Below are 56,667 nucleotides of genomic sequence, written 5' to 3'. Positions count from 1 at the left end.
GCGTACGCCACCGGTCGGCTCGACCCGTCCGGCTTCGTCAAGGGCTGGGCGGCTCAGGTCGCCTCGGACCGCCTCGTCGCCGCCGGTGCCGTCAACCACTGCGTGAACGCCGGCGGGGACGTACGGGTGCGGGGTCTGTCACCGTCCGGGGAGCCGTGGCGCATCGGCATCCGCCATCCGTGGGACGCGATGGCGGCCTGCCTGGTGCTCACCGGGACGGACCTGGCCGTCGCCACGTCCGGCGTCTACGAGCGGGGCCGGCACGTGTTGGACCCGCGCCGGGGCGCACCGGCCAGTGGGCTGCGCTCGGTCACCGTGGTCGGCACCGACCTCGGGGTGGCCGACGCGTACGCCACCGCCGCCCTGGCCATGGGCACCCCCGGTCTGGGCTGGCTGGCCCGCCTGGACGACCACACCCACGCGGCGATAACCGACAACGCCCGCCAGTACCACTCCACAACCCTCCCCCTGACCGACTAACCCCCGCCCCCCGCCCCGCCCTCCGCGCCCGCAACCTCCGCCCCCGCGATCTTGCACTTTGGGTTGTCCTTTTGTCCCTTGGTGCGGAGATTGTCGCGACAGGAAGTGCAAGATCGGCGACGGTGGGCGGGGCGGGGCCGGGGTGGGGCGGCTAGCGGAGGGGGCGGTGGGTGCCGGCGGGGCGGGAGCCGGTGGGGCGTGGGCGGCCGGGGCGGGAGCCGGACGGCCGGGTGCCGGCCCAGCGGTGCCGTGGGTGGCTGCGCCGGGGCGGCTCCGTGCCGCCGGGGTGCGGCGCTCTGTCGTTGCTGGACATCGTTCCCCCGTTCGTGGCGCGCGTTCGCGCCGTCTCCCTCTCAACGAGGACCGGCGTGCCGGCGACGCTGTCGGGCACCGGATGGAATCGCGGTTTCACATGCCACGTCGGGGCAGTGGCAGGTGACCGGGGAGCAGGTCGGGGGCGAGCGTCACCCCGGCGGCGCGCAGCGCCCCGATCAAGGTGTTCTGCACGAGGTACGAATCCGGAAGTTGCCAACGGGCCTGCTCCGGGGCGACCGCCCAACGGACCGTGCCCTCCGGCAGCCGGGTGGGCGGCGCGGGGATCCACGAACCCGGTCCGTGCCGGACCACGTGGAAGCAGTGCTCCAACTCCGGCCGGAGCGGGTCGCCGGGGCGGACCAGGAACATCCACCGCCCGGTGGGCGTGACCAGCACCGGCCCGCGTACGCCGGTGCCGGCCGGGTGGATCTGGACCGCGTCGAGCACGTGCCGGCCGAGGTGGGCGGGCACCTCCAGCACGTCGAAGGCCCGGCCGGTGGGAAGCAGCACCCCGTGCGGTCGGCTCCGCCACCAGGTCGCCACCCGGGCCGGGTCGGCGCTGGCGGCCAGTTCCCAGTTCTCCAGGGCGGGGTGGCAGCCCACGGTGGGACAGCCGGCCCGGCCGCAGACGAAACGACTGCGGGCCAGGCAGGCGCCCGGGGTCACCTCCCAGCCGTGTGCGGCGTACCGGATGGCGACCCGGCGCAGCCGGACCCGTTCCAGCGGCGACAGTTCGGCAACGCGCGGTCCGACGTTCCCCCACATGTGTGCCAACTCCTCTCGTCGGGCCCGGCGTTCGCCAGGTCGCATGTCGAGCACCGTCACTGCCGTAACCCACGATCGTTGAGGTTGACGAACGGCTCGTGCAACTTGCACGAAAAGTACGAGGACTAGCTGTACGGCTGACGTACATCCTGTGCGACCAGCGAAAACGTGAAAGTGAACAGCAACCGCCGCACCCGCGGACATCGCCCCGACTCGATTGGTCGTCGGTGGCAGGGGAGGATGGGGAGATGGACGAGCTACCCATAGGGCGGCGAGTGGCCTATTGGCGGGGGCGACGCAAGATGTCGCAGCAGGTCTTCGCGGACCGGCTGGGCAAGTCCAAGAGCTGGGTGGACAAGGTCGAGCGTGGCGTCCGTAGGTTGGACAAGTTCTCCGTCCTCTACGAGATCGCCGACATCCTCCAGGTCGACGTGCAACTGCTCATGGGCAAGGATCCGGAGCGCCGCACCGACGCGCTGAACTGCATCGACCAGGTCGAGGTGCAGGAGATCCGGGCGGCGCTGGAACGCTACGACTCGATGAGTGCGTACTTCGACGCGGTGCCGTACCCGCCGCCGCTGGACGACATGCGCAAGGCCGTCAACCACGCCTGGCTCACCTACCAGTACGGCCGTTACGGCATGCTCACCCGGGCGCTGCCCAAGCTGCTGCGCGACGCCCAGGCGGCCGACGCCGCCTACGGCGGTGAGCAGGCCGCCGAGGCGGCGCACCTGCTCGGGCAGGTCTACCAGATCGCCTCCTCGGTGCTGCGCAAGCTCGGCGAGTGCGAGCTGGCCTGGTTGGCCGCCGACCGGTCGATGGCGGTGGCCCAGCGGGCCGACGACCCGCTGCTGGCCGGGATCGCCACCACCCGGGTCTGCAACGCCCTGGTCGCGATGGGCCGGGCCCGGCCCGCGCTGGAGCTGAACGTCCAGATCGCCAACCGGCTGGCGCCGGGTGGGAGCAACCAGGTCTCCCCGGCCCGGCTCTCCGTCTACGGGATGCTGCTGCTCCAGGGCGCGATGGCCGCGTCCCGCATCGGCGACTCGGCAAGCGTCGACGACCTGATCAACTGCGCGCAGGAGGCCGCCACCCTGCTCGGCGGCGACCACAACCACTACTGGACGTCGTTCGGCCCGACCAACGTCGAGCTGCACCGGGCCGCCGCCGCGGTGGAGCTGGGCGACGGGGGCCGGGCCGTGGAGGTGCACCAGCTGCGCATCGCGGAGCCCGCCTTCAACGCGCTGCTGCCCGAACGTCGCGCCCACCACCTGCTCGACATCGCCCGCGGGTACGCCCAGATGGGCGACGTGGCCAACGCCGGCGAGATGCTGCTGCTCGGCGATCGACTCGCTCCGTCGGAGATCCGCTGCCGGCCGATCGCGCACGAGGTGATGTCCGACATCCTGCGTCGCACACGTGGTGCGCCGCCTTCTCCGGTAGCGGAGTTGGCTGAGCACATGGGAGTAGGGGTATGAGCGCGGAGCCGGTGTGATGGCCGGTGCGACGCGCAACAGCGGGCACCGCGCGGTGCTCTACGTCATCGCCTGCGGTTCGCCGCTGGCCCGGCACGTCGGTCGTCTGGTCGACCTCGCCCAACAGGATGGGTGGGACGTCTGCGTGGTCACCACGCCGGACGGCGCGAAGTTCGTGGACCAGTCGGCCCTGATCCGGCAGACCGGCCACCCGGTGCGGACGCACTACAAGAATCCCGGTGACCCGGACGTGCTGCCGCCCGCCGACGCCATGATCGTCTGCCCGGCCACCGTCAACACGGTCAACAAGTGGGCCGCCGGGATCACCGACACCCTGGCGCTCGGGCTGCTGGTCGAGGCCCAGGGCAAGGGGGTCCCCATCGTGGCCGTGCCGTACACCAACGTGGCGATGGCCTGCCACCCGGCGTTCCGGGCCGGGGTGGCCCGGTTGGCCGAGTGGGGCGTCACGGTGCTCTTCGGTGACGACGTGATCGCCCTGCACCCGCCCGGAACGGGGGAGCAGCACCTGCACACCTTCCCCTGGGCGATGCCGCTGGCGGCGCTGCGCCCGGTCTCCTGGAGCGCCGCCTAGCGCGTACGGCACACCTTCCGCCCAGCCGGCCGGGCCGGGTGACACCGTCCAGCGGCCTCCACGCCGGTAAGCTGGCCCGCCGTGAGCACAAGCGGATCCGCCCCGACCGTGGCCGACGTGGTGGCCGAGCTGGAACGGTGTTTTCCGCCGGTCTGGGCGGAGGAGTGGGACCGGGTTGGCCTGGTGCTGGGCGAGCCGGCCGCCCCGGTCCGCCGGATCCTCTGCGTGGTCGACGTGGTGCCCGAGACGGTCGCCGAAGCGCTGGCTGCCGACGCGGACATGATCGTCTCGCATCACCCGCTGCTGCTGCGCGGGGTGTCGTCGGTCGCGGCGACCACCTTCAAGGGGCGGATCATCCACCAGATGATCCGGGCCGGGCTGGCGCTCTACGCGGCGCACACCAACGCCGACGTCGCCGCCCCGGGCGTCTCCGACGCCCTCGCCGCGCGCTTCGGGCTCACCGGGCTGCGCCCGCTCCAGCGGCCCGCGCCCGGCTCGCCCGCCCACGGCGACGACCGCGGTTTCGGCCGGATCGGTGAGCTGCCCGAGCCGATGACCCTCGCCGAGCTGACCCGGCACGCCGCCGCCGTGCTACCCGTCACGTCCTGGGGAGTTCGCGCGGCGGGGGATCCCGGGCGTATGGTTCGTACCCTCGCCGTCAGCGGCGGGTCGGGGGACAGCTTCCTCGGCGCCGCGACCGCCGCCGGGGTGGACGCGTTCCTCACCGCCGACCTGCGGCACCACCCGGCCGGCGAGCACCTCGCCGCCGATGGTCCCGCCCTGATCGACGCCGCCCACTGGGCGACCGAACGACCGTGGCTGGACGACCTGGCCGCCTTCCTCCGGGAGGCGCTGGGCGTCGAGACGCTGGTGTCCGACCTGGACACCGACCCGTGGACCGTGCACGCCGCCGCACCCGTTGTGGACGACAAGGAGCCCGACCGTGAAGGCTGACCCTCAGGTGCAGCGCCGCCTGCTCGACCTCCAGGCGATCGACACCAACCTCGCCCAGCTCGCCCACCGCCGGCGGTCGCTGCCTGAGCGGGCCGAGCTGGAGTCGCTGGCCCGGGAGTTGTCGTCGATGGAGGACGAGCGGGTACGCGCCCAGGTGGCCGTCGACGACCTGGACCGGGACATCGCCCGGTTGGAGAAGGACGTCGAGCAGGTCCGGGCCCGCAAGGAGAAGGACGAGAACCGGCTGGCCGCCGGCACCGGCCCCGCCCGCGAGCTGGAGGCACTCCAGCACGAGCTGGTCTCGCTGAAGCGCCGCCAGGGCGACCTGGAGGACGCCGAGCTGGAGCTGATGGAGCAGCGGGAGACCGCGCAGGGCGTGCTGGACGGCGTGGAGCAGCGGCTGGCCGAGACCCGCGACAAGCGGGCCGCGACCGAGCAGCGCCGCGACGAGGCGCTGGCCGAGATCGCCAAGGAGGAGGAGTTCAAGCGGGGGGCTCGTCAGCCGCTCGCCGCCGACCTCCCGAGCGACCTGGTCACCCTCTACGACAAGATCCGCGAGGACACCGGGCTGGGTGCCGCGCTGCTCACCGCGGGCCGCTGCGGCGGGTGCCGCCTGGAGCTGTCCGGCGCCGACCTGGCCCGCATCCGCGAGGCCGCCCCCGACGACGTGGTCCGCTGCGAGGACTGCCGACGGATCATGGTCCGCACCAACGAGTCGGGCCTGTAGGTCGTGGCGCCGCGCGTGGTCTCCGTCGAGGCCGACGGCGGGTCCCGGGGCAACCCCGGCCCCGCCGGCTACGGCGCGGTGGTGCGCGACCCGGAGACCGGTGAGGTGCTCGCGGAGCGTTCCGAGTCGCTCGGCACGGCCACCAACAACGTCGCCGAGTACCAGGGGTTGATCGCCGGGTTGACCGCCGCCGCCGAGCTGGGCGCCGCCGAGGTGGACGTCCGGATGGACTCCAAGCTGGTGGTCGAGCAGATGTGCGGCCGGTGGCAGATCAAGCACCCCGGCCTGCGCCCCCTCGCCGCCCAGGCCGCCGCGTTGGTGGGCCGCTTCGCCGCGGTCCGGTTCAGCTGGATCCCGCGCGAGCAGAACCGGCACGCCGACGCGCTCGCCAACGCCGCCATGGACGCCGCCGCGGGCCGCCCCCCGGCGAGCGCGGCGCCCGCCCGTGCCGCGACGACGGCGGCTTCGGAGCAGCCCTCGACGACGTCCGCCGCCCCGATCGTCGGCAGCGACCCGGCGACCGCGCCGGTCTCCTGGGAGCCGCGGCCGAGCTTCACCGCCACCCGGCTGATCCTGGTCCGGCACGGCGAGACCCCGTACACCGAGCAGCGGCGCTACTCCGGGCGCGGCGACGTGCCGCTGTCCGAGCGCGGCCGGGCCCAGGCCGTGGCCACCGCCGCCCGGGTGGCCGAGCTGGCCCCGTCCGTCGCGGCCGTGCTCAGTTCACCGCTCTCCCGGTGTACGGCCACCGCGGCGGCGATCGCCGGGGCGCTCGGCGACGTGCCGGTCCGCACCGAGGACGACCTGATCGAGTGCGACTTCGGCCAGTGGGAGGGGCGCACCTTCGCCGAGGTACGTGAGGGATGGCCGGGCGAGATGGACGCCTGGCTCGCCTCACCCCGGATCGCGCCGCCGGGCGGGGAGTCGTTCACCCACGTCGCCGAACGCGCGCACCGCGTCGTCACCGGGCTGCTCACCGCGTACCCCGGTGAGACCGTGGTGGTCGTCTCGCACGTCTCGCCGATCAAGCTGGTGCTGCGCGACGCCCTCGCGGCCGGCGACGGTTTCCTGCACCGGCTCTTCCTGGACGCGGCCGGCATCTCGGTGCTCGACCTGTGGCCCGACGGCGGTGTGGCCGTGCGGACGGTCAACGACACCGCCCATCTCTCCAAGATCGACTAATTCCCATCTGTCGGGAGGGTTTTGGCCTACGGGCCCGAACCTGTGGGGAATCTGTTGACAGTGGATGGACGCCGATTCACGATCGGTTCGTGCGAAGCGTTCACCTGACGAAGCGGGGTCACATCGACCTCCTGCGCGTCGCCAGCGCCGCCTGTCGACGCCCCATCTGACGCCGGGTTCCTCCCTCCCTCTCGCACGCTGCAGGCGTTTCCCATTCCCCGCTGGTCTCCGGCCCCGCGGCGCGTCCGCCTGCGCGTACCCCTCCGACAGGAGATCCGTTCATGCTGTCCGCACGACGCTTATCCGTGCTCACCGCGACCGCGGTGAGCACCGCGCTGCTCGCCACGGTGACCCTGACCGGGCCGGCGTTCGCCACCTCGCTGCCCACGGTGCCGCCGACCCCCGTCGACCTCTCCGATGTCCGCGGCTACCCCCGCCAGAGCACCCTCCCGGTCTGGCCGGACAACCCGGCCGACGCGTCCATCCCGATCGGCGTGATCCCGTACGACGAGATCGCGCCGAAGCTGAACGCGCTCCAGCGGGCCAGCGACCGGGTCTCCGCCCGGGTCGCCGGGAAGTCCGCCGGCGGCTACGACCTGTACGCGGTCACCGTGACCGCGCCGGAGAGTCGCGCCGAGGCGCGGCAGCAGGAAACCTGGAAGCGGCTCATCGAGGACGAGCCCTCCCGGGCGCAGCGGGACCGCCAGCTGCTGGCCGGCTACAAGACCCCGCTGTTCGTCAACGCCAACATCCACGGCAACGAGTGGGAGGGTACCGACGCGGCGCTGCGGGTCATCGAGCAGTTCGCCACCGACCGCAGCCCGGAGGTCGCCGAGCTGCTGCGACGTAACCGGCTGGTCTTCAACATCACCTCGAACCCGGACGGTCGGGTCGCCGGCACCCGGGCCAACTCGGCCGGCTACGACCTCAACCGCGACCTGACCATCGTCGCGCAGCCCGAGACCAACCTCATCCGTAACCTGATCATCGACACCAAGCCGATCATCACGTTGGACCTGCACGGGTACGTCAACCCGACCCTGCTGCACCCCAGCACCCCACCGCACAACGTCAACAACGAGTACGACCTGTACATCAAGCACGGCCTGCCCAACGCGTTGGCGATCGAGGAGGACCTGCGCGGCCTCGGGTACGCCGAGACGCAGCGGGCCCGGATCCCGTTCCGCGACGACGAACCCGGCGTGTGGGACGACTTCCCGCCGATCTACGTGCCGTCCTTCGCCATGTTGCAGAGCAGCATCCCCTACACCATCGAGGCGCCGCTCAACCCGCGCGGCAGCACGCTCACCCCGGCCGAGCGGGTACGCCGCTCCGGTATCAACACCGACGTGCACGAGGTGGCGATCCGCACCTCGCTGCGCTACATCCAGGAGCACCGGGCCGAGGTGTTGCACGACCAGGCCGAGGTCTACCGCCGTGGCCTGGCCGGTGAGCCGTTGCGGGACATCCCCGACGGCTACGTGCCGGGCTGGGGGCCGGAGGACAACTACCACACCACCTTCCCCCGGGCGTACGTCATTCCGAGCGGCACCGGCCAGCGCTCCGAGCCGGCCGCGGCCCGTCTGGTCGATCTGCTGATCAGCAGCGGTGGCCGGGTGTGGCGGGCGAAGCAGGCGTTCACCGCCGGCGGAAAGCGCTACCAGGCCGGCTCGTACGTCGTCGACCTGCACCAACCCAAGCGCGGCCTGGTCAACTCGCTGCTCGAACCGGGCGCGGACATCACCGACCGGGTGAACGACCTGTACGCCGGCCCGGCCGCCTGGAGCCAGGGGCTCACCTGGGGCGCCACGGTCGACACGGTGTGGGACAACCTGCCCCGGGTACGCCTGGAGCGCACCTACGACGGGCGCGCCGAGGGCGCGCTGCCCGCCGGGTGGTCCGACCTGCGCCTGGATCTCCGTGACGCCGCCGATCTGCTCGCGGTGAACTCGCTGCTCGCCAAGGGTGTCGAGGTTCACCGGCTCGCGGACGGGTCGGTGGTCGTCCCCGGCACCCCGACCAACCGCAGGCTGGCCGCTGCGGAGGTCCGCGCCCACGCGGTCAGCTTCGAGCGCGCGCCGGCCCGTTGGCGGGGCACCCGGCTGGACCGGGTCGTGGTCGGTTATCTCGGTTCGGTCGAGGAGCGCGACACCCTCACCGACCTCGGGTTCGAGGCGCGGGCGCTGACCGCCGCGACGCTCACCGGCACGTTGACCGAGGACGTGGACGTCCTGCTGGTCGCTGACAACGTCAACCTGGCGAACCTGACCGCCGAGAACCGGGCGGCGCTGGACCGCTTCCTCGCCCGTGGCGGCGGTGTGGTCGGCCTGGGCACCGCCGGGGCGTCCTTCAGCAACGCCGCCGCGCTGCTGACCGTGACCGCCACCGCCGCGCCAAGCCTGGCCAGCGGGGTGGCCAACATCGTCAACAACGGGGGACCGGTCACCACCTCGGCCATATCGCACGCGTTCATCAGCCAGCCCGTCTGGTTCACCGGTCTGGGCGCGGGCGTCGAGGTCGAGCAGTCGTATGCCGCCGACCCGCTGCTCTCCGGCTGGTGGGCCACCGACGGTGCCAACGGGCAGGCCGCGGCGGCCAACCAGGCCAGCATCGTGCGGGGCGTCTCCACCGCCGGCAACGGTGTCGTGCTGTTCGGCACCGACCCGACGTTCCGCCTGCACCCGAAGGGCCTGCAACCGCAGCTCGGCCGGGCTCTGCTCTGGGTGGCGCAGCGCTGACCCCGGCTGGGTGAGCCAGCGATCGGCAGTTGTCGGGGCCCGGGTGCGAACCGCACCCGGGCCCCACGCCGTCGACGGCCAGCCGCACCCGCTCATCCCTCGGGCGAGCCGGGTAGGCCGTTCGGCGCACCCGACCGGCCGTTCGGCGCAGCACCCTCCGGACGGGCACAGTGACCGCCGTCACAGAGTCGTAGCCTCCGGCCGTTACAGCGAATGCCTCGACTCCCCGGAGGTGTGTCAGATGACTGCACCCGAACCGGAGGCGCCCGCCACGGCGCCGTCCAGGGCGAAGGACCACAGCCCCTGGAACTGGTTGCTCTTCATCCCCATCGTGGTGCCGCTGATCCCGGTCTTCTTCAATGGCGACTCGCCCCGGGTCTTCGGCTTCCCGCGCTTCTACTGGCTGCAACTGGCCTTCATCCTGCTCGGCGTCGGCACCACCACGTTGGTCTACCAGATGACGAAGAAGCGGGGTGACTCCTGATGTGGCGTGACCATCTCACCGAGATCATCGTCTTCACGTTCCTTTTCCTGCTGGTCAGCGCGATGGGCTTCGTGGCCGCCCGGTGGCGGGCACCGAAGGACATGGCGCACCTGGACGAGTGGGGGTTGGGCGGACGCAGCTTCGGCGGCTGGATCACCTGGTTCCTGGTCGGCGGTGACCTCTACACCGCGTACACCTTCGTGGCGGTGCCGGCGTTGATGTTCGGTGCCGGCGCGGCCGGGTTCTTCGCCGTGCCGTACACCATCGTCATCTACCCGCTGGTCTTCCTGGTGCTGGTGCGGCTCTGGTCGGTGTCGCACCGGCACGGGTTCGTCACACCGGCCGACTTCGTCCGCAACCGGTTCGACTCGCCGGTGCTGGCGCTGCTGATCGCGATCACCGGCATCGTCGCCACCATGCCGTACATCGCGTTGCAGCTGGTCGGCATCGAGGCGGTGCTCAAGACGATGGGCGTCACCGGCGACAACGCGCTGGCCCGGCACCTGCCGATCATCATCGCGTTCGCCATCCTGGCCGCCTACACGTACCAGTCGGGGCTGCGCGCGCCCGCGCTGATCGCGTTCGTCAAGGACAGCCTGATCTACATCGTGATCCTGGTGGCGATCGTCTACCTGCCGTACAAGCTGGGCGGTTGGGGGGACATCTTCGCCGCCGCCGACGCGAAGTTCGACGCCTCACCCAACCCGAACGACGGCATCCTGCTCAACGGCAACAACCAGCTTCAGTACGTGACGTTGGCGCTCGGCTCGGCGTTGGCGCTCTTCCTCTACCCGCACAGCATCACCGGTGTGCTGGCCAGCAAGAACCGTGACGTGATCAAGCGGAACATGTCGGCGCTGCCCGCGTACAGCCTGCTGCTCGGGCTGATCGCGCTGCTCGGTTACATGGCCATCGCGGCCGGCGTGAAGCCGTTGCCCGGGGCTTCGGCCGGCAGTGTGGACAACAACACCGTCGTGCCGTTGCTGTTCGACCAGCAGTTCCCGGACTGGTTCGCCGGTGTCGCGTACGCGGCGATCGGCATCGGCGCGCTGGTGCCCGCGGCGATCATGTCGATCGCGGCGGCGAACCTGTTCACCCGCAACATCTACAAGGAGTACCTGAAGCGGGACGCCTCCCCGGCCCAGGAGGCGAACGTCTCGAAGATCACCTCGCTGGTGGTGAAGGTCGGCGCGGTGGCCTGCATCGTGTTCCTCGACCCGCAGTTCTCCATCGACCTCCAGCTGATCGGCGGCGTGATCATCCTGCAGACGCTGCCGGCGGTGGCGCTGGGCCTCTACACCCGCTGGTTCCACCGCACCGGCCTGATCGTCGGCTGGGCGGTCGGCATGGGCCTGGGCATGTGGATGCTCTACCAGGTGGCCAGCCCGACCCGGAAGCACTTCGGCGGCTCGGCGTTCCCGCTGTCGGAGTTCGGGTTCGACACCACCCGGACCATCTACGTCGGCATCGTGGCGGTGGTGGTCAACCTGGCCGTGGCGGCGCTGGTGACGTTGGCGCTGCGGGCCGTGAAGGTCGAGGAGGGAGTCGACGGCACCCAGCCGGACGACTACTTCGCCGACGAGGGCGACCCCCGCGTCACCCCCGGCACCGACCGCGACGCCAACGCAACCCCCGAACCAGTCGCCTAACCCCGCCCCGTCCCCGCGCCCCGCGCCCTTACGCGTCGATCATGGAGTTGTGGTGCCCGATTGACGGCTGTTCACGGCAGTCGTCCCCCACCACAACTCCATGATCGACGGGAGCGGGGGTTTCAGCGCGGTTGGGGCGCTGGGCCGATTCCTTGCAGGGCGAGGGTCAGCAGGTGTTCCGCCTTGGCCGCGCCCATCGGTTGCGCCGCCAGCGAGATGCCGTTGGCGAGGATCATCAGGTCGGCCATGGTGACGTCGGGCCGTACCGAACCCTCGTCGGCGGCTCGGCGCAGCAGTGGTTCACCGGCGGTGACGAGCATCGCGCCGCAGGCATCGGTCTCCTCGGTGGGCTCGTTCAGGAGCGAATCCGCGAGGCCGCGGGTCGTCGTGGCGTACGCGGTGACCTCGTGCAGCCAGGTCGTCAGCGCGTCGAGGGCGTCCGGGGCGGTTAGCAGGTCTCCGGCGCGCGCGGCCAGGTTGCGGACACAGCCGCGGAAGACCGCCTGGAGCAGCGACCATCGGGTGGGGAAGTGCCGGTGCAGGGTCGCCGATCCCACCCCGGCGGATCGGGCGATCTCCTCCAGCGAGGCGTACGCGCCGTCGCGGGCGATCGCCTCGGCGGCTGCCGTGACGATGAGGTCGTAGTTGCGCTGCGCGTCCGCTCTCATGGTCCGCCTTGCAGAAACGGGGTGGTCCCCCATATCGTAGCCGACGAGAAGTGGGGTACCACCCCGCTTGTTTCTCGGGAGGCATCATGGCTGTTCTCGTCATCGGCGCGACGGGCAAGCAGGGCGGGGCCACGGCCCGAGCGCTGCTGGACCGGGGCGTCCCCGTTCGTGCCCTGGTCCGTGATCCGGGCACCGACAGCGCCCAGGCGCTGCGGGATCGGGGGGCCGAACTGGTCAAGGGCGACCTGGACGACGTGGAGTCGCTGCTCGCCGCGGCGGACGGGATGGACGGCCTCTTCTCCATCCCGTATCCCGATCTGACCGACCTGCGGGGCGACGCCGAGCTGACCCGTGGCCGCAACGTCGTCGAGGCGGCGGGCCGGGCCGGCGTGCCGCACGTCGTGCACAGCAGCGTCTCGGGTGCCGGCGACTTCCACCGCAACCAGCCCGGCTGGGCCGAGGGCCGGTGGGACCGGCACTACTGGGAGAGCAAGGCGGCCATCGACGAGATGGTGCGCTCTGGTGGCTTCGCGCACTGGACCGTTCTCAAGCCCTCGACCTTCATGGAGAACCTCGTCGGCTGGTCCTACCTCTTCGGCGACTGGTCCAGCGGCACGATCATCACCGGCTTCGCCGCGGACACCCGAATTCCGTGGATCGCCGTCGACGACATCGGCGAGGCCGCGGCGACCGCGTTCACCAATCCGGGGAGGCTCGACGGCCTGGACGTCGAACTCGCCGGTGACCTGCTCACCATGACCGAGGTCGCGGCCATCCTGAGTGAGGTCACCGGCCGGGCGATCGCCGCGCCGGTGCTCACCCCGCAGCAGGCCGTCGAGCGTGGCCTGCTGCCCGCCATGGTCAACGCGGTCGAGCAGATCAACGAGAACGGGAGCCCCGCCCGTCCGGAGACGACCCGGGCCCTCGGCCTGCCCACCACTGACTTCCGCACGTGGGCGCGGCGGACGTTCTCCTGAACCGGTCGGCCGGAGGGGGCCGCCGGGCGGTCAGCGGCGGCGGTTGCGGTTCACCAGGGCCTGGTTGAGGCGGGCCAGCAGGGCCGCCAGCGTGTCCCGGTCCTCGGTGCTCCAGTCGGCCAGCATGTCGCCGTAGAGCCGGGTGCGGGCGGTCTGCACGGCGGCCATCCGTTGCAGACCGGCGGTGGTGGGGGAGATGACCGTGCCGCGTCCGTCGGACGGGTCCGGGGTGCGGGTGATCAGGCCGTCCCGCTGAAGGGCGGACACCTGCCGGGTGACGGTGGAGCCGTCCAGGTTGAGTCGGGCGGCGAGCGCCGAGACGTTCTGCGGGCCGGCGTCGGCCAGGTGGCGCAGGATGACGTACGCCGCGCGGTCGAGCACCCGGTGCTCGGCGGTGCCGGTGGCCCGCCGGGTGGCCTCGCCGAAGCGCATCAACAGGGCCACCTCGGTCTCGATCCGGCCGAGGGTGCTCTCGTCGTGGTCGTCGCTCATAGCTGTATCATACAGAATAAGTACCTGTACGATACAGCTAATTGAGGAGTCGGAGTGGATCGGCGTTCCGAACCGAACCGCAGTGCCATCTACGCCACCACGCTGGTGGCCTTTCTCGCCATCGCCGGCATCGCCGTCGTCGACCCGATCCTGCCGGCCATCGGCGAGGCGATCGGCGTCACCGCCTGGCAGGTCGAGCTGCTGTTCACCGCGTACATCGCGGTGATGGCCATCGGCATGATCCCGGCCACGCTGGCCAGCGGCCGGTTCGGCTTCAAGCCGGTGCTCATCACCGGTGTCTCCGTGGTGGGCCTCGCCGCGATCCTCGCCTCGTTCAGCGACAACATCGTGCAGCTCTCGGTGCTGCGCGGGGTCTGGGGGCTGGGCAACGCGATGTTCTTCGCCACCGCCATGGTGGTGCTGGTCAACCTGGCCGTCGACCGGGAATGGGTGGTCGGCCTCTTCGAGACCGCCCTCGGTCTCGGCTTCGCCGTCGGACCACTGATCGGTGGTCTGCTCGGCCAGGTCAGCTGGCGGCTGCCGTTCTTCGTCTGCGGCGTCTTCATGGTCCTCGCCCTCGGCGTGGCCGCAATACAACTCCGCGAACCCACAAACCGGCAGCCCCCGGTACGCGTCGGCCAGGTCTTCGCCACCTACCGCCGGCCGGCGTTCATCGCCCTCTGTGTGGTCACCGCCGCGTACAACTTCGTGTTCTTCGTGGTGCTCGGCTACACGCCGCTCTTCCTCGGCCTGGGCATCGTCCCGCTGGGGCTCGCGTTCACCGGCTGGGGTCTCGGCCTGGCCACCGGCATCCTGGTCATCGGTCACCGGCTGGCCCACCGCATCGGCGCGGTGCAGACCGTCGGCGTGGCCATCGCCGGGCTGCTGGTCTGCATGGTCCTCTTCGCCACCTCCACCAGCACCGCCGAGGCGCTCGTGGTGCTGGTGCTCGCCGGCCTCTGCATGGGCCTGGCCAACGCCAACCTCACCGACCTGGCGCTCGGCCTCGGCTCCAGCGACCGGCGCGTCGCCACCGGCGCGTTCAACCTGGTCCGCTGGGGCGCCGCCGCACCGGCGCCGATCATCTCCGGCAAGCTCGCCGAGCAGTCGCTGTCGCTGCCGTTCTGGGTCGGCTTCGGGGTGCTCGCCGTCGGCGTGCTCGTCTACCTGGCCTTCGCGCACCTGATGGCCGCCGGCTACGGCGAGCGGGTGCTCTGGTCCCGCTGGAACCGCAGCGCCGCGAGCGCCGAGAACACGGCCGAGGAGCCGGTAGGCGAGGCGTACTGATTGCCGGCGGTCAATTCAAGATCCACACGGTTTGCCGGGATGTCGCGGCTTCAACCCGCGCCGATGCAGCGGTATCCCGGTAAACCGCGAGGATTTGGTGGGCGGGCGGGTGGGCGGCGTCAGTTCAGGGCGCGCCAGAGCAGGTAGAGGCCGATCGTCGTACCGAACACCACGATCACCGCCTTGAGCACCACCGGCGGCAGCCGACGGACGAGCCGGGCGCCCGCGTACCCCCCGATCAGGGTGGCCGGAGCGACCACCGCGACGGCCGCCCAGTTCAACGGGCCGAACAGGGCGAACACCACGAGCGTCGTGCAGCCCACCAGCGCGGAGAGCAGATTCTTGATGGCGCTCACCCGGGCCAGGGTCGCGTCCAACACCAGGGCCAGCCCGGCCACCAGCATCACCCCGAGCGCCGCACCGAAGTACCCGCCGTACACCGCACCGAGCGCGACCATCGTCTGCACCGCGACCGTCCGCTGGCGTGGCGACAGGTCCCGAGGGTGACCGACCAGCCGGCGCAGCGGATCCTGGAAGGCCAGGATCGCGGTCGCGCCGAGCACCAGAAACGGTACGACCAGCTCGAACGCGCGAGCCGGGGTGGCCAACAGCAGCAACGCCCCGACGATCGTGCCGACAATGGTGGTGGGCACCAGCGTGGCCAGCGCGCGAGGTCGCGGCAGGTCCTGCCGGCTGCCCGCCACGCTGGCCAGATAACCGGGGAAGACGGCGACGCTGTTACTGACGTTCGCCGGCACCGGGGGCAACCCGATCGCGATCATCGCCGGAAAGGTGATCAACGAACCGCCACCGGCCACCGCGTTGACCGTGCCAGCGGCGAGACCGGCGGCGAGCAGCAGCGCGGCGTGGGAGAGATCCATAGCCCCACGAGGCTAGCCGCCGCCCCACGAGAGGGATTCGCCGGACCGTCGTTGAGCTGCGCGATCATGCCCAGGCGGGGCGGCAATACCGGCAGCACGCTCGTCGTTAGGATGAGAGCGCGACGGACGAGTCGACCGGGCGGTCGCGTCGGCGGGCCACGGCCCGCCGCCGAGGAACGTCCGGACTCCACAGGGCAGGGTGGTTGTTAACGGCAACCCGGGGCGACCCGCGGGACAGTGCCACAGAAAACAGACCGCCGACCCCTTCGGGGACGGTAAGGGTGAAACGGTGGGGTAAGAGCCCACCAGCACCCCGGGTGACCGGGGTGGCTCGGTAAACCCCACCCGGAGCAAGGCCAAGCAAGGGCCGTCACCGCAAGATGACGACCCGGCGCAGACGCTTGAGGGCTGCCCGCCCGATGTCTGCGGGTAGGCCGCTAGAGCCTGTCGGCAACGGCAGGCCGAGATGGATGGCCGCCGCCGGCGCAAACCCTTCGGGGTACGCGCCGCGCACAGAATCCGGCGTACAGGTCGACTCGTCCGTCGCCCATCAGCTCAGAGACCTATTCAGGGCTCTGAGCTGGTTCTATGTTCGGGTGTCGATGGTCGTTTATGGTCAACATTGGGCGGCGTTTGACGCCCTGACGACGCCCTGACGCCCTGGAGACGCCCTGAGTGCTCGGTCAGTTGGCTCGTCTCGTCTGGGCTGGCTGTGCCGCTGTGGGCCGTCTCCGGGTCGGCGCTCGTTGCTTCCGGAGCGGGACCGGCGGGCTGTTATGAGGGGCGGGCGCGTCCTGGCGGTGGAGCTGGTCGTGACCCTGTAATCCGGTGGCAAGCCAGTCCCGGGGTTGGACTGGCGCGGCAGGCGGAAGCCCGGACCACACGACCAGGTCGACTTGCAGGCTTCCGTCACGCCTTGCTGAGACTGGTTCTTTTCCCGTGAGGGCGGTGTCCCGGCGGCTGTCGGTGGCTCACCGCCCCGGCGCCGTAGGCGGCCGGGGCGGCTTGCCGCCGGCCGGGCTTGCCGCCCCGCACCGCGCGGAGCGCGGTGCCTTGATCCAAAACAGAGAAATTCGGCAGCAGAGACCAGTCCGCGACCGATCCCTGAGGGCGGGAGCCGACGGCCGGGCACGGACGACACCATGCGTGACTGAAGGGCGGTGACGGGGCCCGTGACGAGCAGGTACCAATCAGGCTGGTCTACCTGGACGGAGCCGGAGACGCATTAGCTAGGATCCGTCTATGTGGCACGGTGACGCGGTCGACCGGTTCTTCCAAGCGCAAGAGCGCCTGGTCACTCAGACAAGCGACTTCTCAATGATGACGATCGCGTCGATGGTCGAGGAAGGCTACATAGATCCTCTTGTTGAGACACGGCGACGTCGCCGTTGGGATCAAGCCCGCCAGTCGGCCCTAATTGAATCTTTTCTCCTAAATATCCCTGTGCCACCGCTCTACTTTGCTCAAACCGAAGACTTCAGGTACAGCATTATCGACGGCTCGCAGCGCATCTACGCCATCCACTCTTTCATGCGCGGCGAGCTTGTCTTGAAGTCCCTGCAAGCTTTCCCGGAGTTGAACGGCAGCAGGATTTATGACCTTCCTGATGCCATAGTCAAATCCCTGCATATGCGGCCACATATCCGAGCGGTAACTTTGCTAAATCAGTCAGACTCTACCCTCAAATACGAGGTCTTTGTTCGCCTCAACAAAGGGGGGCAGGCGCTTAACAATCAAGAAGTCCGCAATATTGCCTTCGAAGGCCCCTTAAATGACCTTCTTATACGGCTGTCCAGCGCTCCGTTCTTGCGTGCTCAATTCAAAATAACCGACGATTCTGATCGATACCGACGCATGCAAGACGTCGAGTATGTCTTGCGCTTCATTGCCTTCGCAACGGATGGGATCCCGCGCCAGCTCCCCGTGTCGGACTTCCTCGATCATTTCATGATGCGCCATGCTAACGATAGGGAAGACGCGCTAGAGCGATACGCGGCCGATTTCCGTCGCGCACTGCACGGATGCCAGAGAATTTGGGGCGAGAGGGCATTCCAGGCCAAGAGTGGGTTTGCTAGGACTGTTTCCGGATCAGTGCAGTTGTACGACGCCCAAATGCTGGCGGTCGCTAGCAGCGCTGAGATCGACGTAGATAAGGCTATAAGCCGAAGAGATGAAATCATAGAAGCAACGGATGAGATAACAGCCCATGACCCTCAATTCGGCCTAAATCAAGCCACCTCGCCAAGGCGACTGGTCTATCGGGTAGAGCGTATTGCCCAGCTGATACAAGGCTGAGCGAGATGGACGCACGCGAACGATTAATCAAGAGCTTGAATGCTTTGATCACCCACCTCGACTCCGGCGGTATTCAAGACACGGCGCTCCCGGGAACCCCGGCGGCGGAAGCAATCAGACTTCTCAAGAACGGTCTTTCTGTATCCGCTTTCGCCTGCTTCGAACACTTCATCAGAGGTCGCATTAGCGAACTGCTTCGACTCGTGTCAACGGCTGACGATCGCCCGCCCTTCGACCAATTGCCGAAGGGACTCCAGATTGCGGCCACTAAAGGCGTAGTGGAAGCGGTACGCTTCCGGCTCAGTCAGCGGGGCGAAGGTTTGGACACCCCGGACATCGTCGCTCTCGCTCAATCGCACGCTGACGCCATCGCTTCCTCTCGATCTAACTCTTACTCGTTCTCCGATTGGACGTTCGGGTGGTCTACCTCTAATGTTGGAGCTGGCACTCTGCGTGATTTTCTGGCAGCGGTTGATGCCGTTCAGCTTTACGACCAAATCGGCGACACGTTACGCGAGGTAGGGTTTGACTTCGCTGCGGCGGGCCTAGCAAATGGAAGCGTGCTGAAGCTCGGCAGAATTGCGGCATGGCGTCACGAGGCAGCTCACGATTCCACAATCTCAGTGGACGCCGCACTACTTCGAACCAGAGTTATAGCTTACATATCCGTCGCCTTTGCTTTCGATCTTTTGGCAAGCCTTGCGGTGGCGGTATTGATCAATGGATTCGCCTCCGGCGCTTCGGCGTCAGCGAGTCGAAGCGGAATATCCGTTAATTTCCTCGGGCCGAGTGGCGACAAGTATCAGCTTCAGGATCGGTCCGGCGGAGATCTGGGCAACTTCTACGGCATAGCTCATTGCCAAGACCACTTAGGCAAAAGAAGCCTCCCGTCTGTCGGCGCTGTAGTAATGCGCAGTTCTCAGGGGCACATAGTCGACTGGTTCTTTCATTGATACATACCGTGGACCAACGGATGCCCGAGCGGCCCGCGGGCCCCTGGTGGCTGTCGCCGGCATCTGAAACAACTTCACTCTGGCCGCGTGCCCGCACCCCGGGTCAGGACTTGGCCGCCACCTTCGCCCCGCCGGTCGTCGGTCCGACACTCGGTTCACCATCAGGATGACTAGACGGGCTGCCGAGCCAGGGCGATGCCGACGAGTTGAAGCGGAACCTAGAGCCGCTGTCCCGCCACCAGCGGGAACAGCAACCGACGCCTGCTCACACGCCGTCTCGGGCTGCCAACGTTGGTGGCTGGTTGATGACGTTTGACGGTATCTTGTGCCCCGTGTGTGCCCCTACGCCGCCGGAGATGGGCCACCGTCCGTACCCCTGGCAAACTGCCAACATGCGGTCTGAACCGGAGTCGTGGGCCATCAAGCCCTCCCGGCCGGAGCGCGCGAACGGCTTCCAAGGCTCGCTTGTACTACCCTGATGGACCGGGTAGCGCCGCGAGATCGACTAGAAGTCCCAGGTGGTCAAATTGGACAAGTTGACGCCACGGCAGGCAAGACGCGACCGCAAGAAGGGACGGGCTGCTGCCAAGCAGGGCATCAGCCTGGCTGTGGTGACGGCACCCGACGGGCTCTCGTTGAAGCGTGACCTCTCTCTTGTTCGCGCATCAATTCTTTATGCGGACGAAGTGGAGCTAATCAGCCTCAGCGCATCAATGCTTGGCGTCCTGATGCGCCTAGGCTCATCCGACAGAAAATATCTTTGGGAATTCTTGGCCTCGTTGACCGATGACAACTTCCAAGCCATCACACGCGGCTCATTCCCTGCGGGTTGGAAGAAGCTACTCCCGTACCTTACGGGACAAAAGTTTGATCCGCGTGTCGCGGAATTAGATCGACGTGTAGTCGAGCTGAGCGAGAGCGTGAAGATGGAGGTCGACAAGCTCGTCGGAGAATCCGAAGTCGAAGAACTCGTACCAGCGTTGAAGTCCGGCATTGTAAAGCTTGTCCCAGCCGCCCCCGACAGTGCTATCGCCAACCTTCTTACGCGTCAGAACACGAGAGGACGTGACGAAGGTGAGATGGTGGAGTTCTTGGCGAGGTGGGCCGAGTTCGTCAGATGGCTTTTAGAAGACTCGAAGAAGCGCCTTCTCTTCGATGATGTTGCGGGAGAGATCGCAAACCGGCTAGTAGATCAAGGAGAGCTGCGAGCCGGGCCTCTCACTCTTAAGCATGCGGGAGAGGCAGCAGTCGGAAGCGGGCTAATAGCTAGGCTGCCCGCATTTCCGCAAGCCCCTTTAGGCGAGCTGCTCGATCTGAGATCGGACCTCAACGCGCCGCTAGCCAGATACCGGGCCGCCGTCTCAAGTATGGCGACCAGACTCACCGTAAGAGGCTTCGATCCCGACATAGCGGCCGAGATAGATGATCTGTGGATTACTGACGTCAGCCCGGCATTGGCTGATATTGAAGATGGCCTCGCGGAACACGGATTGGTGCGCGAAATCGCCAAGTCTGTCGGCCAAGACGTTAAGACCTTGGTTCCGCAAGGTGCTGCCCTCTACGTCGGATTCGAGAGCCTGACCACCCTGAACAACTGGGTCTCTGCAACTGCCGCCCTTGCCGCCCCTGCGACGCAAGCAATCATCTCAGGCACCCGTAACGCCCTTGCCGGTAAGCAAGATGTCCGCCGCAAGGACATGTACTACCTCTACGAAATTGATAATAGGTTCAGCAACAGGTCCTGACCGTAGGGTTCCGGCTATGAATCACGGACGACACCCCTGGCGGGTCAAGTGCAGCATCCCGCCACCCTGGCAGGCGGGGGCCGGCTCGGAGTCAAGCTCCCCTTGACGACGGACGTTCGGAGAGTGGCCGGCGTGGGGCGCTTCGCGACGAGGCTCTGGTGGGGATGTGGCGCGAGTATCGCGGGCAGGCCCCCGCCTCCCGGCAACGCCGGCCCGAGGGGTCGCAGAGGCTCCGGGGTCAAGGGCGGTCCGCAGGGCCGTCGCGCAGCGACGCGAAGCGCCCTTAAGGTCGGAGGAGCCGCCCCGCATCCTCCGCGCCGCATCCCCACCACGGCCGACGGTGAGTCGCCCTTCGGCGCGGCGGTGCCACGGGCGCCGCGCCCCGGCCGGCTGCCGGCTCACCACCTGGCCAACGCTCCCTGCCGTTCTGCGGCGGCCCCTTGGGCTTTCCGTTTCCGCGCCAGCCGCCGGGCGTGTTGCGTGGCCGGAGTCGGAGCGCCAGCGGAGCGACGGACGCGCGCCCAGGCGGCGGCGCGTGCGGCCCGTTGCGGGCCCGCTTGAAGAGGTGTAGAAGGTGCGCGCGCCCCTACTGTCCTGAGCGGCGTAGTCGGTAGCTTCTGACGACTGATTCGACGACTCCGTTACGTCGATTGACGCGCTGGTGCCCGATCAGGGTTGCACCCACCTCAAGGCCGAAGAGTGCTGCGAGCTCCGAGTCAGCTGCTATCTCATGTTCTGCGGTGTCTGACTCGGCGGTTTTCCCTAGGCCGCCCCTTTGGCGGGTCGACGCTGCCGAGGTGCCGCGTCCGTGCTCGGTGGTGACTAGGCCGTCTTCGCGTAGAACGGCTATGGCCTGACGAACAGTGCCCCGGCTCGCCCGGAACTCAGTGGTAAGGGCGCTCTCCGTGGGCAGGAGCGCTCCTGGCGGGATGCTGCCGCTCTCGATGCGTTCCCGGAGCTGGTCCGCGATCACGCGGTAACGGGGCTGTCCGTAGTGCGGGGTGGGCACGCGGTCACCGTACCTGGCACTTGTCGTATCAAGTGTCAACCAGGGAGCACGTTTCGATGTCTAGACAACTCATCCACTTGTAGGTACGTTTCCGCATGTGCGGTCAGGATGACGGCTCGTGTCAGGGGTGGTGTCGCGCTGCTCCTGGTCGCACGTAATGCGCAGCTTCCTGTCGGACTGGTTGCGGTAGCTGCGCGTACAACCTGGCTCGGCGATACCCGACCCGTCTGCCTCGGACGGTGCGCCGTGCCCTCATCCGGGGCCGGTGGCCGACTGCGCACCTGTGTTGCTGACCGCCGGTCCCGGCCTACCCGTGGAGGTGCGATGTCTGGCTCTCGTCGTCGGCGGCGTTGGTTCTCGGTCTGGAGGTCCCGCAAACGTCTGTCGTCCAGCCCCGGCGGAAAGGCGGTCACCTCGGGCCGCTGCACGCGCTGCCGGACCCCTATGCAGGCGTGGGCCAACGCACAGACCCAAAAGCTGCCACTGCTCAGGGGTGCTCCGCTGATGACACCGGCCCAGATCTACCGGGGCGACGGTGGGCGGTGGGTGCGGTGAGCAACGGGGGCAAGCTGACCGGCGGCAGCCACCCGGCCTGGTGCGCGCCGGAGCGATGCGGGCACCTGGTGCCGCCGGTGATGGCCCACATGCCGCGTCGTCACCGTGGCGCGATGCACCGCCTCGGCGACAGCCGGCAGAGCGGCCAGGTCGTCACGTACCTCGTCGGCTCCGACGCTCGCGTGCCCCTCGTTGCGGTGCACATGACGAGCCGGGGCGGGATCGCCTGGGTGGAACTCTCCCCGTCACAGGCTGTCGAACTGGCAGAGCGACTGTTGCTCCTTGTCGGCACAGGCGATCGACCGCACGGGGGCCACCGGTGACTGAACCCGAGGCTACGAACGAGCGCGGACCGACTCCGTCCGCGAATCCCACCGACTGCCCGAGTTGGTGCCGAGGCTGCGGCCCGAACGATCCGATGCACCGGGGCCTGCTGCGGACCATCGGCCGGGAGCGAACCGGCTGGATCAGCGTGCAACTGCTGACCGACCGATTCTTTCGCCGGGATCTGGCCGTGAAGCTCGACGCCAGCCGCAGCGGTGCCACCGAATCGGTCTTGCTCTCCCGGACTCAGCTCGACCGGCTCATCTACGAGTTGACCTACGCCCGCCTGGTGATGATGACCAAGGGACAGCCCCTGGAAGGGTGCCATGAACACCTCTGAGTGTCAGCCCATCGGTCGGATGCCGTTGACGAGTACCCGGCCCGTGAAACGTCCGGCGGCCGTCGTGCCCCCGGTGCCTGAGCGGCCCGCAGGCGGGACCGCCTGGCAGACGTTGGAACGTCTAGGGGGTACGGTGACCGGTGTGCAAGGCCGGGACTGGCGCCCTCGTTACCTGCAACTCGCGGAAGAGTTGCGGGCAAAGATCGTGGCCGGAGAACTGGCCCCCGGCACGCTGATGCCGAGCGAGACCGAGCTGGCCGACTCGTCCGGCCTGTCCCGCACCAGCGTTCGCAACGCCATCCGGCAGCTCCGCGAGTGGGGCCTGGTCCGCGCGGAGCAGGGGCGCGGCACCTATGTACGGGCACCCCGTCAGCGGGTACGGCGTCGCAACGCCGAGCGCTACCAGTGGGAGAAGGACCGGGCGCTGCTCGACGAGTCGGAGCGGCTGAAGACCGGGGCCACCGAGCACGACACCGGCCTGACCGTCGATGATCTGAAGTTCCACGCCGAGTACGCCCGCGTGGAAGCGGATTCGGACATGGCGGCGGCCTTGCAGGTTGAGCCGGGTACGCCGTTGCTGCGGCGGGTCTTCTGGACCACCTCGCGGCACGAGAACGCGCCGCTGACCATGTCGTACTCCTACCTGCCGTATGACCTGGTGGCGGCGAACCCGGACCTGCTCGACGCGGGCAAGGAGCCCTGGCCGGGCGGCACACAGCATCAACTCCACACCCTCGGTATCGAGGTGGACCGGATCGATGACGAGATCCGCGCACGCCCGCCGTCGCCGGACGAGGCCGAGCTACTGGACATCGACCCGGGCGTCTCGGTGCTCACCGTGCGCAAGACCTCGGTTGACACGAAGGGCCGCGTCGTCGAGGTGGCCGACGTGGTGATGCCGGGGGACCGGACAGAGTTGGTCTACTCCCACAAACTGCAACGGTGGAAAACTTGACGCAGCTCGTCTCGGTCATCACGCCAGTTCACGCGCCCAGCATCGAACATCTGACCGGCGCGTATGACTCGCTGGTCAAGCAGGAGATGCCGGACGGGTGGGACTGGCAGTGGCTCGTCCAGGAGGACGGGCAGACCGGCGCGTTGAACGGTGTCCTGCCGGACGACCCTCGCATCAGCATCGGCGGCGGTCGTCCCGGCGGGCCAGGTGTTGCCCGTACCCTCGCTCTTTCCCGTGTCGCCGGGCAACACGTCAAAGTCTTGGATGCAGACGACCAGCTCACCCCTGGTGCCCTCGCCCGGGACATCGCCGCCTTCGAGGCGCACCCGCAGATCGGCTGGACGACATCCCGCGTCCTGGACCTGATGCCCGACGGATCTACTCTCGGCTGGGACAAGGACCCGGAAGGCGGAACCATCGCCCGCGGTGCTGTTCTCGCCTTTTGGCAGGCCAACGGATACCGATCCCAGGTGCACCCCGCCACCCTGTGCATCCGCCGGGATCTGCTCCTGGCGCTCGGCGGCTGGATGGCGCTTCCTGCCTCCGAGGACACCGGCCTACTCCTGGCGGCGAGCGCGGTCAGCGATGGCTACTTCACGCGCGAATACGGCCTGCTCTACCGCAAGTGGCCCGGCCAGGTCACCAGCCAAGCCGCCCACCGCGAACCCGTCGAGTACGAAGGCCGCATGAAGATCATCGAGGCCAGAGCCGTAGCCCTGGCCTCGATGCTCCCGAACGGCTTGCCGCTCACTCCTGCGGCGTAGCCTCGTGCCCCGGCATCCCATGGGTACGCCGCCGCTGCTTCATCTCCGCCTCGTAGATGTGCCGTCGACCGCCGGCTAGCTTCTCCCGCGCGTCCCGCTCGATCTCCTGGAACGCGGCGTAGTACCCATCGTCGAACTCCTCGACGACCTGGAATGTCCACCGTCCCGGCAGGACGTTGCGGCCCACCAGCTCGCGCTCGACCCGTTCGGCAACCTCGTCGTGTCCCGCCTCGCGGAGCAGCCGCACCGCTCGATCGAGAGTCAGATCCGCGCCGCCGACGAGCTGGTGCGCCGAGTACAGGTGTCCGCGTACGCGGTGGATCGTCTCCATGGCTTTGCTCAGCTCACCTAACGCCTCGACCGTAGCGTCATCAAGGGAGTTCGGTCTTGAATGCAATTCATCGACAGATGTGCGTGTTGCCTCCATGGCTCTCCTCTACCCCTGTCAAGGGTCCTGCTAACCCGGCGTCGGTCGATGCTAGCGCTCTTCACGTTGGCCCGGTGATTGTTCGAGCTGCAACTCGCGCTTGCGTTGCTCATCCCGCAAACGTTCGACATTCTCGGCAAATAGCCGGAGGCGTGCCGCTTCCGCTTCGGTGTTGGCATCTGATTCCGTGCCTCCGGCTTCAGTGCTGGCTGTTCCGTATTCTCCCAGGCGGAACTGAGTTGCGTTGTAGTGCTTCTCGATCTCGTCTGCGGTGGATTGCAGGTTGTATCCGCGCTCCCGGAACTTGAAGTAGGCGGCGAGTCCTGCCGTAATACTGATGAAGGCCGTAAGGCCAGTAGAAACCCAGCTCAGCGGGTGCTCGCCGGCCATGAGGGCGGTTGTGGTCGAAGCGCCGATAGAGCCGATGATAATGATTGCCTGGACCGTGTTGTGTGCTCGCAGGTTCCGCGTCGCCCGCCCGCGAAATTGTGTGACGATGTCTTGGGAGGCTTCGCGATAGATTCGAAGTGACTCAAGTGAGTCGGAAGGTATTCTCGCGGCTGCACTCTGCCGGTCGTGGTTAAGGTTCCTTACCTCCACGTCGAATTCAATGATCCGTCGACGGTTCTTGACTGCGAGATTTCCTGCCGCAATGCATAGCACGAGAAGTGCTATGAGTCCGACGTATCTGGTCACGACAGGTTGATCGCGCCAAAGTCCGATAACCACAGAATAGGCGAGGAGTGCTACTAGCGTGAACGCGGAGAGTAAGACCAGCAAGTAGGCGAACTGCGCGGATCTGGCTGAACGCAGTCGGTCGACAGCTAACTCGTAGTCCTTACCGAGTTGTCGGTACTCCTCTTGAGTGCCGGCAGGGCTTTCGTAGTACTCCCTGCTTGCCTGGTCGTGCGAGTCGCCTTGGGGGGTGGTCACGGGCTCTCCGTACTCTCTGCGTTGCCAACCGTGATGAGCCAGGCAGTATCGCTCGGTCCAATGTGGCCTACCAAGACTTTGTCGCCTTCACGTCGATGCGTCGCTGGGCATCGGGGCGCTCCGAGTTGGCCCGACCTTCCCCACTTCAACCAACCTGTTGACTTGTCTGCCAAGTGCCGTCTACCTTCAATCGCAACTTGGCAGACAAGTTAACAAGTTGGAGGTTGAGCGATGGCTCTGCGAGGCGGAACGCGGTTCGCCGTGCGGTTCGAGGACGTGTTCCCGGCTGGGTGCGCGCTGGTGCCCGAGTCCCTGGGTGAGGTCGAGGACTACGACGAGAAGACCGGTCGACGGTCGCCGGCCAAGGACAAGGTGACCGGCCAGCGGGTGTGGCAGGTCCGGGTGATGGATCTCGACCCTGAGCTTGGCAAGCGGTCCCGGGAGACGACGGTGAAGATCTCGGCCGACTACCAGCCGGTGCCGCCCACGGGTGGCCTGTTCGAGGCGGTCGAGTTCGACGGGATGACCGTCACGCCGTACGTGGCGAACAACGGTCGGATGGCGTACTCGCTGCGGGCGACCGGGCTGCGTGCGCCGGCGGGCGTCAACCAGAAGGCGTCCGCGTAACCGGTTCTGGTCAGGGCGGGGCTGTCAGGTCTTGGCGGACGGCAGCCCCGCCCCGGTGTCTCTTCCCCCTGCTCTGTCGAGAGAGGTGCAGACGTGTCCAAGGGTAGGCGTCGGGCTGGCCGTGGCTGGCCCTGGTGCGGTGTGTGTCAGACCCGATTCAACCTGGCCGGTGGTGCCAAGTGATCGGGCGGCCTCGGGGTGAGGTGTTGATGACCTCGGCCGGGGATCTGCTGGTGATCCGGCCGAAGAAGCTCAAGCTGCCGTTCTGGATGGTGCTGCTCGGCCTGCTGCTGAGGTGGTCCGGGCGAATCCTCTGGTGGTGCGTGCGGCACCCGATAGCCACGGCTTCGATGATGCTGGGGCTCTGGCTCTACGCCGAGTTCGACTGGCCCGGCCTGGTGGTCCCGCTCGTGCTGGCGGCTGCGGTGTCGGCGGTGTGGCGGTGGCGTGACGAATCGTCCTGGTGGACCTGGCTGGCCGGTCCGCTGCTCGGCTCGTGGCGTCGGGTGTTCGTCTACCGGCGGCCGTGGCGTGAAGCTATGACCCTCTGCGGACTATCCGAGGTGTACGACCATCGTCCGGTCCTGCCCGCGCTGCTGCGGGTGCGCTCGGATCAGGCGCTCGACGTGCTGACCGTCCGCATGGTTCGGGGGCAGACGCCGGCGCAGTTCCAGGCGGTGAGCGCCAACCTGGCGTACGCGTTCGGGCGTCGGCATGCGCGGGTCTACTCCGAGCGTCCCGGCGACCCCCCGACCCGCGCCGGTCGGGGTGCCTGGCTGCTGCGGCTTGTCGACCGGGTGCGGTATCGGGACCGTCCGGCGCTGGTCTACCTGGCGTTGGTCCGTACCGATGCGCTGCGGACTGTGGTCCCGCCGTTCGCGGTACCGGCGGTGCCGGACTTCACCGCACTACCGCTGGCCCGGCGCGAAGACCTGCGTACCTGGTCGCTGCACCTACTCGCCACACATGTCCTGGTGGGCGGAGCGACCCGGTCCGGTAAGGGCTCGGTGATGTGGTCGCTGGTCCGGGTGCTCGGCGGGGGAATCGCCTCCGGCCTCGTCCGGCTCTGGGTGATCGATCCCAAGGGCGGGATGGAATTCGCGCTCGGCCGCCCGATGTTCGCGCGGTTCGCGGGCAAGTCGTTCGAGGCCATGGCCGATCTGCTCGACGAAGCGGTGGAGGTGCTGCGAGAGCGGCAGACTCGGCTTGCCGGCCGGGTTCGCGTTCACACCCCGACCGAAGCTGACCCCCTGGTCGTGGTCGTCATTGACGAAATGGCCGCGCTGACCGCGTACCTCCAAGACGTCGAGCTGCGTAAGCGCATCGCGTCGTCGCTGGGGCTGCTGCTGTCCCAGGGTGCCGGCGTCGGCGTCCTGGTGGTGGCCGCGTTGCAGGACCCGCGCAAGGACGTACTGCCGTTCCGGGATCTGTTCCCGACCCGGATCGCGCTGGGCCTGACCGAGGCGTCGCAGGTCGACATGGTCCTTGGCGACGGTGCCCGCAAGCGGGGCGCGCTCGCGGATCAGATGCCCCGGTGGGCGAAGGGCGTCGGGTACGTGATCCTCGACGGCACTCCCGACCCGATGCGGGTCCGGTTCTCGTACGTCAGCGACGACGACATCCGCGACATGGCCCGGCAGTATCCGGCTCCGGCCGACGCGTCGGACATCCTCGCCCAGGTCGGCCGGGAGACCGCCACCGAACCGGTCCGGATGCCGCTGCCCCGTAAGCCGTCCGGGCCGTTGCTACCCGAATCGCTGCGCAACCTGCTCGACCGTGACGCCGGGGGCGACGGCCGATGAACGCCGCGACGAACGGCCGGCGCTTCTACCGGCTGCGTACCCCCGAGCCGGTCACCGCCGTCTCCGTCCGCGTCGACCCGGAGCGACCCGACCCGTACCCCGTCTATCTGGCGGTCGGTGCCGGCCAGCGACGGATGGCCCTGACCCCCGACGAGGCGTGGGCGCTGTGGCGCTGCCTCTCCGAAGCGGTCGCCGCGCTCGGTACCCCACCCGACTACATCCGCACCGACATTCGACCGGCCCGGAGGTAACCGCCGTGAACCCCTTCACCCGCCTCATCGACCGGCTCCGGCGTCCGCTGCGCATCCGGCTCGTCGGCCCCTCCGACCAGACCGCCGCCGCCCTTCACGGCGTGGCGCACATGGTCAACCGCCGCCCCGACATGCACGGCCGACGCATCCGCATCGACCTGACCATCCGCGAGAAGCCGCTGGAGGAATGGCGATGAGCAACGGCACCGAATCGGCGGTACGCCTGCTGATACTGCTCGCCATCGGCACCATGGCCGGTGCCGCCGCCTTCACCCACGTGCACGACCTCTCCGTCGCCCACGGCCAGCCCGACTGGATCGGCTGGGCCAATGCGGTGGCGGTCGAGCTGATGGCGATCTACCTCGGCTTGGAGATCCGTGCCCGGCGGCGTGCCGGTCGCCCGGTTGGCCTGGTCGGCTCGCTCCTGGTGGCGTTCGCGCTGCTGTCCCTCGCCGCCCAGGTCGCAGAGGCCGAACCGTCGGTCTGGGGCTGGATCGTGGCGGCGGTGCCGTCGCTGGCGTTCCTCGCGCTGGTCAAGGTCGTCCTGTCCAACGCCCCGGCCACTCCGCCGGTCGATGAGCCGGACCAGCCGAACGCGTACCAGTACGAGGAACCCGCCGACGTTGAGCCGGTCCGCCCGGCGGAGCCGATGCCGTCCAGCGCCCCGGCGGTGGTGCCTCCGCGCGCGGTCGTCTCGTCCAACCGGCCGCACGTCGTCGGGATCATTCGATGACCGCTCCGACCCTGCCCGGCCTCGAACCCGCCCCGACCGCGGTTGCACCTCGGCCGGGGTCGCGGGCGGCCCGCATCGCGCTACCCCGCTCGGTCGACGTGCTCAAGGAGATCGCGGCCGAGTACGGCGTCTGCGTCCGGCCGCTCGCCATGCGCCGCACCGATCTCGCCACCGGTCTGACCGAGGTCATCGACCTGCCCTGTGGGGCGACCCGTGAGGACAAGTGCGCGCCATGCGCCAAGAAGAACCGCCGACTGCGGCAGGCGCAGATCCGGGAAGGCTGGCACCGCGACGACGAGCCATTACCACCCCCGGAGCCGGCGACCGAGGAACAGAAGGCGCTTGTCCTGCTACGCGGGCACCTGGAGTTCTCCCGCGACGAGGCGTCCCGGGCGAGCCAGTGGAACCAGGTCACCGACCTCGACGACGCGATTCAGGAAGTAGAAGAGGCGATCGCGGCGGAAGGGCTCCGGGGCCGGATCGCACCGCCGCATTCGACCGGCGACGAGGACCAGGACGACGAGGACAACGGCCGGCGCCGCAAGCGTTCCACCCGGCGGCGGCAGGATGCCCCGGACCTGCCTCGCCGCAAGGTCGAGCGCCGTACGGTCGGCAAGACCTACACCGCGCCGGACGGCGCGACCTACCGGCCGTCGATGTGGCTGACCCTCACCCTCGACTCGTACGGCCCGGTCCGCCCGGACGGCACCCCGCTCAACCCGGACAGGTACGACTACCGCCGCGCCGCCTGGGACGCGGTGCACTTTTCCCGGCTGCTGGACCGGTTCTGGCAGAACCTGCGCCGCTGCGAGGGCTGGAACGTCCAGTACGCCGGCTGCGTCGAGCCACAACGCCGCCTCGCCCCCCACGCTCACTTCGCTATCCGGGGCACCATTCCCCGCGACGTGTTGCGGACCGTGGCGGCGGCGACCTACCACCAGGTCTGGTGGCCCTCGGTCGACGTGCAGCGTTACACCCTCGACCGGCTCCCGGTCTGGGACGAGCAGGCGGGGGCGTGGGTCGATCCGGACACCCGAGCGCCGCTGACGACCTGGTCGGAAGCCCTCGACGCGATCGACGAGGACCCGGACGCCGAACCGGTGCACGTCGTGCGCTTCGGCTCGCAGGTCGACGCACGCGGCGTCATGCCCGGCACCGAGGACGCTGAGCGGACCATCCGGTACGTCACGAAGTACATCACCAAGCACACCGGCGACGTCCACACGATGACCAGTGCCCGGCAGCGGGCGCACCTGGACCGGCTGTGGCAGGAACTCCAGCTGACCCCGTGCACCGACCGCTGCGCGAACTGGCTGCTCTACGGGATCCAGCCCCGCAAGGCACACGCGAAGCTCAAGCCGGGCCGGTGCAAGGGCAAGGTTCACCAGCGCGACACCCTCGGCATCGGCGGCCGGCGCATCCTGATCTCCCGCGACTGGTCCGGCAAGACCCTCAGCGACCACAAGCACGACGTGCGGGCCTGGGTGCGGGCGCTGCTCGGCGTGAGCGTCGGCCTGGATAGCGTCGACGACCAGGGCGCGACCGTCGAACCGGTCCGGCACGCCTGGAAACTCGCCCGACCCGACGACCCCGACGTGCCGGCCATGGCCCACCGGCTGCTGCGGTCGATCAGCGAACGTGCCCGCTGGCGCTCCGAACTCCTGGCCGCGAAGGACCGCGCCGCGCAACTCCCCGCCGCCGAACCGAAAACGGGAACGGACGGCACAACGGGGGAGAGGCTTTGATGGCGGCGAACGATGGGCTCTGGACGGTCCAGGACGTGGCGGCGTATCTGCGGGTGCCGACCGAGACGCTGTACCGCTGGCGGAAGGTCAAGTACGGTCCGCCGGCGGCCCGGGTCGGCCGACACCTGCGGTACGAGCCGGAGACGGTCCGGTCCTGGGTACGTGAGCAGGCGGCGGCCTGATGGGACACGTAGAGGACCGCTGGCACAAGACGGTGCGCCACCCGGGAGGGCGAACAGAGAGAGTCAAGACGGAACTGTTCGGCAAGGGCCTGCGCTACCGGGTGCGCTACATCGGGCCGGACGGCAAGGAACGCAAGAAGTCGTTCCCGGACCGGGCCAAGCGCGAGGCTGACGCCTTCCTCGTCTCCACCGAGTCGGACAAGCTGCGCGGCACCTACGTCGACCCGCTCGCCGGTCGGATCACCTTCGCCGAGTACGCCGAAACCTGGCTCTGGACACGATCGTTCGACGAGTCGACCCGGGAGAGCACGGAGTATCGGATACGCAAGCACCTGCTGCCGTTCTTCGGCTCGCGGAAGTTGGCCGAGATCAAGCCGGGCCACATCCGGGAGTGGGACGCCGCGATGGTCGGCAAGCTTGCCCCGGCGACCCGGGCCGTGGTCTTCGCCCACCTACGGACCATCCTCGGGGCGGCTGTCGACGACGAGCGGATCGTCAAAAACCCGTGTTCGGCAAAGTCGGTCAAGCCACCGCGACCGGTTCAGCGTCGGGTGGTGCCCTGGCGGTACGACCAGGTTTCGGCAATCCGCGGTGGCCTCGCCCAGCGGTACCGCGCAATGGTCGACCTGGGTGCCGGTTGCGGGCTGCGACAGGGCGAGATCCTGGGGCTCGGTGTCGATGACATCGACCTTGACGCGGGATGGGTGCACGTCTCACGTCAGGTCAAGCTCGTCCGCTCCCGGCTCGTCTTCGGGCTACCCAAGAACGACCGGGACCGCCGGGTGCCGCTGCCGGACTCTGTCGCCCTGGTGCTGCGTCAGCACATCAAGGACTGCGAACCGGTGGCGCTCACGCTGCCGTGGGAGAACCCGGCCGACGGCGAGCGGGTCACGGTGCCGCTGTTGTTCACCACCACCCGGCGGGGTGCGATCAACCGGCGCACCTTCGACAACAAGAGTTGGCGTCCCGCCGTGGTGGCGGCCGGCATCACGCCGACCCGGGCCACCGGGATGCACGCGCTACGCCACTTCTACGCCTCGTCGCTGCTCGACGCGGGGGAGAGCATCAAGGCGCTCGCGTCGTACCTCGGCCACGCCGACCCGGGGTTCACGCTCCGGGTCTACACGCACCTGATGCCAGCCAGCGAGGAACGCACCCGGCGCGCGATTGATGATCTGTTCGCGGCATCGTAGAGCCCGAAAGCGCCGTCACCCGGGATACCTCGACAGGCAGGATTCGAACAGATGGACCGATACGCCCTCCGACCTGGTGATCACTTCGAGCTTGCCTGCGAGGCGGTCGAGTGGGTGGACCGGGCCTCCTTCCCTGCCGTGGTCCGGGTCGTGTTCATTGATGCACATGGCCGCGTATGGTCGCTCGTCGACAAGGCGGCGATCTTCGGTACCGACCTCGATCCCGAGTCTGCGTTGCCGAGGCCGGCTGCGGTGCGGTGCGTCGTCAAGGAGTTCCGGGATGAGTCCGATGCCTCGTCGGTGCCGCTGGTCCTGGTCTCAACCGAGCCTGACGGCATAGCGGCCGAGGACGGAACGGCCCTCTTCCTCGTGTCCCCGGACCTCCTAGGCCCGACGGCGGCACGGTAGTGGCGATGCGATTCCGCCGGCTCGCGTCCGAGCGGTTTGCCATCGTCGAGGCTCCCTGATTTCTCCGGACGCCCTGGCGACGCCCTGAGCAGGTGTCAGGCGCACGGAACGACTGCTCAGGGCATGTTTCACGTTCATAATCCGGCGTACAGGTCGACTCGTCCGTCGCCCACCACCTCACAGTCATCGTCAACGGCTGGGCTTGCCGCCCGGCACTGCACGGAGCACAAGACCATCCGCGCAAGCCGCGTCGGGAGGCGCTCGATCGCAAGCCAAAGAGCGGGAGAGGCCCGGATTGGGCCCTCCCGCTCTTGTGCGTCAGCTGGTCAGAACAGTCGGATGGCGCCCCAATCCCATCCGGCAGTGTCTGGCACGGTCAGGCTCGTAGTGAAGGCGCCGAATCCGCCGCTGGCGTTGGCGAGTGCGGTGTTCATGGAGATGGCCCCACCGTTGTGGTAGTACATGGCGGCGAGGTCGGCCCGTCCGTCGCCGTTGTAGTCGCCGCTGATCGTCTTGAACGAGTCCCAGCCCCACGAGTTTTTCGGCAGTTTGTAGCTGGCTGTGAACGTGCCGAAGCCTCCGCTGGCGTTGCCGAGGGAGGTGAGCAGGTCGATCGAGGTGTCGGTGTTGCGGTGGAGCATGATGGCGTCGTCACGGCCGTCGCCGTTGGCGTCACCGCTGAGCAGCCGAATTCCGTCCCACTGCAGACCGGCGGTAGCGGGGATGGTGAGATTCCCGGTGAAGGCGCCGAATCCGCCGCTGGTGTTGGCGAGTGCGGTGTGCATGGTGATGACACCGCCGCCGTTCGCGTACATGGCGGCGAGGTCGGCCCGTCCGTCGCCGTTGTAGTCGCCGCTGATCGTCTTGAACGAGTCCCAGCCCCACGAGTTTTTCGGCAGTTTGTAGCTGGCTGTGAACGTGCCGAAGCCTCCGCTGGCGTTGCCGAGGGAGGTGAGCAGGTCGATCGAGGTGTCGGTGTTGCGGTGGAGCATGATGGCGTCGTCACGGCCGTCGCCGTTGGCGTCACCGCTGAGCAGCCGAATTCCGTCCCACTGCAGACCGGCGGTAGCGGGGATGGTGAGATTCCCGGTGAAGGCGCCGAATCCGCCGCTGGTGTTGGCGAGTGCGGTGTGCATGGTGATGACACCGCCGCCGTTCGCGTACATGGCGGCGAGGTCGGCCCGTCCGTCGCCGTTGAAGTCGCCGCTGATCGTCTTGAACGAGTCCCAGCCCCATGAGTTCTTCGGAATCTCGTAGCTGCCCGTGAACGTACCGAAGCCGCCACCGGCGTTACCGAGAGAGGTGAACAGCTCGATCGCGCTACTGCCGTGCCGGTACAGCATTGCGGCATCATCGCGACCGTCACCGTTGAAGTCGGTGTTCCTGTCGTTAGCGGCAACCGGGGCGTTCGAAGCTACCCAGGCACCCAAATCATCGACCCGAGTCTCCACCGCGTCGCGGCGAGTCTCAGTCTCTCCCAAGCATCCTCCCTGCCACGACGTCCGGTGCAGTGCGACCAGTTGGGGCGCGCCGCCGACCATCCGAACGGTCGGCCCGCCAAGGTCACCGCGACAGATGGTGGCCTGACCAACACCGGCGAGGCCCAGGGTCCCTGCGTCGGCGCTCTGTACCGAAAAGGCGCCAGCGTGCAACTGGTTTGGTACCCATTCGGTGGCGGTGCGACCGAAGCCGGCCACCGTCAGCTGCTCGCCGACAGCTGGCGGGGTCGCGCCTATCGAGGCCGGCGTGACTGCCACCCGGCGTGACAGCCGGACCAGAACCACGTCCCGGTCCGGATGCGGAACCAGCCGGAGTGCAGTAACAACAGCACCGGTTGGCTTGGTGAGGTCAAGCCGACCAACGGTGATCGTGGTCGGCTTCGGTGGCACACCGGCGACGACCGGCTGGCCGTCAAAGCTGAAGCAACTCTTCGCGGTGAGCGACCAGTACGGGTTGATTAGGGCGCCACTGCAGCTTCGTAGTCCGGACCCGATGTCGATCTTGGCGGCAAACTGGAATGCGTCGTCGGTAACGACAGAGCCTGAGCTGATGGCCTGCGAGGGGACGCCGTGAAGCAGGCCCGCAGCCAAGGTGGCAACAAGCAGCCCCACATTGCGGGCCGTCCGCCGGCGGTACGACAATGACACTGGTGATCCCTTCCGGATCAATGACTGTTTCCAAATCGAGAGGTGTGTGGAGGTGGTGAGCCGCCCCAGTGCGCCGTTGCCCGTGGCATCGGTGCATGTTCCGGGATCCGAGGTTTGCGTTGCCGTCTGGCACGTTCGGACGGCCCGGTGCCTAGGAACTGCGATAGTGCAACCGCCCTAGGCGCGAAGCTCCAGCAATACCGCAGGGCCCTCACCAGCGCCGATCCCGACGCCCGCCCAGTCGTCAATCGGGACCGAAATGGTCTTCTCGGTGCTGGCGACGCGGACCTTCGCGCCCAGCCCGAAGCTGTTGTAGTTGCGGATGCCGTATACGTCCGCCAGTTCGAGCGTCACGTAACCCGAAGTGCCGCGAACCTCGAAGCAGAACGGCGTGCTTCGCGTGAAGCTCCACACCTCGATCGACCTTGCCGGTTGGTCGCAGCCAGTGAGCAGGACGTGCCCATCCCCCTTGAGTAGGCGGATGCCGTCGAGCGTTTCACCGCCTGGATAGACGAAGTTTTCCTCAATGGATGGAGGGGCGTCTGCGTTGGCGGTCGCCGACGTGGGATACGCGCCCATCAGACCGCCGACGGCCAGTACGACTGCGGCAGAGCCAACGGCGCCGACGCTGCGCGTGCGCCGAGAGATTCTCATAGAGACGTTGCTCCAGTTCTAGGTGATGCCTCGGTGGACGTGCGAGCTGCCTGTGACCTGCCAGGTACACACCGAGATCGAGTTCTCTGCGATGATGATCGACGCTTCACCTTCCTGCAACCCCGCCCGGGCCGCACGAGGGTGCCTGCCCATCACTCGCCATGTTCTTGAAGGGGTGTCGGTTGCTGCACCGATTCAACGGCCGGTCGAAGCCCAGCCGTTTCCTGCGTAGGGCTGTCGCAACCGTTGCGATCCCAGTGCTGGTCCTGGCCACGATGTCGGTCCCCTCGCCGGCATTCGCAGAGGATCCAGCTCCCGAGGACATGCGAACTCTGCGGAGCCAGGTCCTTGAGAGCGTGCTGATGGGCGGCCCGACCACGTCGGCTGCCGCCCGTCGGGCACTTATCGGCACCGATGAGGAGGTCCGACGCTTCCTCACCTCCGAGGCTCCGCCGCTGGCGAGTACCGACCTGCGACTACGCGTCCTGCAGCTGCTCTCCTTCGGCGGGCCTGCTGTCCGCGCCGGTGCCTCGGCAGCGCTCGACGGCTCTGATGAGGACCGCGACCAATTTGTCTACGGCACTTGGGACCGCGCATTCGTGCAGGACGAACGGGCCCGTGCCCTCCAGGCAATGACTGCCGGCGGGCCAGCTGTGCAAGCGGCAGCGAGTCGGGCTCTTGATGGAGGCGAAGACGCGATTATCGAGTTCTTGGCGACGGGCCTGGACCAGGCCCGTCAGCACGATGAACGCGCCCAGACATTGACGATTATGATGAAAGGCGGTCTTGCTACTCGTGAGATGGCCAAGCTGGCCCTCGACGGTGGGTCGGAGACGATCCATGAGTTTCTAACGTCTGGCTTCGAGATCGCCGAGGCACGGGACGAGACGCTTGCGTCGGTGAGTGAGCTGGCTGCGCAGGCCACTGCGGCCGGTAAGGAGGCCGCAGCGGAAACGGAAGCGGCCAAGGATGCCGCGGAGCAGGCTGTCGCGGCAGCGGATCGCGCCAAAGCGGCTGCGCAAAAGGCTGCCGCGGAGACCGCCGCAGCGAAGGATTCGGCGCAGCAGGCGGCAGCGGCGGCAGGTCGGGCCGCTGATGCCGCAGCGGAGGCGGGGAAGGCCGCTCGGGTCGCCGTCAATGCGGCCGGCGACGCCCACGCTGCGGCCAGAGCGGCGTCCACCGCGGCTGCTCGGGCCGCCAGCGCAGCTGTGCTCGCCGGTGACGCGGCGACTCGGGCCTACAACGAGGCTTCGGCTGCGGCGCTCGACAAGAACAAGGCTGGGGCCGCCCGCAACGCGGCAACAGCAGCTCTGGCGACTGCCCAGATAGCCAAGACCGCAGCGGCCGCTGCGGACCAGGCGAAGAACGCTGGCACAGCATCTGGTCAGGCCGCAGTCGCTGCAGGGTCCGCCAGCGGCCATGCCGACGCGGCCGCATTGGCTGCAGACGAGGCGGGCGGTTATTCCCAGGCAGCCGGAGCGGAGGCAGACCGCGCCAAGCGCAACGCCACTCAAGCACGAAGGGCGGCTGCAACTGCACGGCGCGCGGCGCAGGCTGCCACAGCACTCGCCGCGAAGGCGGCGGCTGCTGCCGGACAGGCAGCTACTGCGGCCCGGAACGCGGCAGCGCACGCGGAAGCGGCGGCGGCGGCGGCCAATACCGCAGCCGATGAGGCGGGGCAGGCAGGGGACAAGGCGGAGCAGGCCCGTATCCATGCGAACGCGGCGATCACCGCCGCGAACGCGGCCAGCGCCGCGGCCAGTCAGGCCCGCACCATTGCCGAGGTGGCCGAGGCCGCAGAGAACGAGCGCCTCACGATCGCCACGGACAATGGCATTGAGGCCGCTCAGGCGGCACTGATCGCAGACCAGGAGTTCGAGGCGAAGGCCGCCTGGGACGCCTCCGAGCAGACCCGTCGCGATGCGGAAACCAAAGAGTTGTTGGCTGCGGCAAGCGCGCCCGGAGCGCCGGTCGATGTGATGTTGGGCAAGGGGCGCGAGGCCGCGCTGAGGCTCGTCGCCTCCGGCGGCCCGTGGACCAAGGGTGCCGCTGAGGAGGCACTGACCACCAACGACGCGGGCATGCGTTCCTTTCTGCAGGGCGGGTTGACCCGGGCCACCGACCAGGACGACCGCTCGCGGGTGGAATACATCGCTGAGACTGGCGAGCCGCCGGCGCTGCGGGCAGCCGCGGAAGCTGCTCTCGATGGCCCGGTGGAGGGCATCCGGGACTTCCTCGAAAACCGCTCTTATCCTGGCAAGCAGAACGACGATCGCGCAAAGATTCTCCAGCTGATGTCGTCTGGAGGACCGGCTCTCCACGCCGCAGCCTCCGAAGCACTCGACGGGACTGACGCGGATCGGAACGCTTTCCTGGCCCGGGGCCAGTACGCCGCCGCAGCGCACGATGAGCGTGTCGAGATCCTCGCGGTGCTCTCGGACGATCCGAAGCCTGGGCCAGAGGTGACGTCGGCCGCGAAAATCGCCTTGGCCGGACCGCAATCCTTCATGCGAGGTTTCCTTCGTGCAGGTCGCGCACAAGCCCAAGACCGCGACTATCTAGTCGCCACCCACCAGGCCCGGGTCGACTCAGCCGTCGCTCAGGCCGCTCAGGCCGCTGCAGCCGCCCAGCAGTCAGCTTATGAGGCCGCCGAAGCTGCCGCGAGGGCGCGGAACGCCGCCGACGACGCGGCCGCTTACGCCAACCAGGCCGCCGAGTCCGCCCGCCAGGCCGGCACGTATGCCACCCAGGCGCGGGCCTCTGCGGATCAGGCGAAGGTTTCGGCTCAAAAGGCAGCGGCCTCTGCGGTTACCGCACGTAATGCCTCCGCTGCGGCAAAGGCGGACGCCCGGCGGGCTGACCAGTCCGCGTCCGATGCCCGCTATTCGGCCTACCGTGCGAAGAGTCACGCCGACGACGCACGTCTCGCAGCCGATGAAGCTCGGCAGTCGGCCGAGGGGGCCCAGAAGAGTGCCGCAGAGGCCCAGGCCGCCTACGATCACGCGTACGACGTCGCGCTGGACTTGATCGACGTCGAGGAACAGGCCCGGCGCGACAATCCGCCACCCAAGGACGCGAGGAACTGCGACCGGCCACCCGGCTATGGCGCAGACCAGTCCTGCTACCCGAGCTTGCCTGGGCTAACCCGTCAGTCAGATGACGGCGACATTTTGTGCTGGAGCTGGGCAGAGAATCAGAAGCAGTGCGGCTACACCATCGTCACGCCCGAGGAGCGGCGGCAGTTCGAGCTGGATCGCAAGGCCCAGAACATGCTGAATGCGTGTGCGCTGTTCCCCTCCTGCTTCATGGTCCTGTCCACCGTCATGCCGCTCGACCCATCCGCGCAGCAGGACCCGCAAGGAATGCTCGACGAAATGACCCTTCGTCTGCTGGGTGCGAAAGTGAGCCCGATGGCTCGATATGCCTGGTTGTTGAAGCGGCTGAACTGCAGTAAGAACAGCTTCTCGGCTGACACTCGGGTGGTGATGGCTGATGGTCGTGCGAAGTCGATCAGCGAGGTCCGACTCAAGGACCAAGTAAAGGCTACCGATCCTGTCACGGGTGATACGCGGGCCCGTGAAGTCGTGGCGTTACATGTGAACCAGGACAGGGCGCTGACCGATGTGCAGGTCCGAGAGGTAGGCGGCGCTACTGTCACCGTTCATACCACCCAGGAGCATCCTTTTTGGGACGCTACCCGGCAAGATTGGATCCCGGCGACTCGGTTGGGAGTAGGCGACCGGCTCTATTCTGACGTCGGCACGGGGCCGAGCGTCACTAATGTGACGTCTTTTAGCGGCAGTCGGATGATGTACAACCTCAGCATTGCCGAGGTGCCCACGTACTACATCCTCGCCGGGTCGACCCAGGTGCTTGTGCACAACGCCCCGCCTTCGGCCCAGACCTGCGACTTGGCGGGCGTGGCAGCGCGACACCCGGGTCAAGCACATACTCTTCGGGATCATGTGAATGTTAGTCGCGATGATGCGATTGCCCTGGCTCGGAGCAAAGATTCGGGTGTGAATGGTGTGTGGACGAGCGAGGCCGTCGCAACTCGTGCTATCGATCAATTGATCGCGAAGCAACTTACGCCCGCGAGACTTCAGGAGTGGTTCCGCACTTTCAATCAAAAGGGCCGACCGAACCTGGAACTCAGAGGGCCAGCGGCTCCTGGTGGAACATCTCTCGGATACGTCGCCAAGAGGGATGGGTCAACGCCAGAAGCTGGCAACGAGATTGTGGTGGTTCTCAAGCGGGACAAGACCGAACCGGGGGGCTATTACGTGTACACCGCCTATCCTGTGGAACGCAGATGATCCCCCGCTTTTCAAGTTTCGACTTCGGTCTCACAGGTTTCGCCGCCTGGTTTCACCAGGACTGGCAGTACGAGGGAGCGGCCAGGGACTTGCTCTCCCGACTGCTCGGTCCCGAGACAGATCCGCGCGAGGTCCGAGCGCTCCGTCAAGACGCCTCTTGGATGCGAGCGGGGCTGACCACGGGCGAGATCGAAACGCTATGGGAAGTCGGGACCGGTAGGAACTTCCGATTCGGCCCGGACGGCTCGTGGCCGTCCGGGCAGGACTGGTTGCGCGAGATTGTGGAGAGATGTGATCAATGGCTTCGGGCGCGCGACGATTGGCCGCCAAGGGAAAGGGAGTTGACCCCCGACCTGATCGAGCGGGTGACTGTCGAGGTCCTTGCGTTGACGGCCGCAGCGCCGGAGCGGCTAGATCCCGATGGCGCAATCGCCTCGGCCCTTCGCCGTTGTGTCGACACTTGTCCCCCCGATCTGGCCCTTCGCTGGGTGCTGCGGGCTGAGCGGCACTGGGGGCTGCCGCTGAAGAAGGGCCAGTACGAACGCCTCGTCCAGCTCGGCGAGCAGTTTGGATTCGGCGAGTTCGTTATCTCCGACCTCGATGTCTATGTTGAATAGGCGGGAGTTACCGACCAATAAATGCAGTCCGGACGGTGACCCACCACCCTGATGTGGCTGGCGTTGGGGCGATGCAGCGCTACATCCGCGACCGACTCCCGTTACTTGACGCCCGCGACGCGGCAACGGCCACCTGCCGCGTCCATACAGGAGGCGATCGACGACGTGTACGGCCTGGGTCTGCGCCCGGATCTGCCCGCGCTGCACGCCAGGTTCCTCGGCTGGTTGTCGCTGGCCCGCCGGCCACACCATTAGCGGCAGACGAACCGGCCGGGTGGGTCGCCCCACCCGGCCGGTCTCAGGAACGCCGTCTCAGTGCTTCTTGAACACCGGCATGGTGTCAAGCGTGGTGGTGATGTTCTGCGTGGTGCCACCCCGGTACGTCTTCCCGGTGAAGATGTCGGTCCAGCTGTTGCCCGGCGGGAACCACACCGACGTGGTCGCGGTGTTGCCCGGCGTCGTCACCGGTGCGACCAGGTAGTCCGGGCCGTAGAGGTACTGGGAACCGGCGGTGGCGTACGCCGCCTGCTCATTCGGGTACGCCAGGTACATGGACCGGACGATGGGCGTACCCGTGCGGGTGGCCTCCTTGGCGGCGGCGTAGGTGTACGGCTGCAGTTCCTTACGCAGGTTCAGGAACTTCTTGGCCGACGCGTTCGCCTCCGGGCCGTACTGCCAGGGCAGCCGGTCGCTGTGGTTGGAGTGCAGCCGGTCGATCGGCTGGAACGTGCCGAACTGCACCCACCGGGCGTAGAGGTCGTCGGGCAGCTTGGTGCTGCCGGGTTCGCTGCCCGGCTCCTGGAGGCCGCCGGTGTGCCCGCCGATGTCGTGGCTGACCGCGGCCAACCCGGTCGCGGCCGACTCACCCGGTGTGTAGCCGACCTCCATCTGCAAGGTCGACCAGTCGGAGGTGGTGTCGCCGGTGAAGTGCAGCGTGGTGCGCTTGTCGGCCCACGGACCGGTGGACACCGGTGTCGGGCTGCTGTAACCGCCGGCCTGCAACGAGCCGTACGCGCGGGAGAAGGCGAAGCCGGTCTTGTCGGCGTACTGCTGGTTGATCCATGCGTCACCGGTGACCCCGGCGAGCGAGGACTTCGTGTTGTCGCAGCACCAGTCCAGCCACCAGAAGTCGGGGCCCTTGCTGCCCTTGGGCAGCATCTCGTCGTGCAGTTGCAGGTACGCCTTGAGCTGGTCCGGGTCGCCGAAGTCGAAGGCGTAGCAGTCGGGGCCGCCGTTGCAGCCGACGCGCTGGAGCTTGCCCTTCGCGGTGGCCTGCGCCTGGGCGAACTTCGGGTCCGAGCCGAGGATGCTCGGGTGGATGTTGATGCCGGTGTGCAGACCCTGCTTCCTGGCCCAGTCGAAGAACGCCTTCGGGTCGGGGATGCGGGTGGGGTCGATGCTCCAGCCGTTCCACTTGTCCGGCGCCTTGATGTCGGTGTCGAGGACGAGCACGTCCATCGGCACACCCTCGGCCTTGGCCCGGGTCACCAAATTCTGAAACTCGGTGGCGGTGCGGTCGTAGTACTCGGAGTACCACACCCCGTACGCCCATTTGGGCAGCAGCTTCGTGGGCCCGGTCAGGGTCGACAGATCCCGCAGAGCGCGGGTGTAGTCCTGCCCGTACGCGAAGACGTAGCCGTCCTGCTCGGGGGCGGGCCGGGGCTTGGTGGTGCTCAGGGCCGAGGCCGAGTCGTCGAGCAGGTACCAGCCGTCCTGGTAGAGCAGGCCCGGCGCGGTGAGCGCGGCTCCGGTCACGCCGTCCAGGCCGCGGCGGTAACCGCCGAGCGGCGCGTGCGGGGCGAGCAGCGGTGAGTCCTTGCTCGTGACGGCGACCGTGTCCACGTTGACGTTGCAGCTGGCGTCCGTGGGGCACCCCAGCGTCACCGTGTTGGTGCCACGGTCGAGGTGGACCGGGACGGAAACGGTGTTCCAGTAGTCCCACCCGCTGGTCGGCGGAAGGGTCGCCGTGACCGGTGCCGCCGTTCCTGGGGTGACCGACATGGTGCGCGCCTGGCTCGGCTGCGAGCCGGCCTGGCCGTTGGCGTAGCGGATCTGCACCTGGTAGTCACCGGCGGCGGGAACATCCGTCACGGTGAGCGCGACGGCCGACGTGGTGCTTTCCAGGCCGGCCAGGAAGCCCGTCCCGGAAGCGCCGTTGTGGTCGTTCGCGGGCCGCGCGCCGCCGGTCAGCGCGCCGGTCTCGGCCTCGCCCAGCGTGCCGAACCGAAGCGGCTGCGGCTGCGGCGGGGTCGGCGCCGGGAACGGATCATCCGGGTTGACCACCGCGAGGCTGTCGACGTTCACGTTGCCGGAGTCGTTGGCACCCCGCACGACGCTGATCTCGTGCCGGCCCGCGGTGAGGTCGATCGGCACGCTGGCCAGGCCCCAGGTGTCCCAGTTCGCGGTGGGCGGCAGCGTCAGCGTGTGGCCGGCGTCGCCGTCGACCTGAACCGTGAGGGTGCGGGCCACGTTCTGGCCGTCGCCGCCGGTGCTGTTGGCGTACCGGAGGGTGAGCTGCTTCGTACCGCCCGCCGGCGCGTCGAGCGCGAACGTCGCCGAGTCGCCGGTCGCGGCGAAACCGGCCGCGAAGCCCCGCCCGGTGAATCCCCGGTGGTCGGTGGCCACGCCGGGACCGTTCAGTTGCAGCGATTCGGCCTCGCAGAGGGCGCCTAACGCGCACGTCGGAGCGGTGTGGCCGGCCCAGGGTCGGCCCTGCACGACCTGCTTGCCGGTCTTGAGCTGCACGCTGAGGTTGTCGGCGGTGAACGCGCCCGAGCCGACCTGGTAACGCAACGTCATCGCGCCGGTCTCAATGGTGAGCCAGCCGTGCTCGATGCGCTTCGTGAAACGGGTACGGGGGAAGTCGTCGCGCCCAATGGCGTTGAAGGTGGCGGTGTCGGTGAACCTGCCGTCCTTCTGGTACTCGGTGCGGATCAGGGTCGGGGACAGCACCTCGAAACGTGCGTCACCCGACCGTACGGCTCCGTCTTGGGCTTTGTCGGCCCGGGCCTGGGCCGGCGCGGACGGAGCCAGGGCCAGCCCCGTGATGAGAATGCCGGCCGCGGCGGCTGCCGTCGCGCGCCGACGCGGTGAGTTCCGATAGAGCAAGATGCGCTCCTCGTCTCATATGGAGGAAATGAGTCGATGACAACGCTGTCACTCGCCCGAAACGCATGTCAACGGATCTTGGAGGGTGTCCCTTCTCTCTTTCGCGCGCCCGACTACCAGCTCGGTTTTCCTGAAATCGGGGTGTCCGGCGGCGTGGGATGGGCCGACTTCCTGAAGGACGAGTGGATCAACGGCTGGCCCGGCACGTGGTCAGCAGCGGGAGCGGTCGAGTGGGGCGGCGCCGGCGAGAGCTTCGACAGTCGTCGTCGGTGCGACCGATTCCGTCGGAGTCGGTGAGGGCGCAACGCTGGGGGTCGGCGGGGCCGAGGGTGAGTTGCTGGGCGTGGGGGAGGCGCTGACAAGGGAGACCGAACTGCGCTGCACCTGCCTCGTGACCAGACGAATGCCGGTGGCGGTCGCCTGACGCCTGTACACGTCGGTGACCCTGATGCTGTAGGGCCCGGGGCCGAGCCCGCCGTCGACGGTCCAGTAGTTGTCGACCTGGCGGGCCGCCTTGCGGAAGCCGCCACTGGACCCCTTCGCCTCCACCGAGCGCAGCGGGTTGCCGTGGTTGCCGACCTGCACCGCGAACCAGTACTTCGAAGCGCCGCCCTTCATCCGGAAGGTGAGGCCGCCGTCGAGCGGGGGGTTCACCACCGCCCGGTACGTCACGGACGCGATGCCCTGCGACCGGTCGGCGATCTTGGCGAACGCCTCGTCGGAGAGGTCGATCTTGCTGGAACCGCACCCGGCGCACCGGTCCATGACCATGACCCGGACCTTGCCCTTCGGGCCGCTCACGTCCAGGTAACTGCCGCAGGCCGCCGAGCCGGAGTACTGCGACGCGCCGAGGGCCACGTAGAGCCGGTCCGCCGGCGGGCCCGGGAAGGAGCAGGTGCCGCCAGAGCGGCCCGCGTCGTAGAAGCTGGCCTTTCCCTTGTGGACGGCGTTGCCCGTCGGGGGCGCGGCGCAGGCCGGGGTGGCGCCGCCGCGCACGGCGAGGGTGATGCCGAGTACGGCGGCCAGTGCGGTGACCCCGGCGCCGGCCAGCCAGTGCCTGACCCGCCGACTCGACCGGAACGTGCTGACCGGGGTGTCGTTGTCGGGGGCCGTGCCTGGTGCCGTCACGGCGCCTGATGTTGCCGCAGCACCTCACGGCAGCGCAACAACGCCCAAGCGGGCCGCTCGCTCAGTTCGGTTGCGGTACCTCGCCGTAACGGAGTCCCTAGGATGCGATACGAAGAACCACACCAAGGGGGACAAAGCAGCATGACCGCCTTCGATAGCGCCGCCCCTGGCATCCCGGACGACGACCCGACCCGAACGCTGACGGTGACCAGCCCCGACGACCCCGAGACCACCTACATCTCCCTCGCCGGGGGCAACTACGCCATCCTGATCACCGGCAAGCAGACCAACGGGCAGTATTGCCTGATCGACATGCGCGTGCCCGACGGCGGCGGCCCGCCGCCACATCGGCACGACTTCGAGGAGATGTTCACCATCCTCGAAGGCGAGATCGAGTTCACTTTCCGCGACGAGAAGCGCAGCGTGCGGGCCGGGTCAACCGTGAACATCCCGGCCAACGCCCCGCACAACTTCCGCAACGTCTCCGGCGCTCCCGCGCGCATGCTGTGCATGTGCACCCCGGCGGCTCAGGAAGAATATTTCCTGCGCGTCGGCGACGAAGTCGCGAGCAAGGACGCGCCGCCGCCGCGGCTCACCGACGAGGAGAAAGCGGAGCGCCAGCAGCGCGCAGCCGAGCTGGCTCCCGTGTACCGCACCGAAATGCTCTGAAGTTCCGCCGGCCCGGCAACTCCTGCCTGCGGGGTTGCCCGGTATCGCCCTCCGCCGGCGCGCGTGTTCCCGGGACGTGCACGGTGCCTCAGGGCTAGTCACCCGGCCGAACGACGGGGGCGCAGCCCGTTGAGGGCGGTGCTGACGACGAGGTCGGCGTACTCGACGGTGAGCGGGCCGCTGCGTTGCAGCCAGCGACTGAACAAGGGACCCCAGATCAGGTCCACCGCCACGCCGAGGTCGACGTCATCGGCGATCTGGCCCGCCTGCTGGGCGCTGCGCAGGCGCTGCCGCTTGGCCTCCTTCAACGGCCCGTCCAACCGTTCGGCGTACGCCGCCGCCAGCTCGGGGTCGAGCGCGATCTCGGTGGCGAGCGCGCGCATCGGTTGCTCGTACCGGGGATCGTTCATCTCCTCGACCGTGGCGCGCAGCACCAGGGTGAGGTCGGCGGCCAGGTCGCCGGTGTCCGGAAGCGTCGGCGGCCCACCCTCGGTGGCCTCGCTGAGCATGAGGAAGGCGTCGAAGATGACCGCGCCCTTCGACGGCCACCAGCGGTAGATGGTCTGTTTGCCGACGCCCGCCCGCGCGGCGATGCCCTCGATGCTCAGCTTCGCGTACCCCATCTCCTGGAGCAGTTCGAAGGCCGCGCTGAGGATGGCGCGCCGGGAGGTCTCTCGCCGGCGGGCCGTGTTGGGCGTCATGAGGCGCCAGCCTACCAGTAGCGAGACGAACCGTCTCGTCTTGACGGCGGCGCCCGGCGGCCCTAGTCTCCTGGCATCGCGAGACGGACCGTCTCGTCTCGTTCAGAGGAAGAGAGACACTCCATGCGGACCTGGTTCATCACCGGTGCCAGCCGCGGCCTGGGCCGCGCCTTCGCCGACGCCGCGCTCGACCGTGGCGACCGGGTGGTCGCCGCCGCCCGGACCGTCACCGCGAACGACTTCGACGACAGGCACGCCGACCGGCTGTTGGCCCTGAAGCTCGACGTAACCGACCGCGGGGCGGTCCGCGCCGCCGTCGACACCGCCGTCGAGCACTTCGGACGACTCGACATCGTCGTCAACAACGCCGGCACCCTGTCCATGGGCATGATCGAGGAGTTCACCGAGGCCGAGGCGCGCGCCCAGTTCGAGGTCAACTTCTTCGGCGCGCTCTGGGTCAGCCAGGCCGTGCTGCCGCACCTGCGCGCCCAACGCTGCGGCCACATCGTGCAGGTCTCCAGCATCGCCGCACTCGGCGGCTACCCGAGCACCGGCCTGTACAGCGCGAGCAAGTTCGCCCTGGAAGGCATGAGCGAGGCCCTGGCGATGGAGGCGGCGGCCTTCGGCATCACGCTCAGCATCGTGCAGCCGGGCGGGTACTGGACCGACCTCTACTACAACGTGCACGGCACCACCCCGCTGGACGACTACGCGCCCCTGCGTGCCGATTTGGAGCGCCAGTGGGCCGAGGATTCGATCGACAGTGAGCCCCGGCTGGCCGCCGAGGCGCTGCTGCGGCTGGTCGACAGCGACGACCCGCCGCTGCGGCTCCTGCTCGGCAGCATGGTCTACGACCTGGCGTTCGACATCTCCCGCCGACGGATGGAGACCTGGGCGAGCTGGGAGCAGGTCAGCCGCGCCGCCGAGCACGCCGTGCCGGCCCCCGACCAGACGCGGTGACCGGCCGTATCGCCACGGGCCCGGGGTGCGGCGCTCTAGGCTCCGAAATATGGCGGTGGCGGGCCCAATTCACATCGGCACACAGTCCGGGCGATGCCTTCACCCATGATTTCTCCTCGCGCGGCGGGAAACCGAGACGGAGAGGAAACACGCATGGCTGTCAAAACCAAGACTCGTCCGGGCACCACGGAGATTCGGCCGTTCTCGGTCGACATTCCGCAGGCCGACCTCGATGACCTGAAGAGGCGTATCGCGGCCACCCGTTGGCCGGACAAGGAGACGGTGGACGACCAGTCGCAGGGCGTGCCACTCGCGACGATCCAGGCCGTCGCCCGCTATTGGGAAAATGAGTACGACTGGCGCAAGGTCGAGGCCCGGCTGAACGCCGTACCCCAGTTCATGACCACCATCGACGGGGTGGACATCCATTTCATCCACGTGCGTTCGAAGCACGAGGACGCGCTGCCGCTCATCGTCACCCACGGGTGGCCCGGGTCGATCATCGAGCAGATGAAAATCATCGAGCCGCTCACCGATCCGACGGCGCACGGCGGCAGCGCGTCGGACGCCTTCCACCTGGTGATCCCGTCGCTGCCGGGCCACGGCTTCTCCGGCAAGCCGACCGAGTCGGGGTGGAACCCGCAGAAGATCGCGACCGCCTGGACCGAGCTGATGACGCGTCTCGGCTACGACCGGTTCGTCGCGCAGGGCGGCGACTGGGGCGCGGTCGTCGTGGACCAGATGGGCCTCCAGGCGCCCCCGGAACTGCTCGCCATCCACACCAACATGCCCGGTGCGGTCCCACCCGAGATCGACCTGTTGTTCCAGGGCGACACCACCGGCGCGAACAACGCCATGGGTTCGCTGCCATCCGGTCTCTCCGCCGAGGAGATGCGTGCCGCCGAGGAGGTCAACTTCGTCTGGAAACATGTGGCGTACGCCCTCATGATGGCGACCCGTCCGCAGACGCTGACCGGGCTGGCGGATTCCCCGGTCGGCCTGGCCGCCTTCCTGCTCGACCACGACGCGAAGAGTCTGGCGCTGATCGCGCAGGTCTTCGACGGGGCCCAGGCGGGCCTGACCCGCGACGACATCCTGGACAACATCACGCTCTACTGGCTGACGAACACCGCGATCTCCGCAGCCCGCCTGTACGCGGAGAACAAGCTCTCGTTCTTCGCCACCAAGGGCGTCACCATCCCGGTCGCCGTGAGCGTCTTCCCCGACGAGCTGTACGAGGCGCCGCGGAGTTGGGCCGAGCAGGCGTACCCGAACCTCATCCACTACAACAAGCTCGACATGGGCGGGCACTTCGCGGCCTGGGAACAGCCGAAGGTCTTCTCCGACGAGATTCGCGCCGCCTTCCGGTCGCTTCGCTAGATGGCCGTGCACCTGCCCCCGTTGAACGGGGCCGCCGAGTGGCTCAACTCCGCGCCACTCGGCCCCGCCGACCTGGGCGGACGCGTCGTCCTGGTGAACTTCTGGACGCTGACCTGCATCAACTGGCTGCGCCAGGAGCCGTACGTGCGGGCCTGGTCGCAGGCGTACGGCGACGACGGGCTGGTCGTCGTCGGGGTGCACACCCCGGAGTTCGGCTTCGAGCACGACGTCGGCTGGGTGCGGCGGGCGGTCGAGGCCCGGTCGATCGACTACCCGGTCGCGGTCGACAACGACTACGCGATCTGGCGTGCCTTCGACAACCACTACTGGCCGGCGCTCTACTTCGCCGACACCAACGGCGTCATCCGCGACGACCACTTCGGCGAGGGACGCTACCCGCAGTCCGAGCGGGTGCTCCAGCAACTTCTCGGCATCGAGCGGGACCCCGTACCCGTGCGGGGGGTCGGCCCGGAGGCGGAGGCCGACTGGGACAACCTGCGCACGCCCGAGACGTACCTCGGTTTCGGTCGCGGCGACCACTTCGCGTCGCCGAACGGCCCCGCGCTCGACAAACGCCGCGCCTACGACCTGCCGGCGAGCCTGGGTCTCAACCAGTGGGCCCTGGCGGGGGAGTGGACGATCGGGTCGGAGAACGTCGTGCTGGACCGGGCCGGTGGCGGCATCTCCTTCCGGTTCCACGCCCGCGACGCGCATCTCGTGCTGGCCCCCGGGGCGGGACGGTCGATCCCGTTCCGGGTACTGCTCGACGGCGACGCTCCCGGCCCGTCGCACGGCGTCGACGTCGACGAGAACGGCGACGGCGTACTCCAGGACGGCCGCCTCTACCAGCTCGTCCGCCAGGACGGCGCGGTCCGGGAGCGGACCCTGGAGATCACCTTCGACGAGCCCGGCGCGCAGGCGTACGCCTTCACCTTCGGCTAGCCCACCGCTGGCCCGGGATAGTGTCGACCGCTGTGACAACGCCTGAGATCACCATCGCCACCCCAGCCGACCGCGACGCGGTGGTCGGTTCACTGGTCGCCGCGTTCGTCAAGGATCCCGTCCTGCGGTTCCTGTTCCCCGACGAGGAGACCTATCCGCGCTACGCCGCCGCCTTCTTCGGGCACCTCTTCGACAAGCGGGTGCACCGGTCGTCGATCTGGACGATCGGTGGCGGCGCGTCCGTCGCCATCTGGGAGCCACCGGCTGCCGGGCCGACCGCTGTGCACGGGTCGCCGAAGGAAGGTCCTTACCCGGCCGACGTGCTGGCCCGGGTGCAGGGCTACGACGACACCGTGCACACCGCACTGCCGACGTACCCGTTCTGGTATCTCGGTGTCCTGGGCACCCACCCCGACAGCGCCGGGCGCGGTTGGGGTCGGGCCGTCATGCGGGCCGGGTTGGCTCGTGCCGCCGCCGACGGCCTGCCGGCGATCCTGGAGACCAGCAACCCGGGCAACGTCGAGCTGTACCGCCGGGCCGGCTGGGAGGTGGTGGGCACCCTGGCGGAGCCCGTGCCCACCTGGATCATGCAGCAGCCGCCCCGCTGACAGCCGAGGCCACCGGAGCTGAGAAGCATGCTGGCCCACCCGACCGATGCGGGCAGCGGATGTCGGGTGGGCCACCGGCCCCGCGACCTAACGTCGGTGCTCGACAGGGAAGGAGGCCCGGGTGCTGGATCGGCTCAACGAGGCCATGGCCTACATCGAGCGGCACCTCGACCAGAAGATCGAGGTGACCGAGCTGGCGCGGATCGCGCTGACGTCGGAGTACCACTTCCGGCGGCTCTTCTCCGCGCTGGCCGGCATGCCGCTGTCGGAGTACATCCGTCGGCGTCGGCTCACCGTCGCGGGCGCGGACGTGCTGGCGGGGGAGCGGACGCTGCTCGACGTCGCGGTGCACTACGGCTATGGGTCCGCCGAGGCGTTCGCCCGGGCGTTCCACGCCGTGCACGGCGTGGGGCCCGGAGAGGCTCGGCGTACGGGGGCAGCGCTGCGTGCCCAGCCCCGGATGTCCTTCCGACTCACCGTGGAAGGGAGCGGCAGCATGGAGTACCGAATCGTCGACAAGGACGCGTTCGCGCTGGTGGGGCGCAAGGCTCGGGTCCCGCTGGTGCACGAGGGGATGAACCCGGCGATCGTCGCGTTCATCCGGAGCATCGACCGGGAGACCACCGCGCGGATCGAGGCGCTCTCCGATCAGGAGCCGAAGGGGATCGTCAACGTCAGTGACAACCTCGCCGACGGCCGGCAGGAGGGCACCGAGCTGGACTACTGGCACGGGGTGGTGACCGGCGCCGCGCCGCCGGAGGATCTGGACGCGCTGCCGGTGGCGGCCGGCACGTGGGCGGTGTTCACCACGTCGGGGGCGTTTCCGCAGGCGGTGCAGTACCTGTGGCGCGACGTGTTCACCCAGTGGTTTCCGTCCAACCCGTACCGCAGCCGACCGGGACCGGAGATCTCCCGGGTGCGGGTCACCGCGGACGGGACCGAGGCGGACGCCGAGTTGTGGATCCCGGTGGAACGGGTACCCACCCCTATGTAGAGTTCCGATATAGTAGCCGGATGCGGATCACCATTCCGGTCGCGAAGGTGCTCTCGGCGTTGCTCGCCGAGCCCGACGCGCAGCGCTACGGGCTCGACCTGATGCGCATGACCGGTCTGCCCAGCGGCACCCTCTACCCGGTGCTGCACCGGCTGAGCGGGGCCGGCTGGCTGGCCGCCGACTGGGAGGCGATCGACCCGGTCGCGGCCGGCCGGCCGGCCCGCCGCTACTACCGGCTCACCGCCGTCGGGGTGACGCAGGCCCGCCAGGCACTCGCCGACCTGCGTGCCGCGATCCCCGGCGGGCGCCCCGCCTGGGGCGGCACCGAGCCCACCGGCGCGCCGGCGTGGTGACCCGTCGCGCCGCCGAGCTGCTGTTGGAGTTGGCCGCCCGCCGCTGGCCCGCCGACGTGCGGGACGACCTGCGCCGGGAGTGGGCCGCCGAGCTGCACGTGCTCGCCGAGAGCGGTCACCGGACCAGGATGGTGGGCTTCGCGGTGAGCCTCGCCGTCAGCCGCGCCGGCGCCCCGCTGGTCGACCGCGGCCTGCTTCGCGGTCGAGCCCGCCGCACCGCAGCCGCGCTACTGCTGTCCCCGTTCGCCGCCGTCGGGATTGTGGCCGTCGGTGCGCTGGCGATGTTTCCCATCTACAACTGGTTGATGGTCCGGGCGAGTTGGGCGGAGCGGGCGCAGAAGCCGATCTGGACGACAGTCGTCATCGTGCTGGGGGTGGGGCTGGCGGTGCTCGCCGCCCGCTGGGCCCGACACACCACCCTCGACGGCCCGCTGCGCATAACGCTCGGCGTGGTGCTTCCCGTCGGGGTGGCCGTGATCCTGTTCCTGTCGGTCACCAACCCGGAGAGCCTCGCCGGCGCCGTACCCGGGCTGTTGCTGTGGTTGGCCGGCCTGACCCTCGCCCTCTGGGCCGCGGCGAGCCTCGCCGCCCGAGGTCGCCTCCGCGCCGCCTGGTGGGTGGGCATCCTCGGCGCGCTCGTCGCGGCGGACCTCGCGGTGATCCTCGCCGTCGTCGACACGTACCCCGGCGGTGTCGGTGTCGGGCCGGTGATCGAGGCACGGGAGCAGGTCGACCGGATCTCCGCGCCGCTGTGGCTGTTCGCCTGCTGGACGGACTGGAACTTCGGCCTGCCCCGGCCGATCCAGTGGGAGATATTCCTGATCACCAACCGGGTGCTGGTGGAACCCATGCTCTACCTGGCGTGCACGCCCTACGCGCTCGCGTACGCCATCCGGGCGGCCCGATCGGCGCCGACCGCACCGGTCGTCCTCACCGAGAGCCCCACGCCGGCCTGACAGCGGGCCTCAATCGGGCACGTCGTCCCAGGTGATGCCCGGCTCCAGGTAACCGGCCACCTGATTCTCGCGAAGCGCGTAGGCGATGACCAGCAGAGCGTGCTTGTCCAACTCGGGCAGCCCGTCCAACGGGAACCACCGCACCGCCAGCGACTCGTCGTCGTTGACCCGGGCGGTACCGGCCACCACCCGACACAGGAACCCCAGGTTCAGGTATTCGCAGCGGTCCCCGTTCGGGTACGTGTGCGGGTGCGAGACGGCGCTGGACATCCGCACCGGCGCGACGTCCAGACCCGTCTCCTCCCGCACCTCGCGGACCAGCGCGGTGGCCGGCTGCTCGCCCGGCTCGACGAAACCACTGACCACCGACCAGCGCCCGTCATCGGCACGTTGGCCGAGCAGCAGCTCGCCGGCGTCGTTGCGGACGACCGCGCTGACACTCGGCAGCCAGAGCAGGTCGTGACCGACGTGCTTGCGCATCCCCACGATGTAGTCCGGAATCGCCATCCGGCGATCATAGATGCGACCCGCAGCGGGGCTCACCTGCGCATCTCCTGGAGTTCCAGTCCCACACGTTTCGCCATTTCAGCCCGACGAACGCGATGCATATCTACTGTGGAGAGGGTCGGCGACTTGTGCGATCCGGTGGCGGCCGGCCGGTTCGCGGTGCACAGTGATTCCCATGAGCGACAGCGGACGTGGTGGGCAGTTCTACTGGTGCACCCGGCATCACCGGGTCGAGACGGACGCCGACGTGTGTCCGGCGAAGCACGTTCTCGGCCCGTACGACTCGGCGGCCGACGCGGAGAACGCCCTGCAACGGGTGCAGGAGCGCAACGAAGCGTGGGATGCCGAGGACGCTCGTTGGGCCGGGGAGGACAGATAGGCGGCGCGGGACGGCTCGCGCCGAGATATTTCGTGCTCCGCGAGGACGCACGCGAGAGCACGTCCCCCGAGGAGGGAACCACGATGGCCGAAGCACAGCAGGCCACCACGCGCCCGGCCGCCCGACGCACCACCGCGAAGAAGACCGCCGCGGCGGAGCGGAACACGGCGGCGAGCCGGACCACCCCCGTACGCAAGTCCACCACGGGCGCCGCGAAGGCACCGGCCCGGAAGGCCGCCGGCGCGGCGGGCCGCGCCCCGGCCAAGAAGACCACCACGGCGGCGAAGAAGGCCCCCGCGAAGAAGGCCACGACCAAGACCACCGCCGCGGCCAAGAAGGCGCCGGCGAAGACCTCGACCGCCACCCGCAAGACGACCGCCACCGCCAAGCGCACCCCGGCGTCGTCGGCGAAGAGGACGAGCGCCGCCGCGAAGAAGACCACCGGCGCGGCGAAGAAGACGGTGAGCGCGGCGAAGAAGACCACCGCCTCGGCGGCGAAGAAGACCACCGCCGCCGCGAAGGCACCGGCCCGTAAGACCGCCACGGCGACGAAGGCCCCGGCGCGCAAGACCGCGACCAAGGCTTCCGCCGTCAAGAAGACGGCGGCGGCGAAGGCCCCGGCGAAGAAGGCCCCGGCGAAGAAGACCGCGTCGACCCGTCCCAGCGGCGGCGCGCGCAAGGCCCCGGCCAAGAAGGCCCCGGCCGCGAAGGTGACCAGCACCTCGTCGACCACCGCCCGCAAGGCGGCGGCGAAGAAGGCCCCGGCGAAGAAGAGCGTCGCGGCCAAGGCGTCGGCCCGCAACGTGACCGCCCGCAAGTCCCCGGCCCGTCCGGCCGCCGCACGAGCCACCGCCGCGACGAGCACGCGCAGCGCCGCTCGGAAGGCGACCGGCTGAGGGCGGGCCACCCCTCGCCGGCCGGAATTCTCGGCCGGTCTCCGGAAGCGGATCACCCGTGGCGCTGTCAGGATTGATCCGTGGTCATCCGACGCGTACTCGCGCCCCGCATCGACTTCGGCGCGTTGCGCCGCGAGCTCGGCCTGCCCGAGGAGTTTCCGGCCGACGCCCAGCGTGAGGCCGACGAGGCGGCTGCGGCACCGCCGCGGCCGCCCGTCGACCGCACCGACGTACCGTTCGTCACGGTCGACCCGGCCGCCTCCCGGGACCTGGACCAGGCGATGCACCTCGCCCGCCGCCCCGGTGGCGGCTACCGGGTGCGGTACGCGATCGCCGACGTCGCCGCGCACGTCACCCCGGGCGGGGCGCTGGAGGCGGAGACCTGGCGGCGGGGGCAGACCATCTACCTGCCCGACGGCAACGTGCCGCTGCACCCGCACACTCTCAGCGAGGGCGCCGCCAGCCTGCTGCCCGACGACGACCGGGCGGCGGTGGTCTGGACCATCGACCTGGACGCCGACGGCGGCACCGTGGCCGTCGAGCTGGAACGCGCCCTGGTCCGCAGCCGGGCCAAACTCGACTACACCGGGGTGCAGGCGGCAGCCGCGGCCGGACGGCTCCCCGACCCGATCGCGCTGCTGCCCGAGATCGGCGACCGGCTGACCGCCCGCGGGTTGCGTCGCGGCGCTATCAACCTGCCGCTTCCTGAGCAGGATCTGGAGCCCGACGGCGACGGCTGGCAGCTGGTGCTGCGCGCGCCGGTGCCGATGGAGGAGCACAACGCGCAGATCTCGCTGCTGACCGGGATGGCCGCCGCCGACATCATGCTGGCCGGTCGGGTCGGTCTGCTGCGGACCATGCCGGCGCCGAAACCGGAGGCGGTGCAGCGGCTCCGGGCCGCCGCCGCGCCGCTGGGCGTGCAGTGGCCGGACGGCGTGGGCCCGGGTCCGGTCATCGCCGGTCTGGACGCCGCCCAGCCGCGCGCCGCCGCGTTCATCGACCAGGCGGCCGAGCTGATGCGCGGCGCCGCGTACACCGCCTTCGACGGGGCGCTGCCGGAGCAGCCGGAACACGGCGGGGTGGCCGCCGCGTACGCCCACGTGACGGCGCCGTTGCGGCGGTTGGCCGACCGGTACGCGACCGAGGTCTGCCTGGCCCTGCACGCCGGGCAGCCGGTGCCGGACTGGGCGCGTGCCGCGCTGCCCCGACTGCCCGAGGTGATGGCGAGCACGGACCGGGTCGCCTCGGCGGCCACCCGGGGTGCCCTCGACCTGGCCGAGGCCGCGGTGTTGGAGCACCGGGTGGGGGAGACCTTCGACGCGGCCGTCCTCGACGTCGACGCCCCGCCCAACGGCAAGTCCCGGCCCCGACCGCCCGGCGGCACCGTCGCGCTGGACGCCCCACCGGTACGCGCCCGCTGCGTCGGTCAACTGCCGCTCGGCGAACGGGTCCGGGTCCGTCTGGTCACCGCCGACCCGGCGGCCCGCACCGTCCTGTTCGAGCTGGCCTGACGCGCGCCTGGCCTCCTTCACCCGTGGCCAGCGGGGATTGTCACAGCGCTCGCCGCTGCTGACCTCGCGAGCGGTTTGCGAGGATGAGGCCATGGCATACGACGCGAGCACGCTGCCCGACGTGTCCGGGCTGACGGTCGGCATCATCGGTGGCACCGGCGACCAGGGGCGGGGCCTCGCCTACCGGTTCGCGCGGGCCGGCCAGACGGTGCTGATCGGTTCCCGGTCGGCCGAGCGGGCCGCCGAGTCCGCGGCCGAGATCGCCGCCCTCCCCGGGGTGCCGGCCGGCGGCAGCGTCACCGGCGCGGCCAACGACGAGGTGGCCCGACGCAGCGACGTGGTGATCATCGCGGTGCCGTGGGACGGGCACGCCGCCACCGTCGCCGCTCTCGCCGGGCCGCTCGCCGGCCGGATCGTGGTGGACTGCGTCAACCCGCTCGGTTTCGACAAGCAGGGACCGTACGCGTTGACCGTTGCCGAGGGCAGCGCCGTGCAGCAGGCCGCCGCGTTGCTGCCCGACTCCCGGGTCTGCGCGGCGTTCAACCACGTCAGCGCCCCGCTGCTGGCCGACCCCGAGGTCGACCGGATCGACCTGGACGTGCTGATCTGCACGGAGGACCGCGAGCTGGTCGACATCGTGGGCGCGCTCGCCGCCCGGATCCCCGGGATGCGGGGCATCTACGCCGGCCGGTTGCGCAACGCCCACCAGATCGAGGCGTTCACCGCCAACCTGATCGCCATCAACAAGCGCTACAAGGCGCACGCCGGCATCCGGGTCACCGACCTCTGACCGAGCGGCGTGATCGACTCCGGTTCCATGAAGTCGCGGGGGGGGGGGGGGGCGGGGCCCCCCCCCGGGGGGGGCCCCCCCCGGGTGGGGGGGGGGCGGGGGGGGTGGGGGGGGTGGCGCCGGCGGCGCCCGGGGGGGCGGGCA

General features: G+C 68.9%; 55 protein-coding genes and 1 other RNA gene (1 of these 56 only partly in view). 43 read left to right on the top strand and 13 right to left on the bottom strand.

What is annotated here, in order from left to right:
• A protein-coding gene (locus tag AB0J33_RS23060; RefSeq protein WP_363616235.1) for an FAD:protein FMN transferase crosses the window boundary here: on the top strand, positions 1-480 show its 3' portion. It extends 243 nt beyond the left edge of the window; 480 of the gene's 723 nt are visible here — the last part of the coding sequence; its start codon lies off the left edge, out of view; its stop codon occupies positions 478-480.
• A gap of 408 nt (positions 481-888) precedes the next feature.
• On the opposite strand, the gene AB0J33_RS23055 is transcribed toward AB0J33_RS23060, so the two are convergent.
• On the bottom strand, positions 889-1,560 hold the full coding sequence (locus AB0J33_RS23055) for a bifunctional DNA primase/polymerase (RefSeq protein ID WP_363616234.1): 672 nt from the start codon (positions 1,558-1,560) through the stop codon (positions 889-891).
• Between the two features lie 248 nt (positions 1,561-1,808).
• Here AB0J33_RS23055 and AB0J33_RS23050 point away from each other — a divergent pair, with 248 nt between their 5' ends.
• The 9 genes from AB0J33_RS23050 to mctP all read left to right on the top strand — a co-directional run bounded on the left by AB0J33_RS23050 (position 1,809) and on the right by mctP (position 11,361).
• Complete coding sequence (locus AB0J33_RS23050) at positions 1,809-3,038, top strand: helix-turn-helix domain-containing protein (RefSeq protein WP_363616083.1); 1,230 nt, start codon at positions 1,809-1,811, stop codon at positions 3,036-3,038.
• Positions 3,039-3,054: 16 nt separating this feature from the next.
• Positions 3,055-3,627, top strand: a complete 573-nt coding sequence (locus AB0J33_RS23045) for a flavoprotein (protein ID WP_363616082.1) — start codon at positions 3,055-3,057, stop codon at positions 3,625-3,627.
• 81 nt (positions 3,628-3,708) lie between these two features.
• A complete protein-coding gene (locus tag AB0J33_RS23040) occupies positions 3,709-4,581 on the top strand; it encodes a Nif3-like dinuclear metal center hexameric protein (RefSeq protein ID WP_363616081.1) in 873 nt (290 codons plus the stop codon).
• On the top strand, positions 4,571-5,308 hold the full coding sequence (locus AB0J33_RS23035) for a C4-type zinc ribbon domain-containing protein (protein WP_363616080.1): 738 nt from the start codon (positions 4,571-4,573) through the stop codon (positions 5,306-5,308). Before AB0J33_RS23040 ends, AB0J33_RS23035 begins: the two co-directional genes overlap by 11 nt.
• 3 nt (positions 5,309-5,311) lie before the next feature.
• Positions 5,312-6,490, top strand: coding sequence for a bifunctional RNase H/acid phosphatase (locus tag AB0J33_RS23030; protein WP_363616079.1), 1,179 nt, complete (start codon positions 5,312-5,314; stop codon positions 6,488-6,490).
• Positions 6,424-6,660, top strand: a complete 237-nt coding sequence (locus AB0J33_RS23025; RefSeq protein WP_363616078.1) for a putative leader peptide — start codon at positions 6,424-6,426, stop codon at positions 6,658-6,660. Before AB0J33_RS23030 ends, AB0J33_RS23025 begins: the two co-directional genes overlap by 67 nt.
• Before the next feature lie 111 nt (positions 6,661-6,771).
• Positions 6,772-9,228: a M14 family zinc carboxypeptidase gene (locus tag AB0J33_RS23020; protein ID WP_363616077.1), complete on the top strand. Its 2,457-nt coding sequence runs from the start codon at positions 6,772-6,774 to the stop codon at positions 9,226-9,228.
• A gap of 241 nt (positions 9,229-9,469) precedes the next feature.
• The gene (locus AB0J33_RS23015; protein WP_363616076.1) at positions 9,470-9,712 is read left to right on the top strand and encodes a DUF3311 domain-containing protein; all 243 of its coding nucleotides are present in this window, start codon (positions 9,470-9,472) and stop codon (positions 9,710-9,712) included.
• Positions 9,712-11,361 carry a monocarboxylate uptake permease MctP gene (gene mctP, locus AB0J33_RS23010; protein ID WP_363616075.1) on the top strand — a complete coding sequence of 550 codons (1,650 nt, stop codon included), beginning with the start codon at positions 9,712-9,714 and terminating at the stop codon, positions 11,359-11,361. Before AB0J33_RS23015 ends, mctP begins: the two co-directional genes overlap by 1 nt.
• Before the next feature lie 122 nt (positions 11,362-11,483).
• Here the strand turns inward: mctP and AB0J33_RS23005 are convergent, their stop codons facing one another.
• The gene (locus tag AB0J33_RS23005; protein WP_363616074.1) at positions 11,484-12,029 is read right to left on the bottom strand and encodes a helix-turn-helix domain-containing protein; all 546 of its coding nucleotides are present in this window, start codon (positions 12,027-12,029) and stop codon (positions 11,484-11,486) included.
• A gap of 86 nt (positions 12,030-12,115) precedes the next feature.
• On the opposite strand from AB0J33_RS23005, the gene AB0J33_RS23000 reads away from it, so the two are divergent.
• Complete coding sequence (locus AB0J33_RS23000; RefSeq protein ID WP_363616073.1) at positions 12,116-13,006, top strand: NmrA/HSCARG family protein; 891 nt, start codon at positions 12,116-12,118, stop codon at positions 13,004-13,006.
• Positions 13,007-13,036: 30 nt separating this feature from the next.
• Here the strand turns inward: AB0J33_RS23000 and AB0J33_RS22995 are convergent, their stop codons facing one another.
• On the bottom strand, positions 13,037-13,498 hold the full coding sequence (locus AB0J33_RS22995; RefSeq protein WP_363616072.1) for a MarR family transcriptional regulator: 462 nt from the start codon (positions 13,496-13,498) through the stop codon (positions 13,037-13,039).
• A gap of 54 nt (positions 13,499-13,552) precedes the next feature.
• On the opposite strand from AB0J33_RS22995, the gene AB0J33_RS22990 reads away from it, so the two are divergent.
• Positions 13,553-14,785 carry an MFS transporter gene (locus tag AB0J33_RS22990; RefSeq protein WP_363616071.1) on the top strand — a complete coding sequence of 411 codons (1,233 nt, stop codon included), beginning with the start codon at positions 13,553-13,555 and terminating at the stop codon, positions 14,783-14,785.
• Positions 14,786-14,904: 119 nt separating this feature from the next.
• On the opposite strand, the gene AB0J33_RS22985 is transcribed toward AB0J33_RS22990, so the two are convergent.
• A complete protein-coding gene (locus tag AB0J33_RS22985; protein ID WP_363616070.1) occupies positions 14,905-15,666 on the bottom strand; it encodes a sulfite exporter TauE/SafE family protein in 762 nt (253 codons plus the stop codon).
• 127 nt (positions 15,667-15,793) lie between these two features.
• Here AB0J33_RS22985 and rnpB point away from each other — a divergent pair.
• The 4 genes from rnpB (at position 15,794) to AB0J33_RS22965 (ending at position 20,659) form a co-directional block, all read left to right on the top strand.
• Positions 15,794-16,209, top strand: an RNA gene (rnpB, locus tag AB0J33_RS22980) — RNase P RNA component class A.
• Between the two features lie 699 nt (positions 16,210-16,908).
• Positions 16,909-17,961, top strand: a complete 1,053-nt coding sequence (locus AB0J33_RS22975) for a DUF262 domain-containing protein (protein WP_363616069.1) — start codon at positions 16,909-16,911, stop codon at positions 17,959-17,961.
• Between the two features lie 5 nt (positions 17,962-17,966).
• Positions 17,967-18,914 (top strand): hypothetical protein, encoded by a 948-nt coding sequence (locus AB0J33_RS22970; protein WP_363616068.1) that lies wholly within the window; start codon positions 17,967-17,969, stop codon positions 18,912-18,914.
• Positions 18,915-19,525: 611 nt separating this feature from the next.
• Positions 19,526-20,659 carry a hypothetical protein gene (locus AB0J33_RS22965; RefSeq protein WP_363616067.1) on the top strand — a complete coding sequence of 378 codons (1,134 nt, stop codon included), beginning with the start codon at positions 19,526-19,528 and terminating at the stop codon, positions 20,657-20,659.
• A gap of 586 nt (positions 20,660-21,245) precedes the next feature.
• On the opposite strand, the gene AB0J33_RS22960 is transcribed toward AB0J33_RS22965, so the two are convergent.
• Positions 21,246-21,632, bottom strand: a complete 387-nt coding sequence (locus tag AB0J33_RS22960; protein ID WP_363616233.1) for a GntR family transcriptional regulator — start codon at positions 21,630-21,632, stop codon at positions 21,246-21,248.
• 1,009 nt (positions 21,633-22,641) lie between these two features.
• Between AB0J33_RS22960 and AB0J33_RS22955 the strand changes: the two genes are divergently transcribed.
• The 3 genes from AB0J33_RS22955 (at position 22,642) to AB0J33_RS22945 (ending at position 24,606) form a co-directional block, all read left to right on the top strand.
• Positions 22,642-22,887, top strand: coding sequence for a precorrin-4 C11-methyltransferase (locus AB0J33_RS22955; protein WP_357173748.1), 246 nt, complete (start codon positions 22,642-22,644; stop codon positions 22,885-22,887).
• Positions 22,888-23,020: 133 nt separating this feature from the next.
• A complete protein-coding gene (locus AB0J33_RS22950) occupies positions 23,021-23,842 on the top strand; it encodes a GntR family transcriptional regulator (protein WP_363616066.1) in 822 nt (273 codons plus the stop codon).
• The gene (locus AB0J33_RS22945) at positions 23,830-24,606 is read left to right on the top strand and encodes a glycosyltransferase (RefSeq protein WP_363616065.1); all 777 of its coding nucleotides are present in this window, start codon (positions 23,830-23,832) and stop codon (positions 24,604-24,606) included. The genes AB0J33_RS22950 and AB0J33_RS22945 overlap by 13 nt, the downstream gene beginning before the upstream one ends.
• Here the strand turns inward: AB0J33_RS22945 and AB0J33_RS22940 are convergent.
• Positions 24,590-25,033 carry a hypothetical protein gene (locus tag AB0J33_RS22940; protein ID WP_363616064.1) on the bottom strand — a complete coding sequence of 148 codons (444 nt, stop codon included), beginning with the start codon at positions 25,031-25,033 and terminating at the stop codon, positions 24,590-24,592. The genes AB0J33_RS22945 and AB0J33_RS22940 overlap by 17 nt on opposite strands.
• 51 nt (positions 25,034-25,084) lie before the next feature.
• Positions 25,085-25,966: a DUF4231 domain-containing protein gene (locus tag AB0J33_RS22935; protein ID WP_363616063.1), complete on the bottom strand. Its 882-nt coding sequence runs from the start codon at positions 25,964-25,966 to the stop codon at positions 25,085-25,087.
• Between the two features lie 231 nt (positions 25,967-26,197).
• On the opposite strand from AB0J33_RS22935, the gene AB0J33_RS22930 reads away from it, so the two are divergent.
• From AB0J33_RS22930 to AB0J33_RS22890, 9 genes are all read left to right on the top strand, one after another.
• On the top strand, positions 26,198-26,593 hold the full coding sequence (locus tag AB0J33_RS22930) for a transcriptional regulator (RefSeq protein WP_238661241.1): 396 nt from the start codon (positions 26,198-26,200) through the stop codon (positions 26,591-26,593).
• 209 nt (positions 26,594-26,802) lie between these two features.
• Positions 26,803-28,395: a cell division protein FtsK gene (locus AB0J33_RS22925; protein WP_363616062.1), complete on the top strand. Its 1,593-nt coding sequence runs from the start codon at positions 26,803-26,805 to the stop codon at positions 28,393-28,395.
• Positions 28,392-28,646: a hypothetical protein gene (locus AB0J33_RS22920; RefSeq protein ID WP_363616061.1), complete on the top strand. Its 255-nt coding sequence runs from the start codon at positions 28,392-28,394 to the stop codon at positions 28,644-28,646. Before AB0J33_RS22925 ends, AB0J33_RS22920 begins: the two co-directional genes overlap by 4 nt.
• A gap of 5 nt (positions 28,647-28,651) precedes the next feature.
• The gene (locus AB0J33_RS22915; protein ID WP_363616060.1) at positions 28,652-28,843 is read left to right on the top strand and encodes a hypothetical protein; all 192 of its coding nucleotides are present in this window, start codon (positions 28,652-28,654) and stop codon (positions 28,841-28,843) included.
• Positions 28,840-29,379 carry a DUF2637 domain-containing protein gene (locus AB0J33_RS22910; RefSeq protein WP_363616059.1) on the top strand — a complete coding sequence of 180 codons (540 nt, stop codon included), beginning with the start codon at positions 28,840-28,842 and terminating at the stop codon, positions 29,377-29,379. The genes AB0J33_RS22915 and AB0J33_RS22910 overlap by 4 nt, the downstream gene beginning before the upstream one ends.
• A complete protein-coding gene (locus AB0J33_RS22905) occupies positions 29,376-31,124 on the top strand; it encodes a replication initiator (protein ID WP_363616058.1) in 1,749 nt (582 codons plus the stop codon). The genes AB0J33_RS22910 and AB0J33_RS22905 overlap by 4 nt, the downstream gene beginning before the upstream one ends.
• Positions 31,124-31,306, top strand: a complete 183-nt coding sequence (locus tag AB0J33_RS22900) for a helix-turn-helix domain-containing protein (protein ID WP_363616057.1) — start codon at positions 31,124-31,126, stop codon at positions 31,304-31,306. The genes AB0J33_RS22905 and AB0J33_RS22900 overlap by 1 nt, the downstream gene beginning before the upstream one ends.
• Positions 31,306-32,499, top strand: a complete 1,194-nt coding sequence (locus AB0J33_RS22895) for a tyrosine-type recombinase/integrase (RefSeq protein ID WP_363616056.1) — start codon at positions 31,306-31,308, stop codon at positions 32,497-32,499. The genes AB0J33_RS22900 and AB0J33_RS22895 overlap by 1 nt, the downstream gene beginning before the upstream one ends.
• A 51-nt stretch (positions 32,500-32,550) precedes the next feature.
• Complete coding sequence (locus tag AB0J33_RS22890; protein ID WP_363616055.1) at positions 32,551-32,907, top strand: hypothetical protein; 357 nt, start codon at positions 32,551-32,553, stop codon at positions 32,905-32,907.
• Between the two features lie 326 nt (positions 32,908-33,233).
• On the opposite strand, the gene AB0J33_RS22885 is transcribed toward AB0J33_RS22890, so the two are convergent.
• The gene (locus tag AB0J33_RS22885; protein WP_363616054.1) at positions 33,234-35,054 is read right to left on the bottom strand and encodes an FG-GAP-like repeat-containing protein; all 1,821 of its coding nucleotides are present in this window, start codon (positions 35,052-35,054) and stop codon (positions 33,234-33,236) included.
• Between the two features lie 177 nt (positions 35,055-35,231).
• Positions 35,232-35,708 (bottom strand): hypothetical protein, encoded by a 477-nt coding sequence (locus AB0J33_RS22880; RefSeq protein WP_363616053.1) that lies wholly within the window; start codon positions 35,706-35,708, stop codon positions 35,232-35,234.
• Positions 35,709-35,890: 182 nt separating this feature from the next.
• Here AB0J33_RS22880 and AB0J33_RS22875 point away from each other — a divergent pair, with 182 nt between their 5' ends.
• From AB0J33_RS22875 to AB0J33_RS22865, 3 genes are all read left to right on the top strand, one after another.
• Entirely contained in the window at positions 35,891-40,024 is a 4,134-nt protein-coding gene (locus AB0J33_RS22875) for a polymorphic toxin-type HINT domain-containing protein (protein WP_363616052.1), read from the top strand.
• Positions 40,021-40,641: a hypothetical protein gene (locus AB0J33_RS22870; protein WP_363616051.1), complete on the top strand. Its 621-nt coding sequence runs from the start codon at positions 40,021-40,023 to the stop codon at positions 40,639-40,641. The genes AB0J33_RS22875 and AB0J33_RS22870 overlap by 4 nt, the downstream gene beginning before the upstream one ends.
• A 105-nt stretch (positions 40,642-40,746) precedes the next feature.
• The gene (locus AB0J33_RS22865; RefSeq protein ID WP_363616050.1) at positions 40,747-40,896 is read left to right on the top strand and encodes a hypothetical protein; all 150 of its coding nucleotides are present in this window, start codon (positions 40,747-40,749) and stop codon (positions 40,894-40,896) included.
• 57 nt (positions 40,897-40,953) lie between these two features.
• On the opposite strand, the gene AB0J33_RS22860 is transcribed toward AB0J33_RS22865, so the two are convergent.
• The gene (locus AB0J33_RS22860; protein ID WP_363616049.1) at positions 40,954-43,593 is read right to left on the bottom strand and encodes a TIM-barrel domain-containing protein; all 2,640 of its coding nucleotides are present in this window, start codon (positions 43,591-43,593) and stop codon (positions 40,954-40,956) included.
• A gap of 366 nt (positions 43,594-43,959) precedes the next feature.
• A complete protein-coding gene (locus AB0J33_RS22855) occupies positions 43,960-44,877 on the bottom strand; it encodes an expansin EXLX1 family cellulose-binding protein (RefSeq protein WP_363616048.1) in 918 nt (305 codons plus the stop codon).
• Positions 44,878-45,018: 141 nt separating this feature from the next.
• On the opposite strand from AB0J33_RS22855, the gene AB0J33_RS22850 reads away from it, so the two are divergent.
• A complete protein-coding gene (locus tag AB0J33_RS22850; protein ID WP_363616047.1) occupies positions 45,019-45,546 on the top strand; it encodes a cupin domain-containing protein in 528 nt (175 codons plus the stop codon).
• A gap of 98 nt (positions 45,547-45,644) precedes the next feature.
• On the opposite strand, the gene AB0J33_RS22845 is transcribed toward AB0J33_RS22850, so the two are convergent.
• Entirely contained in the window at positions 45,645-46,247 is a 603-nt protein-coding gene (locus tag AB0J33_RS22845) for a TetR/AcrR family transcriptional regulator (RefSeq protein WP_363616046.1), read from the bottom strand.
• A gap of 123 nt (positions 46,248-46,370) precedes the next feature.
• On the opposite strand from AB0J33_RS22845, the gene AB0J33_RS22840 reads away from it, so the two are divergent.
• The 7 genes from AB0J33_RS22840 to AB0J33_RS22810 all read left to right on the top strand — a co-directional run bounded on the left by AB0J33_RS22840 (position 46,371) and on the right by AB0J33_RS22810 (position 52,440).
• Positions 46,371-47,207, top strand: coding sequence for an SDR family oxidoreductase (locus AB0J33_RS22840; RefSeq protein ID WP_363616045.1), 837 nt, complete (start codon positions 46,371-46,373; stop codon positions 47,205-47,207).
• Between the two features lie 153 nt (positions 47,208-47,360).
• The gene (locus tag AB0J33_RS22835; protein ID WP_363616044.1) at positions 47,361-48,587 is read left to right on the top strand and encodes an epoxide hydrolase family protein; all 1,227 of its coding nucleotides are present in this window, start codon (positions 47,361-47,363) and stop codon (positions 48,585-48,587) included.
• Entirely contained in the window at positions 48,588-49,529 is a 942-nt protein-coding gene (locus AB0J33_RS22830; RefSeq protein WP_363616043.1) for a redoxin family protein, read from the top strand.
• Between the two features lie 32 nt (positions 49,530-49,561).
• On the top strand, positions 49,562-50,137 hold the full coding sequence (locus AB0J33_RS22825; protein WP_363616042.1) for a GNAT family N-acetyltransferase: 576 nt from the start codon (positions 49,562-49,564) through the stop codon (positions 50,135-50,137).
• 121 nt (positions 50,138-50,258) lie between these two features.
• Positions 50,259-51,131, top strand: a complete 873-nt coding sequence (locus tag AB0J33_RS22820; RefSeq protein WP_363616041.1) for an AraC family transcriptional regulator — start codon at positions 50,259-50,261, stop codon at positions 51,129-51,131.
• A gap of 20 nt (positions 51,132-51,151) precedes the next feature.
• Positions 51,152-51,484: a helix-turn-helix transcriptional regulator gene (locus AB0J33_RS22815; protein WP_363616040.1), complete on the top strand. Its 333-nt coding sequence runs from the start codon at positions 51,152-51,154 to the stop codon at positions 51,482-51,484.
• A complete protein-coding gene (locus tag AB0J33_RS22810; RefSeq protein ID WP_363616039.1) occupies positions 51,478-52,440 on the top strand; it encodes a hypothetical protein in 963 nt (320 codons plus the stop codon). The genes AB0J33_RS22815 and AB0J33_RS22810 overlap by 7 nt, the downstream gene beginning before the upstream one ends.
• Before the next feature lie 9 nt (positions 52,441-52,449).
• Here the strand turns inward: AB0J33_RS22810 and AB0J33_RS22805 are convergent, their stop codons facing one another.
• Positions 52,450-52,947, bottom strand: coding sequence for an NUDIX domain-containing protein (locus tag AB0J33_RS22805; RefSeq protein ID WP_363616038.1), 498 nt, complete (start codon positions 52,945-52,947; stop codon positions 52,450-52,452).
• 175 nt (positions 52,948-53,122) lie between these two features.
• Between AB0J33_RS22805 and AB0J33_RS22800 the strand changes: the two genes are divergently transcribed.
• From AB0J33_RS22800 to npdG, 4 genes are all read left to right on the top strand, one after another.
• Entirely contained in the window at positions 53,123-53,326 is a 204-nt protein-coding gene (locus tag AB0J33_RS22800) for a hypothetical protein (RefSeq protein WP_109820768.1), read from the top strand.
• An 83-nt stretch (positions 53,327-53,409) separates the two neighbouring features.
• Positions 53,410-54,222: a histone gene (locus tag AB0J33_RS22795; protein WP_363616037.1), complete on the top strand. Its 813-nt coding sequence runs from the start codon at positions 53,410-53,412 to the stop codon at positions 54,220-54,222.
• An 80-nt stretch (positions 54,223-54,302) separates the two neighbouring features.
• Positions 54,303-55,733, top strand: a complete 1,431-nt coding sequence (locus AB0J33_RS22790; protein WP_363616036.1) for an RNB domain-containing ribonuclease — start codon at positions 54,303-54,305, stop codon at positions 55,731-55,733.
• 91 nt (positions 55,734-55,824) lie between these two features.
• Complete coding sequence (npdG, locus tag AB0J33_RS22785; protein ID WP_363616035.1) at positions 55,825-56,523, top strand: NADPH-dependent F420 reductase; 699 nt, start codon at positions 55,825-55,827, stop codon at positions 56,521-56,523.
• Positions 56,524-56,667: the final 144 nt, after the last annotated feature.

It is taken from the genome of Micromonospora sp. NPDC049645 (genome assembly GCF_040675155.1).
Taxonomy (GTDB): Bacteria; Actinomycetota; Actinomycetes; order Mycobacteriales; family Micromonosporaceae; genus Micromonospora.
Note: the sequence above shows the minus strand (reverse complement) of the source record. Positions and strands in the feature narration are given on the sequence as shown.

Bases quoted from the DNA above. Each gene is read 5' to 3' on its own strand.
- AB0J33_RS22845 (WP_363616046.1), bottom strand. From the start codon at position 46,247: ATGACGCCCAACACGGCCCGCCGGCGAGAGACCTCCCGGCGCGCCATC.
- AB0J33_RS22835 (WP_363616044.1), top strand. From the start codon at position 47,361: ATGGCTGTCAAAACCAAGACTCGTCCGGGCACCACGGAGATTCGGCCG.
- AB0J33_RS22970 (WP_363616068.1), top strand. From the start codon at position 17,967: ATGGACGCACGCGAACGATTAATCAAGAGCTTGAATGCTTTGATCACC.
- AB0J33_RS23020 (WP_363616077.1), top strand. From the start codon at position 6,772: ATGCTGTCCGCACGACGCTTATCCGTGCTCACCGCGACCGCGGTGAGC.
- AB0J33_RS23000 (WP_363616073.1), top strand. From the start codon at position 12,116: ATGGCTGTTCTCGTCATCGGCGCGACGGGCAAGCAGGGCGGGGCCACG.
- AB0J33_RS22880 (WP_363616053.1), bottom strand. From the start codon at position 35,708: ATGAGAATCTCTCGGCGCACGCGCAGCGTCGGCGCCGTTGGCTCTGCC.
- AB0J33_RS22840 (WP_363616045.1), top strand. From the start codon at position 46,371: ATGCGGACCTGGTTCATCACCGGTGCCAGCCGCGGCCTGGGCCGCGCC.
- AB0J33_RS22850 (WP_363616047.1), top strand. From the start codon at position 45,019: ATGACCGCCTTCGATAGCGCCGCCCCTGGCATCCCGGACGACGACCCG.
- AB0J33_RS22985 (WP_363616070.1), bottom strand. From the start codon at position 15,666: ATGGATCTCTCCCACGCCGCGCTGCTGCTCGCCGCCGGTCTCGCCGCT.
- AB0J33_RS23015 (WP_363616076.1), top strand. From the start codon at position 9,470: ATGACTGCACCCGAACCGGAGGCGCCCGCCACGGCGCCGTCCAGGGCG.
- AB0J33_RS23055 (WP_363616234.1), bottom strand. From the start codon at position 1,560: ATGTGGGGGAACGTCGGACCGCGCGTTGCCGAACTGTCGCCGCTGGAA.
- AB0J33_RS22940 (WP_363616064.1), bottom strand. From the start codon at position 25,033: ATGGAGGCAACACGCACATCTGTCGATGAATTGCATTCAAGACCGAAC.
- AB0J33_RS22955 (WP_357173748.1), top strand. From the start codon at position 22,642: ATGCACCGGGGCCTGCTGCGGACCATCGGCCGGGAGCGAACCGGCTGG.
- AB0J33_RS22895 (WP_363616056.1), top strand. From the start codon at position 31,306: ATGGGACACGTAGAGGACCGCTGGCACAAGACGGTGCGCCACCCGGGA.
- AB0J33_RS22905 (WP_363616058.1), top strand. From the start codon at position 29,376: ATGACCGCTCCGACCCTGCCCGGCCTCGAACCCGCCCCGACCGCGGTT.
- AB0J33_RS22900 (WP_363616057.1), top strand. From the start codon at position 31,124: ATGGCGGCGAACGATGGGCTCTGGACGGTCCAGGACGTGGCGGCGTAT.
- AB0J33_RS23045 (WP_363616082.1), top strand. From the start codon at position 3,055: ATGGCCGGTGCGACGCGCAACAGCGGGCACCGCGCGGTGCTCTACGTC.
- AB0J33_RS22870 (WP_363616051.1), top strand. From the start codon at position 40,021: ATGATCCCCCGCTTTTCAAGTTTCGACTTCGGTCTCACAGGTTTCGCC.
- npdG (WP_363616035.1), top strand. From the start codon at position 55,825: ATGGCATACGACGCGAGCACGCTGCCCGACGTGTCCGGGCTGACGGTC.
- mctP (WP_363616075.1), top strand. From the start codon at position 9,712: ATGTGGCGTGACCATCTCACCGAGATCATCGTCTTCACGTTCCTTTTC.
- AB0J33_RS22930 (WP_238661241.1), top strand. From the start codon at position 26,198: ATGGCTCTGCGAGGCGGAACGCGGTTCGCCGTGCGGTTCGAGGACGTG.
- AB0J33_RS23050 (WP_363616083.1), top strand. From the start codon at position 1,809: ATGGACGAGCTACCCATAGGGCGGCGAGTGGCCTATTGGCGGGGGCGA.
- AB0J33_RS22925 (WP_363616062.1), top strand. From the start codon at position 26,803: ATGACCTCGGCCGGGGATCTGCTGGTGATCCGGCCGAAGAAGCTCAAG.
- AB0J33_RS22890 (WP_363616055.1), top strand. From the start codon at position 32,551: ATGGACCGATACGCCCTCCGACCTGGTGATCACTTCGAGCTTGCCTGC.
- AB0J33_RS22830 (WP_363616043.1), top strand. From the start codon at position 48,588: ATGGCCGTGCACCTGCCCCCGTTGAACGGGGCCGCCGAGTGGCTCAAC.
- AB0J33_RS22800 (WP_109820768.1), top strand. From the start codon at position 53,123: ATGAGCGACAGCGGACGTGGTGGGCAGTTCTACTGGTGCACCCGGCAT.
- AB0J33_RS22910 (WP_363616059.1), top strand. From the start codon at position 28,840: ATGAGCAACGGCACCGAATCGGCGGTACGCCTGCTGATACTGCTCGCC.
- AB0J33_RS22815 (WP_363616040.1), top strand. From the start codon at position 51,152: ATGCGGATCACCATTCCGGTCGCGAAGGTGCTCTCGGCGTTGCTCGCC.
- AB0J33_RS22795 (WP_363616037.1), top strand. From the start codon at position 53,410: ATGGCCGAAGCACAGCAGGCCACCACGCGCCCGGCCGCCCGACGCACC.
- AB0J33_RS22805 (WP_363616038.1), bottom strand. From the start codon at position 52,947: ATGGCGATTCCGGACTACATCGTGGGGATGCGCAAGCACGTCGGTCAC.
- AB0J33_RS22975 (WP_363616069.1), top strand. From the start codon at position 16,909: ATGTGGCACGGTGACGCGGTCGACCGGTTCTTCCAAGCGCAAGAGCGC.
- AB0J33_RS22920 (WP_363616061.1), top strand. From the start codon at position 28,392: ATGAACGCCGCGACGAACGGCCGGCGCTTCTACCGGCTGCGTACCCCC.
- AB0J33_RS23005 (WP_363616074.1), bottom strand. From the start codon at position 12,029: ATGAGAGCGGACGCGCAGCGCAACTACGACCTCATCGTCACGGCAGCC.
- AB0J33_RS22995 (WP_363616072.1), bottom strand. From the start codon at position 13,498: ATGAGCGACGACCACGACGAGAGCACCCTCGGCCGGATCGAGACCGAG.